Here is a 56,070-nt window from a genome sequence, read left to right on the forward strand (position 1 = left end):
GGCAAGCAGGCCACGCAGGTCGCGGCGACGCTGCCCGCGCTGACCGGCGCGGCGGCCGTGGGCGCGGACGTCGCCGGCGCGCCGGCCGGGTTCGCCGCGTATGCGGGCGCGCTCGACGAACTGCGCCTGTCGAAGATCGCGCGTTCGCCCGCCGCGATCGCGGTCGACGCGCTCGCGCAAGGCTCCGAATCGAAGCTCGTGGCGTACGGCGCCGACGAGAAGCAGTCGGGCTTCGGCTTCGGTTACTTCGGCGTGATCGTGCAGTCGGTGACCGTCGACGCGTGGGTCGTGATCGCGATCCTGCTCGGCATGGCGCTCGTGTCGTGGATCGTGATGTGGACGAAGGCGCGTTACGTCGGCACCGTCGACAAGGCCAACCAGTATTTCGTGCAGCGTTTCCGCGAAGTGGCCGGGCGTCACCTGGTCGGGCTCGCGCATGTCGACGAAGCGAGCACCGACGGCCGCCGGCTGTACCAGTCGTCGCTATACCGGCTGTACAAGGCCGGCGTGCATGAAATCCACAGCCGCATGGACGGCAACGGCCGCACGGTGATCACGTCCGAATCGATCGAGGCGATCCGCGCGTCGATGGATGCGACGCTCGTGCGCGAGAACCAGCGGCTGTCGAAATCGATGGTGCTGCTGACGATCGCGATCTCGGGCGGCCCGTTCCTCGGCCTGCTCGGCACGGTGGTCGGCGTGATGATCACGTTCGCGGCGATCGCCGCGGCCGGCGACGTGAACGTGAACGCGATCGCACCGGGTATCGCGGCCGCGCTGCTCGCCACCGTCACCGGCCTGTTCGTCGCGATTCCCGCGCTGTTCGGCTACAACTACCTGCTGATCCGCAACAAGAACGTGACCGCGAACATGCAGGTGTTCGTCGACGAATTCGTCACGCGCCTGGCCGAAGCTCACCGCACGCCGGATCACGCCGTGCTGGCCGACTGAATGCACGCAGGAGACCACCATGCAGGTTCAGGACGACGACAAGCCGTACGACGACATCAACATCACGCCGATGCTCGACCTCGCGTACGTGCTGCTGATCATCTTCATCATCATGACCACCGCGTCGGTGCAGGGCATCAAGGTCGATCTGCCGAAGGCGAGCTCGTCCGCGAGTCTCGCGAAGCCGAAGACGAAGGCGATCACGGTCGCCGATTCGGGGCAGGTGTTCCTCGACGCGTATCCGGTGACGATGGACGAGCTCGAAAGCCGGCTGCGCACCGAGAAGGCGACCAATCCGGAATTCCCGATCGTGCTGAAGGGTGACGCGGCCGTGCAGTACCAGAAGGTCATGGACGTGCTCGACTTGCTGCGCCGGCTCGACCTGTCGCAGGTCGGGCTCGTGACCGGCAAGGCGAAGCAGGGCGGCTAGCGCGATGGAAATGACCTACAACGGCGGCCCGCCGCAGAAAGGCCCCGGCCGCTTCGTGAAGCCGGTTGCGATCGCGCTCGTGCTCGCGGGGCTCGCCGCGCTGATCTGGCATTTCGCGGGGGACACCGCGGGCGTGAAGCGCGTGAGCGCGCCGCAGGTGACGACGGTGATTCCGTTGCCGCCGCCCCCGCCACCGCCGAAACAGAAGCCGCCGCCCGAGAAGGTGAAGGAAGAGGTCAAGACGCCGGTCGACAAGCCGACCGTCGCGCCGAAGCCTTCTGAGGCACCGAAGCCGTCGGACAACCAGCCGAAGCAGATGACGATGAACGCGCCCGCGCAGGCCGGCACCGACAGCTTCAACATCGGTGCGGGCGACGGCTCGGGAATGGTCGGCAGCGGCGGGGGTGGCAAGTTCGGCAACGCGAGCTATGCGCAGTACATGGTGTACGTGCTGCAGCGTGCGATCGAACAGGACAAGGGCGTGCAGGAGGCCGGCGGTGCGCGGTTCACCGGCAGCCTGAACCTGTGGATGGATGCGTCGGGGCGGATCACGAAGGTGACGGTCGCGCAGTCGACCGGCGACGCGAAGATCGACGCGGCCGTCGTGGCGGCGGTCGAGGCGCTCGGCAAGGTCGACGAAGTGCCGCCGCCGGCGACGTCGTACCCGGTGCTCGTCAAGCTCCAGGGCCGCAAGCCGGCATGACGATGCGCGCGAGAGACCACGAAAGAATCATGGGGCAGGTCCGTCGCACGGATGCTGCCGGAAAAGAAACGAAAATTGTTCGGAGTGCTTCGTTGACGTCATCCCCTGCCTAATGGCTGAGGATTCCCACACCTGGCGATGCACGTCCGCATCGGAGAATATTTAACGCAGCGTTGGTATCACGATCATGTACGACACCGCATTCACTGCATGTCCATTCTCTTATTCGCAACCCTGCGATACCTTTCGGCCGCGTCGTGCTGTCTTTCGACCCACACGACGAACAGGACTGGGTAGAACCGTGTTCGTCGACTTCCTCGAACGTGGCCCCGTGCGCCATCGCCTTGTAACGGAGCTTGTTTCGGAAGGACGACCAGGATGCGTCGTAGACGCTTTTCGCCATCCTGGTTCTGGCGAGTTTGACGGCCGACACGTTGCCGACCGCGAGGTAATCGAAGCGCCGCACAAGATCGAGCGCAAGCTTGTGTTGAAAATCGGCACGGGCATTCGCGACCTTGGCGTGCAACTTCGCGATATGCCGCTTGTGCTTTCGTGCTCGCTGCGCTTTCGCCAGCTTTTCCGCCGCTCGTCGGCCGAACTGGTCATTGGGCAGCTTCTCGCCGGTCGAAAGTGTGGCGAAGTCTTTCAGGCCGAGATCGATACCGACACCGGAACGGATCGGGCGGGCCTGAACATCGGGCATCTCGATCACGATGTTGAGAAACCAGTTGCCGCGTGCATCCTGCGCAAAGTTGGTTCCGTCCTTGATCTTGCCTTCGGGAAGCGGGCGGCTGTTGAACACGCGAAACGTGTTGCCGGCGAAACGAAACGCGTCACCCTCGCGCTTCAGGTCACGCCCCTTCAGCGGCACCCAGCCCAGCGATTTCCTGCCGCGATAGCGCAGGTAGGGCCGACGGTGCTGAGTACGCGACTTCGCGTATTGCTCGCACGTCGCGTTGACCGTGCCGGAGTGAATACCGAGTTCCTTGCTGCTGCCGGTGGTCAGCACGTTCAGGTCGAAACCGGTCGGCCACTTCTTGTTCCACTTGAGCGCGTGCTTCTGCGTGTCGTTGCAGAAGTTCCAGACGTAGTTCACCGCGCGGCTCTGCTTGTTGAGCAGTCCGTTGAGCGACTTCACCCGGTAGCGATAGACAAGGATCATGCCGGCCATCCTAGCCTGCGGACGAAGTCGCCTGTCAAGGGTGCTCTTTTCCTTTCTGCCACGAACGACGGTGTTTCTCGGAGTAATCGATGATTCGGAAGATGAACGGACGGGGCGGGGTGCCCTGCAACGGCGCGCCGCCCGCGCGCCTGTCGCGCGTCGGCGCGGCGGTGCTGATGCTGGGGCTGACGTGCGCATCCGTCGCGCAGGGGCAATCGCTCGAGGCGCAGGCGGCATCGGGGAAGGCCGCGCCGACGGAAAGCGTGGTGATCAACCTGATCAACCTGCTCGTCAAGCGCGGCGTGCTCACGCAGCAGAACGCGAACGAGCTGATCAGCGAGGCGCGCACGGAGGCCGTGCACGCGCGGGCCGCGCGCGGGTCGGGCGCACCGGTCGTCGCGGGCGGCGTGGTCAATCCGCCGACGCAGCCGGGCGACGTGGCGGTGCCGTACGTGCCGCAGCTCGTGCGCGACCAGATCCGCGACCAGGTGAAGCAGGAAGTGATCGCACAGGCGAAGGCCGAGAACTGGGCGCAGCCGAACACGTTCCCCGACTGGGTATCGCGGATCAAGCTCGACGGCGACCTGCGCGTGCGCGACGAGTATCACTTCTACGGCAGCCGCAACGCGAACAACGTCACGAACTTCGCGGCGATCAACCAGGGCAACGGGTTCGACATCAACCCGAACACCAACACGACGCAGTTGCCGACGCAGAACACCACGCAGAACCGCAACAACCTGTTGCGCTACCGTGCGCGGCTCGGCGTGACCGCGACGCTGTCCGACGAGATGATCGCCGGCATCCAGCTCGCGAGCGGCAACGACAACGGGCCCGTGTCGACCACGTCGACCGCCGGCGGCGGCTTCGCGAAGAAGAACATCTGGCTGAACAAGGCGTTCTTCGCCTACCGGCCGACGCCGTGGCTGAACCTGACGGCCGGCCGCTTCGACAATCCGTTCTTCAAGTCGGATCTCGTGTTCGCCGACGACCTGATGATGGACGGGCTCGCGGCGAACCTACGCCATGCGCTGCCGTGGAATCCGGACGTCACGCTGTTCGGCACGCTCGGCGTGTTCCCGATCCAGTACACGAGCGAGAACTTCCCGTCGAACAGCACCGACAAGGCCGGCAGCGACACGAAGTGGATGTTCGGCGCGCAGTTCGGCGCGGACTGGAAGATCGACGCGAAGAACCGGCTGCGCGGCGCGGTCGCGTACTACGACTTCCAGAACATGCGCGGCACGCTGTCGTCGCCGTGCGCGCTGTATCTCGGCGCGACGAGCTGCAACACCGACAACGAGGCGCCCGCGTTCATGCAGGGCGGCAACACGCTGATCGCGCTGCGCAACATCGTGCAGAACCCGAACCTCGCGCCGGGGATGACGCCGCAGCCGCAGCTCTTCGGGCTCGCGTACAACTACCGGCTGCTCGACCTGAAGGCGCAGTGGGACACGGTGGTGGCCGACCGCTTCAAGCTGCGCCTGGACGGCGAATTCGTGCGCAACCTCGCGTACAACGACAACAAGGCGTTCGCGGCGGCGTCGCTGCCGGTCAACAACTACGAAGCGACGTCGGTGAACGCGACGCGCGCCGACTATCGCAGCGGCCCGAACGGCTTCCTCGCGAAGGCGACGGTCGGCGAGCCGGAGCCGCGCGAGAAGGGCCAGTGGAATTTCTCGATCGCGTACAAGTACCTGCAGCCGGACGCGGTGCTCGACGCGTTCAACGATCCCGATTTCCATCTCGGCGGCACCAACGCACGCGGCTACGTGATCGGCGCGGCCTATGCGGTCGCGCGCGACACGTGGGTGTCGGCCCGCTACCTGAGCTCGAAGGAAGTGTACGGGCCGCCGGTATCGATCGACGTGCTGCAGATCGAACTCAATGCTCGCTTCTGACCGGAGCCGCGAATGAATACGATCACTCGCACGATGCTGGCGGCCGCCGTGGCCGGCGCGCTGCTGCTCGCGACCGTCGGCGCGCACGCGCAGAGCATCGAGGACAAGCTGCGCAGCCAGTTGCGCTCGACCGTGCAGGAGCTGCGCCAGTTGCAGGACGGCCAGGCGCAGTTGCAGAGCGACAAGGCGGCGGCCGAGAAGCAGCGCGACGATGCGCTCGCGCAACTGAAGGCGATGCAGGGGCAGCTTGCAGCGGCGCGCGGCGACTCGGGCGCCGAGGCGGCCGCGAAGCGCGCGCTCGCGCAGGAGCGGGCCGGCCGCGAGCAGGATGCGAGGTCGCTCGCGAAATACAAGGCGTCCTATGAGGACTTGCTCGCCGTGTCGCGCGCCCGCGATGCGCAGCACACGCAACTGCAGAAGGACGTTGCCGCGCGTGACACGCAACTGAAAACCTGCCAGGCACACAATGCCGAGCTGTATCGCGTCGGGCACGAGATTCTCGACGCGTACGAGCATGTCGGGATCGGCACGTTCTTCTCGTCGCGCCAGCCGTTCGCACAGTCGGCGCGCGTGAAGTACGACGATCTCGCGCAGCGCTACGGCGATGCGTTGTATGCGGGAAAGTACGATCCGGCCGCGCGTGCGGCCGCCGCGGCACCGGCATCGGCGGCGAGCGCACCGTGAGCGTGTCGCCCGATACCGCATTGGAATCCATCGATTCGTCGAACAGGGGGAACCTCGACATGCAAGACCAGCAACCGAACGCCGGCGCCGAACGCGCGGCACACGATGCGCCGATCGAGGCGATCAGCGCGGACCACCTGGCCGACGTGCTGCGCCGTGCGGGCTACCGCGTGACGGCCGCCGAGCAGAACGGCGCGGTGCAACTGATGAGCGCGAGCCAGGGCGTCGGCTTCGCGGTGCGCTTCGGCAACCCGGCGGCGCCGCTCGCGCCGCAGGGGGCCGACACGCCGCTCGCCGCGCTGCCGTATATCGATTACACGCTGTCGTGCGTGCTGCAAGTGCAGGGCGAATTGCCGGCCGAACTCGTCGCGGACTGGAACCGCACCAAGCGCTTCGCGCGTCTCGCGAGCCACGGGCAGTTTCTCGCGCTGGAGATGGACGTCGTGGTCGCGGGCGGCGTGTCCGAGCGCCATCTGCGTTCGACGGTCGAGCTGTGGGATCGGCTGATCCAGGAATTCCTGCTGCACCTGCGCAACCGCCCCGCGATGGCCGAGCAGGAAGCGGCGGCGCGGGCAGCGGCCGGTGAAGCGCACGCCACGGCCGCAACCGTCGAAGCGGCCGCGCAATCGTGATCGTCGCGCACCGGCTCGGTGCCGCGCTGCGCGCGTTGCTGCCGGGTCGCACGCGACCCGACGCGACGGCCGCGCGTGACGTGCCCGCCGCGTGGGGCAGGTACGCGCAACACGTCGCGCGGTGGCTGCAGACGGCGCTCGATGGCGACGATGCGGCCGCAGGCCGCCTGCGCGCGGACGTCGAACGCTGGGCCGACGCGCTGGCCGATGCCGGCGACGACGGGCCGGTACTGCCGGTGCGAGCGTGGGTCGACCGGCGCGGGCGGGTGACGCGGGTCGACAGCGCGATGGTCGGGCAGGCGGCGCTCGACGCTGCGCTGCACGCTGCGCTTGCCGGCAGGGAGATCGGCATCGCACCGCCACGCGGGATGGCGCAACCGCTCGTCCTGCGCGTGACGCTGACGGGCGCGCGCTGATACGGCGTCCGCATTCAAAAGAAGCAATCCAGAGGGCAGTCGAACGATGATGACGAAAATGAAGATGCTGGCGATGGTGGCAGGCGGTCTCGTCCTGGGCGCGCCGCTCGCGGCATGCGCCCAGGACGACGTGATCGCGAATGCCGCGCAGGCGTCGGTCACGCAGGCCGACATCGCCGGGCTGTTGAAGACGGTGAGCGCGGAAGGGCGCGAGCGTCTCGCGGCCGATCCCGCGGCGCTGGACCAGGTCGTGCGTTCGACGCTCGCGCAGAAGGCCGTGCTGGCCGAAGCGAAATCGAAGGGCTGGGACCGGCAGCCGCAGGTGCAGGCTGCCGTCGAGCAGGCGCAGCGCGAAATCGTCGTGCGCAGCTATCTCGCGTCGGTGAATACGCCGCCGGCCGACTACCCGTCGGACGCGGAGCTCCAGTCCGCCTATGACAAGAACCGCGCGGCGTTCACGGCGCCGCGCGCGCTGCACGTCGCGCAGATCTATATCGCGGTGCCGCCGAACGCGGATGCCGCGACGCTCGACAAGGCGCGCAAGCAGGCCGCCGATCTCGCGAGCCGCGCGCGCAACGGCGATTTCGCGGCGCTGGCGAAGGCGAACTCGCAGGACAAGGCGAGCGCCGCGAACGGCGGCGATCTCGGTTTCGTGCCCGATCAGTCGATGGTGCCGGCGGTCCGTCAGGCAGCCGACGCGTTGAAGCCGGGCCAGGTATCCGCGCCGATCCAGACGCCGGCCGGTTTCCACGTCGTGAAGCTGATCGAGATACGGGCGGCCGCGCCGCGTCCGCTGGCCGACGTGAAGGAGCAACTGCGCGCGATGCTGCGCGCCCAGCGCACGCAGCAGAATGCACAGGCGTATCTCGCGAAGCTGGGCGCGAACGCACCGATCAACGAAGACGCGCTGAAGAAAGCGCTCGCGTCGGCTCGGTAGGCGCGCTCATGGCCACGCTCCGTTCGACGCCGCGCGTCGAGGCGCCCGACGCGCGTACGCCGGGGCGTCGTCGCTCCGGCGCCGCCTCCGACCGTCCGCGCATGCCGAAGGCGAACCCGTGGCCGGGCCGGCCCGGCGAGTGGCCGACGCATTGTCCGCTTTGCTTCGGCGCGCTGGAGCCGCTGCCCGGTGCGGGCGGCTATGCGCGGCACCGGAGCGCGCGATGTTCGGCGCAGTGCGTGCTCACCACACGCCAGTATCAACCGGAGGAACCGACGATTCGCGGCTCGCGCGACGTGCAGGTCGCGGCTCGTCATCGGGACCGTTTCATTGCGCAATGGCCGCGCCATTACGCGCTGATGCGGCAGGCGTGGCCCGCGCTCACGATCGGGCGTTTCATCGCGGTGATCTCGTGCGCGGATGTCGCGGATCTCTGGTCGTACCGGACGTTGCGCGACGACGATCTCTCCGCCGTACTGCTCGTCCTGGCCGGTTTCCTGCGCGTGCCGGAGGCGTCGGGCGCCGCTGCGTCGGGTGCCCGTATGCCCAGTGCCGGTACGCCCGGTGCCGGTACGCCCGCTGCCGGTATGCCCGGCGCCGGTATGCCGGCCGACGATGCGCGTCCGCCCGCCGTTCGCTGGGTGCGCTTCTGGTTCGACGCGAGCGTGCGCGACGTCGGCGATCTGTGGACGGCCGGCAACGACGCGTCGCCGCTGTTTCGCGTCGACTACCGGGAGCCGCTCGTCACGCCGTATCCGACCGGCGCGCAGGTGCAAGCCTGGCAGCCGGTCGACGGCATGCGCGATGCGTGGGCGCGGCATGTCGATGCGGGCGACCCGGCCGTCGACGCAGCCGATCGCGCGGCGTTCGGACGCTTCCTGGCCCGCGCGCCGGGGCCTGGCGCGGGAGCATGACGGCATGTGCGCAACGGAGTCGTTACCGATGCAGGCATGGATGAAGATGCGACGAAACGGCATCGCGGCGATCGCCTGCCTGCTGCTGGCGGCCGGCGCGCATGCACAGGGCAGCCGCGCGGGAGCGAGCGTGCCCGCGCCGGCCGGCCTGGGTTCGGCGGCGAAGCCGGTGTGCGTCGACGCGGAAGTCGACGGCAAGCGCGCACTGTCGTACGACTGCCTGAGCGAACAACTGAAGCCGAAGGCCGAGCCGCAGGCGGGCGCGTCGCAAACGGATGCGGAGCGGCTGTCGAAACAGCCGTCGAACCGGCTCGGCACGTTCAACCTGTCGACCGAGCGGAATCGCTTCGGCTCGAACTGGGGCCGGTCGGTGACGCCGCAACGGCCCGATGCGCCGATCGCGGTGCCGCCGAGGTAAGTGATGGCGCGGCCGGTCGCGTGGCGCGGGGCAGCGACGAGCCGGCGGCGTGCCGGCGCGAACCGACGAGGAGCAGTCACATGAAAGCGGGCAGGCACATGGGTCGGACGGCGTCGTCGTGGGTGATCGCGGGGGCGCTCGCGTTTGCCTGCGCTTGTGCTTGCGCGACGACACAGTCCGCCGAGCGGCCCGCGCAGGCGGTTGCCGCGCCGTCGACCGTCGTGATGCCGAACTTCGCCGCACTGGTCCGGCGTGTCGGCCCGGCCGTCGTCAACATCAGCGTCACGCGCGAAGTCACGCAGATGGGGATCCAGTTGCCGCCCGGCATCGCGCCCGATCATCCGCTCGCGCCGTTTCTCGCGCGGCGCGTGATCGGCAACCGCGAGGAGGTGAGTCTCGGCTCCGGCTTCATCGTCGGCGCGGACGGCGTGATCCTGACCAACCGGCACGTGGTCGGCGACGCGGTCGCCATCGACGTGAAGCTGACCGACAAGCGCCAGTTCAAGGGGCGGGTGATCGGCAGCGATCCGGTATCCGACGTCGCGGTGATCCGCATCGACGCGCACGATCTGCCGGTCGTCGCGACCGGCGACCCGGCGCGCACCGAGGTCGGCGACTGGGTCATGGCGATCGGGTCGCCGTACGGGTTCGCGAATACCGTCACGCAGGGCATCGTCAGCGCGAAGTCGCGCGCGCTGCCCGGCGAGCAGGCGATACCGTTCATCCAGACCGACGTGCCGATCAATCCCGGCAATTCGGGCGGCCCGCTGTTCGACCTGAGCGGCCGCGTGATCGCGATCAACTCGATGATCTTCTCGAAGACGGGCGGCTACCAGGGGCTCGCGTTCGCGATTCCGATCGACATCGCGCTCGACGTGAAGGACCAGTTGCTGCGGACCGGCAAGGTCACGCGCGGCCGGCTCGGCGTGGCCCTGCAGGAAGTGAGCCAGGCGCTTGCGCGCTCGTTCGGCCTCGCGAGCCCGGACGGCGCGCTGATCACGATGGTCGAGCCGGACGGCCCGGCCGCGCACGCGGGCCTGCAGGCGGGCGACGTCGTGCTCGCGGTCGACGGCAAGCCGGTCGCGGAATCGGCGGACCTGCTCGGCACGATTGCGGGCATGCGGGCGGGGCGGCAAGCCGATCTGCTCGTGTGGCGCGCGGGCCGGGCGATGCACGTCATCGCGACGGTCGGTGCGTTCGACAGCGGCACGGCATCGGCCGGCGGCGAACAGGGGCCCGCGCGGTTCGGGCTCGTGCTGCGGGTCGCGACGGAGCGGGAGCGCCAGCAGCTCGGCGTCGGCCAGGCCCTCGTCGTCGAGCAGGCGAGCGGCCAGGCCGCGCGCGCGGGGTTGCAGCCCGGCGATGCCGTACTGTCGGTCAATGGCGCGCCGGTCGCGAGCATCGGCGCGCTGATGGCGGGGATCGACGCCGCGCACGGCAACGTCGCGCTGCTGGTGCAGCGCGGCGGTACGCGGCTGTATGTGCCGATCGAGATCGGGTGAGCGGGTACAGCCGTGCGACACGAAGGCAGTGCGAGCGCAGTGCGAAGGACTGCGTGAATGACGGCGCGAGGGCCGCGCGCGAAACCGCGCGGGGGCGATTTGTCGAAACGGGAGGCGGGATGAAGCGAACGCAGGAGTGGGGCGCATCCGGGTGGCTGCGGGCAATCGTCGTCGCATGTGCGCTGGCCGTATGTGCCACGTCGGCCGCGCCGCAGACGGCCGACGTGCCGCAAACGTGGCTCCGTTACGGCCAGCTCGCCGGGCGGCAGTTCCAGACGTGGCTCGAAGCGGACGGTGACGCCGCCGACCGGCTCCATCGCTATCTCGAAACGCGCGTGCTGAACGCGCACGCCGATGCGCCGCCGCCCGCGATCGTTGTGCGCGCGTGGATCGGCGCGAACGGCGCAGTCACGCGCGTCGAATTCGCGTCGCTCGGCGATCCGGATGCGGACGCGACGCTGCGGCAACTCCTGACGGCCGGTCCGCTTAGCGAGCCGCCGCCGCCCGACATGCTGCAGCCGCTGCGCGTGCGCCTGCGGCTCGCGCCGAATCCCGACGCGGCAGAGGCCGCACCGGCGTCGGCGGCGCGCATGCCGTGACGTTCCGGAGCGGGTAGACATCAACGGATATCATAATAAGATATGAAGATATCGAATCGGCGGGACAATAATGTCCCGCTTTCCTGAGAGGAGCTATCCGTGCAACTGACCCAGTTAGGCGGGCACGTCGCCCAATCCGGCATCGCCGAGCGGCAAAAACACGCGCAGGCGCTGATGTTCGGGATGGCGAACATTGACGAGTACGTGTCCGGCGGCGTTTGCTACGACGCCGCGGCGTATGTCCGGTATCTGCTGCGCGCCGACGCGATGATCGCGCCCGGTGCACTGCTCGACACGATCGGCCAGCTGTGGAAGACGCGCTTCAACTTCGAGACCGGCGATCAATGGGACGGACGCGCGAGCATTCCCGCGGGCACCGCGGTCGGCTTCGCCCGCGGCGCGAATGTCTTTCACGCCGCGATTGCCGTCGGCGGCACCCGGATCCGCGGGATCAACGGCGGCCTGCTGGGCGCCGGATGGCTGCATCCGGTCGATCTGGCGCGGGTGCTGCAGCCGGATCCGGCCGGCGGCTTTGCGTACGACCGCACGACCATTCGCGTCTATCTGTCGCGCCTGTAGGCTGTCCGGCGTCGAATCCCGCGCTGTTTCCACCGTTACCCGTTGACGGCCGCGCGCGAGCGCCGCGCGGCCGCCTTTCCGCCGTTCGGCGATATCCGCATGGCGTCGCGCCGTCCAACGCTGCTATTCTCTCGACCTTGAATGACGCGTCATGGCGGCGCCCGTACGCATGCCGCCTCCCGGCGCCGCGCGCCGGTGCGAGCCCACGCGCGCACTGAGGTAGCATGACTGAATATTCACGACGATCCATGACCCGTTTCGTGACCGACTTCCTTTCGTCCATGTCCACATGGCCAAGACAACGATGAGCGATGCACCTGATCCGGCGGCGCCCGGCGACGACGAGCCGTCGGGCGGCGCGTCGTCCTATCTGGTGCCGGGGCTCGAACGCGGGCTGCGGATCCTCGCCGAATTCTCCGCGCGCGAGCCCGTGCTCGGCGCGCCCGAGCTGTCGAAGCGCATCGGCATTCCGCGCACGACCACGTTCCGGCTGCTGCAGACGCTCGAGGCGCTCGGTTTTCTCGAACGCGTGAACGGCGACCGCTATTTCCGGCTCGGCGTCGGCGTGCTGCGGCTCGGCTTCGAATATCTGAATTCGCTCGAACTGACCGATCTCGGCGCGCCCGTGCTCGAACGGCTGCGCGATTCGACCGGCCTGTCGACGCATCTGCTGATCCGCGACCAGCGCGACGTGGTGTTCGTCGCGAAGGCGCAGAGCAATGCGTCGATGTTCGGTTCGGTGAAGGTGCACGTCGGCACGCGCCTGCCCGCGCATGCGACAGTGCACGGCCACGTGCTGATGGGCGACCTGACGCGCGATGCGTTGCGGCAGCTCTATCCGGAGAAGAAACTCGAACAGTTCACCGAGCGTACGCCCGGCACCGTCGACGAACTGTACGAACGCATGCGTCATTACGCACGGCTCGGCTACGCCGTCAGCGAGGCGGCATTCGAGAGCGGCATTTCGGCCGTGACCGCGCCCGTGCGCGATCACTCGGGCTCGATCGTCGCGGCGATCACCGCGACGGTGCCGCGCTCGGAGATCGGCGACGCCGGCGAGAAGGAGCGGCTCGTCGAAGCCGTGTGCGGCGCGGCGGTCGACCTGTCGCAACGGCTGAACTATCGACCGCTCGAAAGCGACCCGACGTTCGCGCATGCGCGCCACAAGGTCGCGATGTTCTGACGCGCGCGTCGAACCGGCCGCGGCGCGCGGCATCGCAAACGAAGAGAGCGGCCCGCGGGCCGCTCTTGTCGTTTTCGGGCGCCGAACGCCCGAGCTCGCTCAGAACGAGTGATGAATCCCGGTCAGCACGATCACCTGGTTCGCGGTGCTCGACGTGCCGGCCGTGAAGAACGCGGCCTTTGCGCCGCCCGAACCGTGTTCAACCAGCACGTTCGCATACAACTGCGTGCGCTTCGACAGCGCGTAGATGTCGCCGAGTTCGACCTGAGTCCAGCGGCGGCCGGCCAGCGTCGTGGTCGCCGCGCCGCCCGCGATCGTGTTGAACGCGCTGCTGCGGTAGTTCACGCCCGCGTCGTAGCTCTGGAACGTGTCGGAAAACCCGTTCGACTGCATCTTCACGCGCGTGTAGAGGCCGTGCACGAGGAAGTCGCCGATCTGGTACGACGCGCCCGCGCCGATGTTCTCGACCTTGTTCGCGAGATAGCCGTTCGCGGTGTTCTGCCCCTGGAACGACGCGATGCCCGTCTGGCTGATCAGGATCGCGCGGTCGTGCTCGTTCGAGTAGACGGCCGACGCCTTGAACGGCCCGTTCGCATAGTTCAGCGCGACGCCGACCGATTTGCCGGTCGAGAAGTTCGTCGTATTGCCGAGCGCGAGCGTCGCCGCGGCCGAGAAGCCCGCGAAGGTCGGTGAGCGGTACTTCACCGAATTGTTGTACGGCACGTTGCCGGTCGCGGCGAGCCCGTCGATGTTGCCCGGGTGGAACGCGTACCAGCTCATCGCGAGGTACGCCGTGCTGAGCGGATCGAGATAGTCGAACGTGAGCGGCGTCTGGCGGCCGAGCGTCAGCGTGCCGTAGCGCTCCGAGCTGAGGCCGACGAACGCCGCGCGATTCCAGATCGTGTTCGCGGTCGCGAACTGCCCATTGTTCGTATAGAAGCCGTTTTCCAGCTGGAAGATCGCCGACAGCCCGCTGCCGAGATCTTCCTTGCCCTTCAGGCCCCAGCGATCGGGCTGTGTATTGCCCTGGATCATCGCCCATTTCGCGTGGCCGCCGACGTTGTTCACGTACGCGACGCCCGCATCCAGGCTGCCGTACAGCACCACGCTGCTCTGCGCCCACGCGCCCGACGCGGCGCCCATTCCGATGACTGCCGCTGCTACCGCATGCTTGACCATTTTGTCTCCTGACTCTCCAACCTGATGAAAACGTGTTGTGGCGGCTTGCGCAGCGGCGGCCGGCCGTCGCGCATGTTCATCGCCACATGGGCATTTGTATGTTCCATATAAGGAACAGTGTGCCTCTGATGGAATGGAGTATAGAGGCGTCAAGCGCCGGAACAAAAATAAATTTTTCGGGACGGATGGGCGCCGTGCCGATGCCAGCCGACCCGGCGCGAGGTCTCGAAAAAGCCGATAAATCCCCGCTGCATAACAAAAAATTACATTCGATCAGGTAGGCGAAAGGGTTCGTCGACCTGACGGTCGGTGTTTTCCCTAGGACATGCAGCTTTTTGTTTTACTCGTGGAAAGTCGCTCCTATAATCACCATCCATAAACTGATGTTCCTAATATGGAACAAATCGGAACAAACCGAGAGTCGATCAGAAGGAAGGGTGCGAGATGTCTGAACAATGGATTTGCGCCGGTCATGCCGGCGCGCTGTCGGAAGACACGCCGATCGAGTTCAAGCGGACCGACGGCGTGGAAATCGGGATCTACCGGGTCGGCGACGACGTGTATGCGCTCGAGAACGTGTGTCCGCATGCGTACGCGCTGCTGACGCAGGGGTTCGTCGACGAAGGCACGGTCGAATGCCCGCTGCACGAGGCCGTGTTCGACATCAAGACGGGCGAATGCCTGAAGGGGCCGGGCGGACGGGCGCTGAAGCAGTACGCGGTGCGCCTCGCCGGCGAAGAAATCCAGATCAAGGTGGAATGACATGAAAGAAGCGACCGTCAACTTCAATCCCTTTCTGAAGCCGTGGGTGGCGCCGCAGCCGAACAACATCGCGGGCAAGGGGCAGATCGAAATCCCCGGCCAGGTCGAGAACCAGGTCTGGCAGAACCGCAAGGCCGAACCGACCCAGTACGAGAACGACCTCGGCGATGTGCTCGAACGCGTGTTCGAGAGCGGCGCGACCGAACTGGACGACGTCGTCGCGGGCCTGAACCGCATCGGCTTCCGCGCGCCGGACGGCACCGCGTGGACCGCGGAGCGCTTCCGCGCCGAAATGGCCTCGCTGGCGGAATGAGCGCGCGTGCCGCGTGACCGCCGACCCGACGACAACCGCATCCGGAGCACACTGATGACGTCCCCCGCACAACACGAAGTCCAACACGACCCGGTCCGCGACTACCTCGACCGCGGCATCAAGAACTACTGGTATCCCGTCGCGCCGAGCTGGCAGGTATCGAACGCACCGGTCGGCCTCACGCGCCTGTCCGAGCAGATCGTGCTGTGGCGCGATCACGAAGGAAAAGTCCACGCGCTGGAAGACCGCTGCCCGCATCGCGGCGCGCGCCTGTCGCTCGGCTGGAACCTCGGCGGCAACATCGCGTGCTGGTATCACGGCATCGAAGTCGACGGCGGCGGCACGGTCAACCGTGTGCCGGCCGTGTCGAACTGTCCGATGGAAGGCACGAAGTGCGTGAAGTCGTATCCGGTCGAAGAGAAAGCCGGCGCGATCTTCCTGTGGTTCGGCGACGAAGCGCACGGCGAGCCGGCGCCGCTGAATCTGCCGGAAGAACTGGTCGCCGACGAGTACGGCCACTTCCTGTGCGTGTCGAACTGGAAGTGCAATTACCAGTACGCGATCGACAACGTGATGGACCCGATGCACGGCGCGTATCTGCACGCGACGTCGCACTCGATGGCCGAAGGCGACAAGCAGGCCGACATGCGCGTGCGCAAGACGGAAACGGGCCTGATGTTCGAGAAGATCGGCCAGCGCGACGTGAACTTCGACTGGGTCGAACTCGGCGAAACGGGCTGCCTGTGGATGCGCCTCGCGATTCCGTACAAGCAGAAGTTCGGCCCCGGCGGCAACTTCGGGATCATCGGCTTCGCGACGCCGGTCGACGGCGACCACTGCCAGGTCTATTTCTGGCGTACCCGCAAGGTCAGCGGCTGGCAGCGCGACGTGTGGCGCTTCATGTACCGCAACCGTCTCGAAGGCCTGCACTGGGACGTGCTCGAACAGGATCGCTACGTCCTCGAAAGCCTCGCGCCGCATGCGCGCGATCACGAATACCTGTACCAGCACGACGTCGGCATCACGCGCGTGCGCCGGATGCTGCGCCAGCGTGCGCAGGAGCACCTGTCCGCGCTCGACGCGCATCGCGCGGCACACGCCGCTTCGGAGCCCGCGAATGGCTGAGTCCGCACCGGTCGTGGCACTGCCCGGTCGCCGCGTGCTCGTCACGGGCGGCGCGCGCGGTCTCGGCGCCGCATTCGTGAAGGCGCTGGTGGAAGCGGGCGCGCAGGTCGCGTTCGGCGACGTGCTGGCGGAAGAGGGCCGCGCGCTGGCCGCGCAGCTCGCGCAAGCCGGCCACACCGCGCATTTCTTCGCACTCGACCTCGCCGATCCGGCCAGCATCGACGCATTCGTCGCGCAGGGCGCGGCGGCGCTCGGCGGTATCGACGCGCTGATCAACAACGCGGCGATCACGAACTCGGGCGGCAAGCTGTCGACGGAGCTCGACGTGTCGACGTGGGACGCCGTGATGAACGTGAACGTGCGCGGCGTGTGGCTCGTCAGCAATGCGGCGTTGCCGCACCTTGCGCAGTCGGGTCGCGGCGCGATCGTGAACCTTGCGTCGGACACCGCGCTGTGGGGTGCGCCGAAGCTGCTCGCGTACGTCGCCAGCAAGGGCGCGGTGATCGCGATGACGCATGCGCAGGCACGCGAGTTCGGCGCGCACGGCGTGACGGTCAACGCGATCGCGCCGGGGCTGACCGAAGTCGAGGCGACGGCGTACGTGCCGGCGGAACGCCACGCGTTCTACCGTCAGGGCCGCGCGCTCGCACGCGCGCAGGTGCCCGACGACGTGACGGGCCCCGTGCTGTTCCTGCTGTCGGACGGCGCGCGCTTCGTGACGGGGCAACTGCTGCCGGTCAACGGCGGCTTCGTCATGAATTGAATCGAATTGAATCGAAGTTTTCACTCGGAATGAAGGAGAGGACGATGGCGGACGCCGATCTCGAACGCAAGTCGTGGGACCAGCCGGAAGGCGCAAGCTTCAACGACTGGATGGAAGGGCGTGTCGCGCGCTACGCGACGCGACGCTACGACTGGGACGCACTGAAGTTCCAGGCCGACTACGACCCGAAGTACCGCCGTGCGCAGATGCGCTACGTCGGCACGGGCGGCACGGGCGTCGCGAAGGACGTCAACACGGTGCCGGCCGGCAACTTCACGTTCTCGACGATGGTCATCCCGGCCGGCAACATCGGCCCGAGCCACATCCACGTCGACGTCGAGGAAATCTTCTTCGTGCTGCGCGGCAAGATGAAGGTGATCTGCGAACGCGACGGCGAGACGTGGGAAGCGATCCTCGGCGAGCGCGACCTGATCTCGGTGCCGCCGGGCGTGTATCGCACGGAAATCAACATCGGCGAGGAAGACGCGCTGATGTGCGTGATGCTCGGTTCGTCGAAGCCGATCACGCCGACGTATCCGCCCGATTCGCCGCTCGCGAAGATCAAGCGTTGAGACGGAGCGGGTAAAGCAATGAGTGTCATCGACAAACGTGAACGCGACCGCACCGCGGCATTCGCCGCGCTGCTCGGGCAGTTTCCCGAGCAGCGTTGCGCAGCCGGCGCGGCGGGCACGATCGGCTACCGCGAGGCCGGCGCGCAGCATGCGGGCCGTGCGCTGCCCGTCGTGCTGCTGCACGGGATCGGCTCGGGCGCCGCATCGTGGGTCCGCCAGCTCGACACGCTCGGCGCGTCGCGGCGCGTGCTCGCGTGGGATGCGCCCGGTTACGGCGTGTCGACGCCCGTGCACGGCGCGTCGCCCGCCGCCGCCGATTACGCGGTATCGCTGAACGCGTGGCTCGAGGCACTCGGCATCGAACGCTGCGTGCTGGTCGGTCATTCGCTCGGCGCGATCATCGCAGGCGGTCTCGCCCGCGTGATGCCCGCGCGGATCGCCGGCCTGCTGCTGGTGTCGCCCGCGGGCGGCTACGGCAGCGCACCGGCCGACACTCGCGAATCGCGCCGCGACGCGCGGCTCGCGATGCTCGCGGAACTCGGCTCGGCCGGGCTCGCCGAGCAGCGCAGCGGCAACATGCTGTCGGGTTTCGCGAACGCGGAGGCACGGGCGTGGGTGCGCTGGAACATGGCGCGCATCGTGCCGGCCGGCTACGCGCAGGCCACGCATCTGCTCGCGAACGCCGATCTCGCGGCCGATCTCGCCGGCTTCCGCGGCCGCACGGCCGTGGCCGTCGGCGCGAACGACGCGATCACGCCGCCTGCCGCGTGCGAACGGATCGCCGCGGCCGCGCACGTCGGGCTGCAGGTGATTCCGCAGGCGGGGCATGCGGGTTACGTGGAGGCGCCGGCCGTTTATTCCGCACTGATCGACGCGTTCTGTCGGCAATGCGACCAGCAGTGGGGGCTGGCATGAGCGAACCGCTGCAACAAAACGAATCCGAAAACGCGAAGGCCGAGGCCAGCTACGTGGTGCCGGGCCTCGAGCGCGGGCTGCGCATCCTCGCCGAATTCTCGCCGCGCGAGCCCGTGCTCGGTGCGCCCGAGTTGTCGAAGCGGCTCGGCATTCCGCGCACGACGGTGTTCCGTCTGCTGCAGACGCTCGAATCGCTCGGCTTTCTCGAACGCGCGGACAAGGATCGCAACTACAAGCTCGGCATCGCCGTGCTGCGGCTCGGCTTCGAATACCTGAGCTCGCTGGAACTGACCGATCTCGGCCTGCCGGTGATCGAGAGCCTGCGCGATGCGACCGGCTTCACGACGCACATCGTGATCCGCGACGGCCGCGACGTGGTGTTCGTCGCGAAGGCGCAGAGCCAGTCGCCGGTGTTCAGCTCGATCCGCGTGAACGTCGGCACACGGCTGCCCGCGTATGCGACGACGCACGGCCACGTGCTGATGGGCGACCTGTCGCTGAAGGAGCTGCATGCGCTGTATCCGGAAGGCGTGCTGAACCGGATGACGAGCGCGACGCCGGAAACGGTCGATGCGCTGTACGAAGTGATCCGCGAGGATGCGCTGCGCGGCTACGGCGTCAGCAATTCGTCGTTCGAGCGCGGGATCTCGGTCGTCACGGCGCCGGTGCGCAACGAGACGCAGCGGATCGTCGCGTGCATCACGGTGACGGTGCCGCGTCCGGAGATCGACGCGGCGCTGATCGCGGACGGGCTGATCGACAAGGTGCAGCGCGCGGCGGCGGAATTGTCGCGGCGGCTCAATTACCGCTCGGATGACGAGCACACGTTTCTCAAGGCTTTAGGACTCCGATGATCCAGATCGATCTGACCGGGCAGGTGGCGGTGGTGACGGGCGGCTCGTCCGGCATCGGCCTCGCGACGGCCGAACGGTTCCTGCAGGCAGGCGCATCGGTCGCGATTTGCGGCCGCGACGGCGACCGCCTCGCCTGCGCCGAAGCGATGCTTCGCGACAAGTATGCCGATGCGCAACTGCTGGCCGTGCGCTGCAACGTACTCGACGAAACCGACGTGACCGGATTCGCGCAAGCGGTGTCCGCGCGTTTCGGCCGCGCCGACATGCTCGTCAACAACGCCGGCCAGGGCCGCGTGTCGACCTTCGCCGACACGACCGACGATGCGTGGCGCGAAGAACTCGAACTGAAGTACTTCAGCATCATCCGCCCGACGCGCGCGTTCCTGCCGCTGCTGCGCGACGCGCAGGCGCCGACGATCACCTGCGTGAACTCGCTGCTCGCGTTGCAGCCGGAGCCGCACATGGTCGCGACGTCGTCGGCGCGCGCCGGCGTGCTGAGCCTCGTGAAGTCGCTCGCGACCGAACTGGCGCCGCAGCGGATCCGCGTGAACTCGATCCTGATCGGCATCGTCGAGTCGGGGCAGTGGCGCCGCCGCTACGACACGCAGGCGCAGCCCGGCGAAAGCTGGGAGGACTGGACGGGCGCGCTCGCCCGCAAGAAGCACATTCCGCTGAATCGCTTCGGCAAGCCTGACGAGGCCGCCTGGGCACTTTTTTATCTCGCAACGCATCTGTCGTCCTACACGACGGGCAGCCATATCGACGTTTCTGGAGGCTTTGCACGCCATGTCTGAAAAAACCACGGTTGGCGAGCTGATTGCCGCCTTTCTCGAGCAGTGCGGCGTGAAAACCGCATTCGGTGTCATCTCGATCCACAACATGCCGATCCTCGACGCGATCAATTCGCGCGGCAACATCCGGTATGTCGGTGCGCGCGGTGAAGCGGGTGCGCTGAACATGGCCGACGGGCTGGCCCGCGTGTCGGGCGGCCTCGGCGTCGCATTCACGAGCACCGGCACGGCGGCGGGCAATGCGGCCGGCGCGATGGTCGAGGCGCTGACGGCCGGCACCGCGCTGCTGCACGTGACGGGGCAGATCGAGACGCCGTACCTCGATCAGGATCTCGCGTACATCCACGAAGCGCCCGATCAGTTGTCGATGCTCGACTCGATCTCGAAGGCCGCGTTCCGGGTGCGCACGGTCGAAACCGTGCTGCCGACGATCCGCGAAGCCGTGCGCATCGCGCAGACCGCGCCGACGGGCCCCGTGTCCGTCGAGATTCCGATCGACATCCAGGCGGCCGAAATCGAATGGCCGGAAGACCTCGCACCCGCACACGTCGCGGTGCGCGAGCACGACGAAGCACGCGTCGCGAAGCTCGCCGACGCACTCGCGGCCAAGCGTCGCCCGCTGCTGTGGCTCGGCGGCGGCGCGCGGCACGCACGCGCGGAAGTCGAACGCCTCGTGAAGCTCGGCTTCGGCGTCGTGACGAGCGTGCAGGGCCGCGGCGTGCTGCCCGAGGATCATCCGGCGACGCTCGGCGCGTTCAACGTGCACGCGTCGGTCGAAGCGTTCTACAAGACCTGCGATGCGCTCGTCGTGGTCGGCTCGCGCCTGCGCGGCAACGAAACGCTGAAGTACAAGCTCGCGCTGCCGCAGCCGCTGTTCCGTGTCGATGCCGATGCGCTCGCCGACAACCGCGGCTATCGCAACGCGTTGTTCGTGCACGGCGATTCGAAGCGCGTGCTGGCCGAGCTGGCCGATCGCCTCGAAGGCCGCCTGTCGGTCGATCCGCAATTCGCGGCCGATCTCGCGGCGGCCCGCCAGGAGGCAGTGGCCGACGTGGCGAAGGGTCTCGGGCCGTACAAGAAGCTCGTCGACACGCTGCAGGGCGCGGTGGGCCGCGACTACAACTGGGTGCGCGACGTGACGATCTCGAACAGCACGTGGGGCAACCGCCTGCTGAAGATCTTCGAGCCGCGCTCGGGCGTGCATGCGCTCGGCGGCGGCATCGGCCAGGGCATCCAGATGGGCATCGGCGCGGCGCTCGCGGGCGCCGCGGCGAAGACGGTCTGCCTCGTCGGCGACGGCGGCCTGATGGTCAACGTCGGCGAGCTCGTGACGGCCGTGCAGGAAAACGCGAACGTGATGATCGTGCTGATGAACGACCAGTGCTACGGCGTGATCCGCAACATCCAGGACGCGCACTACGGCGGCCGCCGCTGCTTCGTGCAGCTGCACCAGCCCGATTTCGCACAGTTCTGCGCGAGCTTCGGCCTCACGCACTACCGGATCACGTCGCTCGACCAGGCCGAGGCGATCGTGCGCGAAGGGATCGCGAAGGAAGGGCCGGTGATGGTCGAGGTCGACATGCTGTCGGTCGGCTCGTTCGCGTCGGCATTCGCGGGCCCGCCGGTGAAGAAGGAAGCGCCGACGGAGCGCCAGTATGCGTAACGGGCAAAAGCGGGCCGATGCCCCCGTCGACATCGCGATGATCGGCTTCGGCGCGATCGGCGCGGCCGTGTACCACGCGGTCGAGCACGATGCGTCGCTGCGCGTCGCGCACGTGATCGTGCCGGAACACCAGCGCGCGGCGGTACAGCGCGAGCTCGGCGGTGCGGTGGAGGTCGTGTCGTCGGTCGACGCGCTGGCCCGCCGCCCCGAGTTCGCGCTCGAATGCGCAGGTCACAGCGCGCTCGTCGATCACGTCGTGCCGCTGCTGAAGGCCGGCACCGACTGCGCGGTCGCATCGATCGGCGCGCTGTCCGATCTCGCGCTGCTCGACGTGCTGTCGCAAGCGGCCGACGAAGGCGGCACGACGGTGACGCTGCTGTCCGGCGCGATCGGCGGCATCGACGCGCTGGCGTCCGCGAAGCAGGGCGGCCTCGACGAAGTGCTGTACGTCGGGCGCAAGCCGCCGCTCGGCTGGCTCGGCACGCCAGCCGAGGAATTGTGCGACCTGCGCGCGATGACCGAGGAAATGGTGATTTTCGAAGGCACTGCGCGCGATGCCGCGCGGCTGTACCCGAAGAACGCGAACGTCGCGGCGACGGTTGCGCTCGCGGGCCTCGGCCTCGACGCGACGCACGTGCGCCTGATCGCCGATCCGGCGATCGCGCGCAACGTGCACCGCATCACCGCGCGGGGCGCCTTCGGCGAGATGTCGCTGGAAATGAGCGGCAAGCCGCTGCCCGACAACCCGAAGACGTCCGCGCTGACGGCGTACAGCGCGATTCGCGCGCTGCGCAACCGCGCGGCCCGCTGCGTGATCTGACCGGACCATCGAGCGTCCGCCCGCGCCACGGCGAGGGCGGATGTGCAGAGACAGATTTGTGGACTTGTGACATGACTTCTTTCGATACGAGCCTCGTACCCAACGGCGACATCCTGATCGGCGGCGAGTGGCGGCGCGGCCGTGGCGCGCCTTACGCGAGCATCTATCCGGCCGACCAGTCGCTGAACATGGAAGTATCCACGGCGAACGCGGAAGACGCGGCCGACGCCGTCGTGGCGGCCGACGCCGCATGGCGCCGCGCCGACTGGGCCGGGCTGAAGCCGCACCAGCGCGCGCAGGTGCTGTACCGCATCGCGGATCTCATCATGCAGCGCCACGAGGCGCTCGCGAACCTGCAGCGCCGCGACAACGGCAAGCCGATCGGCGAGACGCGCGTGCTGGTGGCCAGCGCCGCGAACACGTTCCGCTATTTCGCGGCCTGCCTCGAAACGCTCGACGAAGAACTGACGCCGTCGCGCGGCGACTACCTGACGATGAGCGTGTACGAGCCGATCGGCGTGATCGCGGCGATCACGCCGTGGAATTCGCCGATTGCATCCGACGCGCAGAAGCTCGCGCCGGCGCTGGCCGGCGGCAACGCGGTGGTGCTCAAGCCGGCCGAGGTCACGCCGCTCGTGTCGCTCGCGCTGGCGCGCATCTGCGAGGAAGCCGGCGTGCCGAAGGGCGTGCTGAGCGTGCTGCCGGGCAAGGGTTCGGTGATCGGCGACGTGCTCGTGCGTCATCCGCTCGTGAAGAAGGTGTCGTTCACCGGCGGCACCGAAGTGGGCCGCGGCATCGCGCGCATCGCGGCCGAGAAGCTGATGCCGGTGTCGCTCGAACTCGGCGGCAAGTCGCCGACGATCGTGTGCGACGACGCCGATCTCGATCACGCGGTCAACGGCGTGCTGTACGGCATCTTCAGCTCGTCGGGCGAAGCGTGCATCGCCGGTTCGCGGCTGTTCGTGCAGCGTTCGGTGTACGAAGAATTCATGAAGCGTCTGGTGGCGGGTGCACGCAAGCTGCGTGTGGGCGACCCGACGCGGCCCGACACGCAGATGGGCCCGCTGATCACCGCGAAGCATCGCGAATCGGTCGAACGCTACGTCGCGCTCGGGCTGGAAGAAGGCGGCCGCCTGCTGTGCGGCGGCGAGCGGCCGGCGGGCGATGGGCGCGAGAACGGCTTCTTCTATCAGCCGACGATTCTCGAAGGCTTGCCGAACAGCGCACGCATCTGCCAGGAAGAAATTTTCGGGCCGGTGCTGGTGGCGATGCCGTTCGACGACGAAGCGTCGTTGATCGCGCAGGCGAACGACAGCGTGTTCGGGCTGGCGGCCGGCATCTGGACGCGCGACTACAAGCGCGCGTGGCGCATCGCGCGGGCGCTGGAGACGGGCACCGTCTGGATCAACACGTACAAGCTGTTCTCCATCTCCACGCCGTTCTCGGGGTGGAAGGAGAGCGGGATGGGGCGCGAGAAGGGGCGTCTCGGTATCCGCGAGTACATGCAGCAGAAGAGCCTCTACTGGGGCTTGAACGACGCGCCGCTGCCGTGGGCGAACTGAGCGAAAAGGAATGACGCAATGAGCATCTTGGGTATCGAGCAGATCACGTACGGTGTCGACGACCTCGCGACGTGCCGGCGCTTTTTCGCCGACTGGGGGCTGAAGGAAGTCGCGCACGACGACACGCGTACGCGCTTCGAGACGCTGAACGGTTGCACCGTGCTGGTCGTGAAAGCCGACGATCCGTCGCTGCCGCCCGCGTTCGAAGCGGGCCCGACGCTGCGGGAAGTCACGTGGGGCGTCGAGACGCAACAGGAACTCGACGTGCTGCGCGACAAGTTCGCCGGCCAGCCGGGCTACTACGCACATGCCGATGCGGTGGGCTGCATCGATCCGAACGGGATGGCGATCCGCGTCGAAGTCACGCGCAAGCGCGCACTCGACATCGCGGGCTCGCCGTCGAACGTCTGGGGCCAGACGCTGCGCGTGGACCAGCCGAGCCCGATCTATGCACGTGCGGAGCCGGTGGAGGTCGGGCACGTCGTGTTCTTCACGAACTGCCTCGACGCGCAGGAAAGGTTCTATCACGAGCTGCTCGGCTTCGAGACGTCGGACCGTTATCCGGGCCGCGGCGCGTTCATGCGTTGCGCGCCGCACGGCGGCCATCACGACCTGTTCCTGCTCGCGCTGCCGAACGGCAAACGCGGCCTGAATCACGTCGCGTTCACCGTGCGCGACATTCACGAAGTGTTCGGCGGCGGCATGCACATCGACCGCTGCGGCTGGGAAACGCAACTCGGCCCGGGACGTCACCCGGTGTCGTCCGCGTACTTCTGGTACTTCCAGAATCCGGCCGGCGCGTTGATCGAGTACTACGCGGACGAGGACGTGCTGACGCCGGAATGGCAACCGCGCGAATTCGAACCGGGCCCGACCGTGTTCGCCGAATGGGCCGTCGACGGCGGCCTCGACGGCAACACGCGCCGACAGAAGAACGCGAAGGCGCCGGAAGGCAAGTTCATGACGGAGCGCAAATCATGACCGAAGCGAATACGCCCGCGCAGCCCGCGCCGGGCACGGTCGTCGTGATCGGCGGCGGCCAGGCCGCCGGCTGGGTGTTGAAGACGTTGCGCGCGCAAGGGTATGCGGGCCGTCTCGTGATGATCGCCGACGAGCCGCACCTGCCGTACGAGCGCCCGCCGCTGTCGAAGGCCGTGCTGGCCGGCGACGCCGATATCGACACCGTGCGCGTCGTGCGGCCGGACGAATTCGACGCGCTGAACGTCGAGGCATGGCAACCGGAACGCGCGGCGTCGATCGACCGCACGCGCCGCGTGGTGAAGACCGAAAGCGGCCGCGAGGTCGAATACGACCGGCTCGTGATCGCGACCGGCGGCACGTCGCGCCGCTTGCCCGATGCGCTCGTCAACACGCCGAACCTGCACTATCTGCGCACGCTCGACGAAGCGGCCGCGCTCGGCGAGAAGCTGCGGGCGAGCCGGCGCGTGCTCGTGATCGGCGGCGGCTGGATCGGCCTCGAAGTCGCGGCGACCGCGCGCAAGCTCGGCGTCGACGCGGTCGTGGTCGAAGGCGCGCCGCGGCTGTGCGGCCGTTCGGTGCCGCAAATCGTGTCCGACTTCCTGCTCGACCTGCATCGTTCGAACGGTGTCGACGTGCGCATGGGCGCGGCGCTCGCGTCGCTCGGCCCGCAGCCGGACGACGCGTCGAAGGTGCGCGCGACGCTCGCCGACGGCACGACGATCGACGCCGATTTCGCGGTGGCCGGCATCGGTCTCGCGCTGAACGCGTCGCTGGCGAGCGACGCGGGGCTCGCGGTCGACGACGGCATCGTCGTCGACGAATACGGCGCGACCAGCGACCCCGCGATCTTCGCGTGCGGCGACGTCGCGAACCATCACAACGGCTGGCTGAAGCGGCGCGTGCGGCTCGAATCGTGGGCGAACGCGCAGAACCAGGCGATCGCGGCCGCGAAAGCCGTGCTCGGCGTGCGCGCGCCGTACGCGGAGATTCCGTGGTTCTGGTCCGATCAGTACGACGTGAACCTGCAGATCCTCGGGGATCTGCCGGCCGATGCGCAGCTCGTCGTGCGCGGCGATCTCGCCGCGCGTCGTGCGACGCTGTTTTTCGTTGGCGACGGGCATGTGAGAGGTGTCATCGCCGTGAACAACGCACGTGAGCTGAAGCTCGCGCGCAAGTGGATGAACCAGGGCCGGGCAGTGGATACGGAAGCGCTGGCAGACACGACCCAAGCGCTTGCCTGACCGGCCCGACCGGAAAGAGATCCAGGAGACACCCCGCATGAGCACTTTCGACAACGTCGTGGCCGGCAGGGCCACGATGGAAGCTGCCGCTTCCACGCCCGGCGCGATCATCGCGCGGCTCGAGCGGCTTCCGGCCAACGCGATGCAGATCCGCGCACGCGTGCTGATCGGCGCCGCGACGTTCTTCGACGGCTTCGACGTGATCACGATCGCGGCGACGCTGCCGTTGCTGATTCACAAATGGGGGCTGTCGCCGACGCAGATCGGCATGCTGATCGCGTCCGGCGCGATCGGCCAGCTGATCGGCGCATTCCTGTTTCCCGCGCTCGCGGAAAAGCATGGCCGCGTGAAGGCCATCGCGTGGAGTTCGGCCGTGATAGGCATCACGAGCATCGCGTGCGGCTTCGCGCCGACGTTCGAGGTGTTCGTGCTGCTGCGGATCCTGCAGGGGCTCGGGCTCGGCGGCGAGTTGCCGGTCGCGGCCACGTACATCAACGAAATCACGCGCGCGCATGGCCGCGGCCGCTTCGTGCTGCTGTACGAGATCGTGTTCCCGATCGGCCTGCTGGTATCGATGGCGCTCGGCGCATGGCTCGTGCCGCGCTTCGGCTGGGAAATCATGTACTTCGTCGGCGGGCTGCCGCTGATCCTGTCGCTCGTGCTCACGCGCCTCGTGCCGGAATCGCCGCGCTGGCTCGCGTCGCGCGGGCGTCTCGCGGAAGCCGGGCACGCGGTCGGCGTGTTCGAAGGATCGGTGCGCGGCGAGCTGCCGCCGGTCACGCAGGTGGCCGCGTTCGACGAGATGGTGCGTCAGCATCCGAAGCGCAGGATGAGCGACCTGTTCAGCGCCGCCTATCGCAAGCGCACGCTCGCGGTGGCGACGCTGTGGGCGACTTGCGGGTTCATCCAGTACGGGCTGTCCACGTGGCTGCCGACGATCTACAAGAACTTCTATCACGCGCCGCTGCAGCTCGCGTTGAACCTCGCGGTGATCGGCTCGGTGATGGGCGTGCTCGGGTCGCTGGCCTCCGCGCTGCTGGTCGACAAGCTCGGCCGCAAGCCGGTGATCGTGTGGTCGTTCGTGCTGTGCGCGCTGTCGCTGGCGCTCGCCGGCATCTATCACGCGTCGTCGGTGTATGTGGTCGCGATCTTCTGCTCGCTGTCGCTCGGGCTGATGGCGTCGGGGTTCATTACCGCATACGTCTATACGCCGGAACAGTATCCGACGAGCATCCGTGCCTCGGGCTGCGGACTCGGCAGCGCGTGGCTGAAGATCGCGTCGTTCGTCGCGCCGATGGTCGTGCCGCACGCGATCATCGGCGGGAACCTCGCGCCGGCGTTCTACCTGATCGGCGTCGTGCCGCTGATCGCGGCGCTGACCGTGCACTTCGTCGGGATCGAGACGAAGGGGAAGGTGCTGGAGGCGCTGGAGGCGTAAGCGCACTCCGCCGCGGCGGATGAAGTAAACGGAAAGACCCGGCCGATGTGGGCCGGGTCTTTTTGCTTTGGGCGGCCGGCCTGTGAGGTTGTATTCACAACGTCGCGAGCCAGTCCTCGACCGTCTCTTTCCCGCGCAGCGTCGCGATCCATCGATCGGGCAACGCCTGTTCGCCGTACAGCACGCCGGCGAGGCTGCCGGCGATTGCCGCCGTCGTATCCGTATCGTTGCCGAGCGCGATCGCGCGCTTCACGCAGTCCTCGTAGCTGCCCGTCGACAGCAGGCAATGGATTGCCGACCAGAAGCTGTCGACCACGTAGCCCGATCCTCGCGGCGCATCGAAACGGCCGTCGAGCACGATCTTCAGTTCGATTTCGTCGGCCGTGCCTTCGTGGCGCGCGAGCAGTTCGTCCTCGGCCGCGCGTACCGCATCGGGGGCCGGCTGGCCGTCGACGATGCCGAGCGCCGTCAGGCAATAGAGCGCGCAGCAAAGCTGCGAACGCACGTGCCCGTGCGTGACGACGCTCTGCTTGCGCGCGAGCCGGATCGCGTCGTCGCGCGACGCGGCGACCATCACGACGGGGAAGCAGCGCATCAGCGAGCCGTTGCCGTTGTCGCGCTCGTCGCCGGGCCCGGCCATTGCGGGCGCGGCGCCGGCCGCCAGCGCGTGCAACGCGCGCTGCGTCTGCAGGCCGACGTCGAACACGCGACCGTCCGGCGTGAAGGCGCCGCGACGAAACCAGTTCAGCAGATTGCCGGCGAACGTGTCGAGATTCAGGTCGTGCTCGCGCAACAGCGCGTCGAGTAGCGCGAGCGCCTGCGCACCGTCGTCGCTCCAGGTGCCGGGCGGCACGCCGTCGTGCGCGCGCGCGAAGCCCGGCGGCGGCGTCATGTCGATCGCGGCGGGCGGCGGAATCGAAGCGGCGTCGTGGAATTCGTACGGCACGCCGAGCGCGTCGCCGATCAGCACGCCAAGCAGGCCGCCGCGCAGGCGGGATCGTCGGTTCGGAATGGTTGTCATCACACGGAATTCGGGTGGAGGCGGCTTGCGTCGCGCGATACCGTGCAGACTAGACCAATCGCGCCCACATGCCTAGCCGACGGGCGATAGCCGGTGCGAAACCATGCCGCAGGGGGCTCGTTGCGCCGGTGAACTAGAGTCGAACGGTTACGCACGACACGACACCGGGAGGACGACTCGTCATGGCCAAGAAGTTTCCGCTGCATCCCGTCCATCCGGAGCGGATCTGCTGGGGATGCGACAACTACTGTCCGACCCACGCGATGCGTTGCGGCAACGGCTCCAGCCGCACGCAGCACCCGAGCGAACTGCTCGGCGACGACTGGTACCGGTACGGCGACTGGGGCATCGAATGCGCGGATGCCGGCGAGGAGAGCGGCAACGTCAACGACAGCGGCAACGGCAACGAGCCTGTAACCGAGGCCGGCGAGCGGCCGTAGCGACAAGTTGCCTCACCCGCGTGCGGGCCGTTTGTTGATCTGCATCACGGCAGCGAAAGGCGCGCCGAAACATCATGAAAAAGATGCATGAAACACGCATCTTGAAGCGGGCGAGATGCCCGGCGGCAAGGAACCTGCGTTCCGCCGCCGTCGCGCCGATCCGCGCCCCCATGATCGAGAAAGGAGAGCACCGTGTTTTGCTACCAATGCGAACAGACCGACCGGACCGGCGCACGGCCCGGTTGCGCGTCGACGAAAGGCAACTGCGGCAAGGATGCAACGACGGCCGATCTGCAGGACCTGCTGATCCATGCGGTGAAGGGCGTCGCGCAATACGGCGCGATCGCGCGGGCGGCGGGCAAGCCCCATCGCGACGCGGACCGGTTCGTGCTGTACGCGATGTTCACGACGCTGACCAACGTGAATTTCCACGCGGCGCGTTTCGTCGCGCTGCTGCGTGAAGCGGCGCAGACGCGCGACCGCGTGAAGGCGCTATGCGAAGCGCACGCGCGCGCGGCCGGAACGATCGTGCCGGCACCGCAGGGGCCGGCGACGTGGCAACCGGCGGCCGATTTGACCGGCCTGCTCGCGCAGGCGGCCACCGTCGGGGTGGACAAGGGGCTCGACGACGTAGGCGCGGACATCGTCGGCCTGCGCGCGCTGGTGCTGTACGGGCTGAAGGGCGTGTGTGCGTATGCGCATCATGCGCGGGTGCTCGGCTACGAGCGCGACGACATCTACGAAGGCGTCGAAGCGGCGCTCGCGTTTCTCGCCAGCGAACCCGACGACGTCGACGCGCTACTCGCCCAGGCGCTCGAACTCGGCCGGCTGAACCTGACGGTGATGGAACTGCTCGACGGCGCGAACACCGGCCGTTTCGGGGCGCAGCAACCGACGGCCGTGCGCGTGTCGCCGGTCGCGGGCAAGGCGATCCTCGTGTCGGGCCACGATCTCGGCGATTTGCACGCGCTGCTCGAACAGACGGCCGGCACCGGTATCCATGTGTACACGCACGGCGAAATGCTGCCGGCCCACGCGTATCCGGCGCTCAAGGCTTTTCCGCATCTCGTCGGCAACTACGGCGGCGCGTGGCAGGACCAGCAGAGCGACTTCGCGCATTTCCCCGGGCCGATCCTGATGACGTCCAACTGCATCATCGAGCCGATGGCGCAATACCGGCAGCGGATCTTCACGACGGGGCCGGTCGGCTGGCCGGGCGTGCGCCATCTCGAGCATCACGATTTCTCGATGCTGATCCGCGCCGCGCAGGCGCTGCCCGGGTTCCCGGCCACCGCGCCGGAGGAGACGATCACCGTCGGCTTCGGCCGCCATGCGGTGCTCGGCGTCGCGGACCAGGTCATCGATGCGGTGAAGGACGGCCGGATCCGCCATTTCTTCCTGATCGGCGGCTGCGACGGCGCGGCGCCGGGCCGCAACTACTACACCGAGTTCGCGGAGCAGGCGCCCGACGACACGGTGGTGATGACGCTCGGCTGCAACAAGTACCGGTTCAACCGGCATGCGTTCGGCGAGATCGGCGGCATTCCGCGCCTGCTCGACGTCGGGCAGTGCAACGACAGCTATTCGGCGATCCGGATCGCCACTGCGCTCGCCGACGCGTTCGAATGCGGCGTGAACGACCTGCCGCTGTCGCTCGTGATCTCCTGGTTCGAGCAGAAGGCGGCGGCCGTGCTGCTGACGCTGCTCGCGCTCGGCCTGCGCAACATCCGCCTCGGGCCGACGTTGCCGGCCTTCATCACGCCGGGCGTGCTCGCGGTGCTGGTCGAACAGTTCGGCATCCAGCCGATCGGCGACGCCGGCGCCGACCTCGCCGCGTCGCTGGCGCGCACGGCCGCCTGACTGGGGCCGTTCGATGACTTACCGAATCGAGATCACGACACGCGACGGCGAGCGGTTCGGCTTCGGTTGCGAGGCCGAACAGGATCTGCTGTCGGCGGCGGCCGACGCCGACATCGCGCTGCCGTCGCAATGCCGGCGCGGAAGCTGCGGCGCATGCCAGGCGACCGTCGTAGATGGCGCGTACGAGATGCAGCCCGACAGCGCGGGCGTGCTGCCCGCCGGCCAGCGCGGTGCGGTCCTGCTGTGCCGGACCACGCCGCGCGGCGATCTGCGCATCGCCGCGCCGTATGACCGGACCAAGGTGCTGCTGCATCCGGTGCCCGTGCGCACCGCGCGGATCGCGGCGATCGAGACGGTCGCGGCCGACACGATGCGCATCGAGCTGCAGGTCGAGCCCGACGACGCTTCCGGTTCGGCCGTGGAGTTCGAGCCCGGCCAGTTCGCGGAGCTGGAGGTGCCGGGCAGCGGCCTGCGCCGCCCGTATTCGCTGGCGAACACGAGCAACTGGGACGGTCGCCTCGAATTCCTGATCCGGCTGCGGGCGGGCGGATGGTTTTCGACCTACCTGCGCGAGCGGGCGCGGCCGGGCGATCCGCTGACCGTCCGTGTGCCGATGGGCGGCTTCGGGGTGTTCGCGGATAGCTTGCGGCCACGCTGGCTCGTCGCCGGCGGCACGGGGCTCGCGCCGATCCTGTCGATGTTGCGACGCATGGCCGATTATCAGGAGACGGCGGATGCGCGACTGTTCTTCGGCGTCAATCAGGAAAGCGAACTGTTCATGCTCGACGAGCTGGCGCGCTTGCAAGCGGAGCTGCCGCAGTTGCGCGTCGAGTTGTGCGTATGGCGGCCTGGCGGGGAGTGGGGCGGCTATCGCGGCACGCCGGTAGACGCGTTGCGCGCGGCGCTCGAAGAAGCGGGGGCGTCGCCGGATATCTACGTGTGCGGGCCGCCGCCGCTCGTGCAGGCGGCGCGTGATGCGGCGATTGCCGCGGGCGTGCCGGATGCGCAGTTCGCGAGCGAGCGGTTTGCGGTGTGAGGCTTGCGTTCGTTCAGCTCGCCACGCATCGGCACTGTCCGTCGATCTGCTTTCGCTAGACCCAGCAGCGCGAGCCCGGCGTCGGCCCATTCGCGAGGCACGTCGTCGCCGGGCCGAGCGCATGCACGTTCAATGCGCCCGCCCTCGACGGCGGATGTCCGTGTCAGCCGGCCGTGCGGACCGCTGCCGTTCCCCGTTGCGGGGCGGACACTTCGCTCAGCAGCTTGCCTTTGGTTTCAGGTGCCAGCCAGTACGACACGATCCCGCCGAACAGACAGATGCCGGCGGCAATGAGCAGCGCGACGTTGACCCCGTACGCGCTGATGACCTGCGGCAACAGGAACGTGCCGAGCGCGGCGCCGATGCGCGAGAACGCGGTCGCGAAGCCCACGCCGATCCCGCGGATTTCCGTGGGGAACACTTCGCCCGGATAGACGCCGCACAGCGTCGTGGAAATCGCGTTGACCAGCGAGAACGTGAAGAAGCAGACGAGAATGACGACGGGCGACACATGCGCGAACAGCGCAACGCCCACCAGCGCGGCCGCCGAGATGAAGAACGGCGGGATGCCGAGCATGCGACGGCCGACACGCTCGACGAACATCACCGTGACGATCGTGCCCAGCACCGCGACGCCGTTCAGCACCAGGCCGCCCGTCAGTCCCTCCTTGAGCCCGAGCTTCTCCAGCACGATCGGCGCAAACGAGCCGATCGCGAAGTACGGCGTGACGTTGCACACCCAGAAGATCGACACGAACATCGTGGTCTTGAGGTAGTCGGCCGAGAACAGGCGGCCGAAGCCTTGCTTGCCGGTCGCGCGCTGGGACTGGAGGTCGTGCAGCTCTTCCGGCTCCATGTGCTCTTCCGCGAGCGCCCGTGCTTCGTCCGTGCGGCCCTGGCTCATCAACCAGCGCGGCGATTCGGGCGTGCCGAGGCGCAGCAGGAACACGATGACGGTCGGCACCGTGCTGAGGCCGAGGATCACGTGCCAGCCGGCCGTCGACGATACGGTGAGACCGTAGCCCACCGCATAGGAAATCAGGTATCCGACGTACCACGCGAGCTCGACGATCGACAGCAGCTTGCCGCGCAGGCGGGCCGGCGAGAATTCGGCGAGCAGCGGCCAGCCGATCGAATAGTCGGCGCCGATCGCGATGCCCATCAGCACGCGCACGATGAACAGTTGCCATGCATCGGTCACGAAGAACTGCGCGACCGACCCGACGAGGAAGATCGCGAGATCGATCGTGAACATCGGTCGGCGCCCGACCTTGTCGGCGAGCCATCCGCCGAGCGGGCCGCCGATGAAGATGCCGATCAGCGCGGATGCGCCGATCAGGCCTTCCCAGGCCGGCGACAGTTGCAGGTCGCGGCTGATCGCCGGCATCACGATGCCGATGCAGCCGAGGATGAAACCGTCGATGAACATCCCGCCGGAAATCACGGTCGTGAGTTTCGCGAGGAAGCGCCGGTGCTTGACGGATTGCGCGCCGGCGCGCTGCGTGCGCGCGCTCGGCGTGGAAGATAGGGCTTTTGACACGATGATGTCTCCTTGTGTTTGTGCAGGACGGCAGGTCCAGCCGATGAAGGTTCTGACGACCTGATCTGGATCAACTGGCAAGGAGAGTGTGTGGAAATCGGCCGGGCCGGACAAACGATATTTCGTGCGTCGATTCATCATTTTTTGTAATAGACGCAGCGTGCGGCATCGTTGTCCGGCGCGCTTGCGGTGCGCGCACGCGAACGCATTCCGTCCGACGAAAACGCCGTGAAGGAATAACGAAAAACGCGACGTGTCGAATCTAGCGGAGCGACAGCAGCCAGTCGCGGAAACTGCCGACGCTCTTGCGCCGTTCATGCGGGCCGGACGGCTCGAGAATCAGGAACTGGCCGTCCGTTTCGAGCGTTTCCGGTACCGCGCGCACCAGCGTGCCGTCCCGCAGGTACGGGTCGATCAGGTTGCGCCAGCCGAGCGCGACACCTTGCCCGCTCAACGCGGCCTGGATCACCATCGCATAGTTGTTGAGGTTGATCTTGTTGCGCGGAGCGACGGCCGGCAGCCCGAGGCGACGGAACCAGTCGGGCCACGTGACCCAGTCGCGCTCCGATTCGTCGAGCCACAGCCAGGTGCATGACGCGAGATCTTCCGCACGGCGCACCTCCGGACGGCGCGCGAGATAAGCGGGGCTGCAGATCGGAAAGATTTCCTCGCTGCAGATCGGCGTGCTCTTGATCGATTCGGGCGGGCTCTTGCAGTAGTAGACCGCGAGGTCGCACTCCAGCTTGCGGTAATCCTTTACGTGGTCGTACGCGACGATGCGCAGGTCGATGCCGCTGTGCGTCTCGTTGAATTCCGGAATGCGCGGCAGCAGCCACAGCGACGCGAGCGCGGTGCTGGTCGCGACCGTCACCTGCTGATCGCCGTGCCAGCGCTTGACCAGTTGCGTGGCCTCGGCGAGCGATAGCAAGGACTCCCGACAGGACTGGAAGTACTGCTCGCCGGTCGGCGTCAGGCGCACCGAACGGGTGGTGCGATCGAGCAGATGGGCGCCGAGCATGTCTTCGAGCAGGCCGATCTGCCGGCTGATCGCGCCCTGGGTGACGTTGAGTTCGTCCGCCGCGCGCGTGAAGCTGCCGAGGCGCGCGGTCGCCTCGAAAGCGATCAATGCCTTGAACGGCGGCAATGGCTGGATCTTCATGGGGGAACGGGTGTCTCCGTACAGCTTTTTGTCAGTCGAGTCCCGTTTCGGCGGCGTGACGGGAAACGCGCCCGGCGCGCGTTTCCCGCCGGGCGTCCTGCTGGTCGGGCTGGTTCTCGACCGAATTCTGCCCGAGCCGCGGGCGCCGTCAAGTCGAGAACGACACTACCCGAACCCGCCGCTCAGCGAGGCGGCGCGTGGCGCTCGGGCTCGTCCCGATCCGCGTCGTCGCACGTCTGTTTCCAGTTTCCCGGATAGACCACGTAGCCGAACAGCGCGAAGCCGGAGTAGACGAGCGTCGTGTACTTCGGCAGCCACAGTACCTGGCCCGGACTGACGCGATGCGTGACGCCGCCGGTATCGACTTCGAGGCAGCCTTCGATCGTGAAGATCACCTCTTCGTACAGCGTGGTCCAGCTCACTTTCGCCCCTTCCCAGCGGGCGAAACCGATGCCTAGGTTCGGCGACACGTCGTCCGGCAGCGCACGCGCAACATACGCGGCGCCCGGCGGGCCGCCGCGCACCACGAAGCCGAGATCGGCGTGGTCGACTAGCCGGGCCGAGGCGGTCGCGTCGGCGCGGGCGTTCACAGCTCGCTCCGGCTTTTCCACGCGGCGAGCCGGATGCGGGTCCGCACGCCGAGCCCGAGCAACGGCTCCGGCGGGTTCAGCGACGGCATGCCGGTGACCGCATGGATGTCGTCGAGCAGCGGCGACGACGCGCCGACCGCACGGTCGGCCAGCAGCGTGCCGGAGATCGTGCCCCATGCCGCGCCGACGCCGTTGTCGCATGCGGATGCGAGCACGCCGTCTTCCAGTTCGCCGAAGAAGTTGGTGAAGTTGCGCGAGATCGCATAAACGCCGCCCCAGGTGTGCGTGAACGGCACGTCCGACAGTTCCGGGAAGCGCGCGAGGAACGCGTTGCGGTGATCGGCGCGAATTGCGTGGCGCGCGGCTTCGTCGACGCTGCGGCCGTACTTCGGCACGTGCCGGTACGTGTTGCGGATGATGATGCGTCGGTCCCGCGTCATGCGAACGGTCGTACCCGCATGGTCGGCCGGCGTCAGCCCCCAGTCGAACCGGCCACGGTAGCGTCGGCTCTGTGCGTCGTCCAGCGGCGCGGTCCAGCTCGCGAACGTCATCACGGGCAGCAGGCGGTTCTGCAGGTAGCCGAATTCGCGCGTGAAGATGCTCGTCCCGAGCAGCAGGCGCCGCGCATGGATCTGCCCGTTCGCGCCGTGCAGCACGTAGCCGCCGACGTCGCGCTCGACGCGCAGGATCGGCGATTGCTCGAGCAGCTCGACGTTTTCCGGCAGCGAGCGGGCGAGCCCGCGCACGAGCGCGGCCGGCTGCATCAGATAGCAGCCCGGCGTGTACACCGCGCGGCTGTAGTGCGACGTGCCGAGCACCGCGTTCAGCGCCGCGCCTTCGACGGAGCGAAACGGTTCGCCGAGACCGCTCATCAGCTTCTCGAAATGTTCGAGATAGGCGAGGCCGCGTTCGCCGACCGCGCCCTGATATTTGCCGGCATGCGACCACTGGCACGCGATGTCGTGTTCGCCGATCAGCGCCTGAAGCTGCGCGATTGCCGCGCGGTTAAGGCGCAACAGGCGCTGCTTGAATTCCGGGTCCGGATTTTCGAGCGCGAACTTGTGCGGCAGGTCGATCACGAAGCCGGAGTTGCGGCCCGATGCGCCTTCGCCGACGCGTTGCGCATCCACCAGCAGGATGCGGGCGTCGGGCTCGTGAAGCGCGAGCCGGCGGGCGGCCGCGAGGCCGGCGAAGCCGGCGCCGATCACGGCGTAGTCGGCCACCTGGCGACCGGCAAGCCGGTTCGCGGGCGCGGGAGGGGGCAGTGCGGCATACCAGCCGCAACTGCTGTCGTCGTGGGGCAGGTTCATGATGTTCTTGGAATGTCAGGACACGGTTTGGCCGGCGGCGGACTTGCACGCGTTCACCCAGCCGGCCCGCAGCGTCTGCGCTTGCTGGCCGATCAGTGCGAAGCCGCACAGGCGGCCCGCGCCGTCGACGTGCGCGCAGCTGAAGCCGTCGGCGGTTGCGTCGACGCGCCATTCACCGGCGGCGGCCGCGGGCGGCGGCAGGAAGCTCAGCGGTGCAACGGGCGTCTTCACATGGACAGGCATCGGCGGGTAGCACACGTCGGTCGGCTGGCCGGTCAGCGTGCGTGCCAGGGCGCTCACGCCGTGATTGATCGGCGCGAGGTACGGTGCCGGCCGGCCGTCGATCTCGACGCAATCGCCGAGCGCGTACACGTCTGGCAGGTTGGTCCGCAGTTGCGCATCGGTGCGGATGCCGCGGCCGACGTCGATTCCGCATGCGGCCGCGAGCGCGACGTTCGGCGCGAGGCCGACCGCGGAAATCACGACGTCCGCGTCGAGCCGGCTGCCGTTCGCGAGCGTGAGCGTCCAGCTTCCGGGCTCGCCATCGATGGCCGCGACCGAGTTGCGCGGATGCCAGCCGACGCCGAGGCCGGCGAGCGCGCGTTGCAGGTGCTGGCCGGCCTGCTTCGGCAGCAGGCGTTCGAGCGGCCACTGACCGAGACCGATCACGTTCACGTCGAAGCCGCTGGCGGCCAGGTCGTTCGCGAATTCGCAGCCGATCAGCCCGTCGCCTATGATCGCGACGCGCGATGCGCCGTGCAGCCGGCCACGCAGTTCGCGATAGTCGTCGAGGTTGTTGACGCTGAGCAGCGCGTCGGCGCGCCCCGCGACGTCGATGCGGATCGGGCTCGCGCCGAGCGCGAGGACGAGCTTCGCATACGGCATCGGGCCGAACGCGGTGCGCACGACGTGCGACGCCGCATCGATCGCCAGCACGTCGCAGTGCGGGTACACGCGCAGCTTCAGGCGCCGCTCGATGTCGAACGGCGATTCGACGATCAGCGCGTCCGCGCTGCGGCCCTGCGAGGTCGCGATCGACAGCGCCGGCTTCGAATAGAGATGACCCGATTCGCGTGTCAGGATCACGATGTCGGCGTCGGGATCGCGCTGGCGCACGGCCTGCGCGAGGCTGTAGCCGGCGTGACCCGAACCGACGATGACGATCGGCGCGCGCGTCGGCCCGGCGGCGACGGCCGGCGGCGACGGCATCGGCACGGCTGGCACGACTGGCACGGCCGGTGCGGCCGGTGCGGCTGGTGCGGCCGACGCCGCGTCGTTGCCGATTTCGATCATTTCGAAATCGGACTTGCCGACGCCGCACTCGGGACATTTCCAGTCGTCCGGCACGTCTTCCCAGCGCGTGCCGGCGGCGATGCCGTCCTTGGGCCAGCCCTCGGCCTCGTCGTAGATCAGCCCGCAAATGACACAGAGCCACTTCTTCATCGTCGTGTCTCTCTCAGTCGCGGGCGACGCGGAACGCCATGTTCTTCGTCCGCACGTAACTGTAGATCGCTTCCTGGCCTTTTTCGCGGCCGAACCCGGACAGGCCGATGCCGCCGAACGGCGTTTCGATGCCGCCGGCATACCATTCGTTGACGAACACCTGTCCGGCGCGCAGGCGCCGCGTGAAGCGCAGCGCGCGATTGACGTCGCGCGTGAACACGCCGGCCACGAGGCCGAACGGCGTGCCGTTCGCGATCTCGACGGCTTCGTCTTCGGTGTCGAACGGGATCACGGCCAGCACGGGTCCGAACACTTCCTCGCGTGCGATCTTCATCCGCGGATGCACGTCGGCGAACACGGTCGGCTGCATGTAGTGCCCGCCGCGGCCGCCGAGCCGATCGCCGCCGGCGACGGCCCGCGCGCCCGCTTCGATCGCCTCGCGGCACATCGACGCGACACGGTCGAGCTGGTCCGCGCTGATCAGCGGCGTGTGGTCGGGGTCGTGTTCGCCACGGCCGGCGACGAGGTCGCGCGCCAGACTCGCGACGGCGGCAACCACTTCGTCGTAAATGCTTCGATGCACGACGAGGCGCGACATAGCCGAGCACACCTGGCCCGCGTTGAAGAAGATGCCGCTCTTCACGCTGGTGAGCAGTTGTTCGCGGTCGCAATCCGGACACGCGATGGCCGCCGATTTGCCGCCGAGTTCCATCACGCTGGGCGTCGCCCATTGCGCGGCGGCCGCGAGAATCGCGCGGCCGGTCGGCACCGAGCCGGTGAAGACGATTTGCCGGGTCTTCGGACTCGCGGCGAGATGGGCACCGACTTCGCTACCGAGGCCGCACAGCAGTTGTACCGCACCGCGCGGCAGGCCTGCGCGTTCGATTGCCTCGAACAGCGTGCACATGCCCAGCGGCGAGAGTTCCGGCGACTTCACGATCACCGCGTTGCCGGCTGCCAGTGCTGGCGCCAGCGAGCGCGCGCAGATCGACACCGGGAAATTCCACGGCACGATCTGCACCGACACGCCCATCGGTTCGTAGTGCGTGAAGTCGACGTAGTCGTCGCCGAGCGGCACCGAGATGCCTTCGAGCTTGTCGGCGAGGCCTGCGTAGTATTCGAAGTAGCGCGCGGCCTCGACGAACTCGTCACGTGCGTCGCTCAGGCGCTTGCCGTTTTCACGACACAGAATGCGCGCGCCTTCCTCCGTTATCGCACGGATTTCGTCAGCGATGCGCAGCAGCCACTTGACGCGTTCTGCAGGGCGCGGGCGGGTCAGCGCGCCGCTGTCCGCGCAGCGCGTCGCGGCGTCGAGTGCGCGCTCGGCGTCGTCGGTCGATGCCAATGCAACGGTCGCGAACGGTTCCGCGTCGGCCGGGTTCGCGACGTCGAGGCGGCGCGGGCTGTCGACCCATTCGCCGTCGATATAGTTCAGCCAGTGTCGGTTGAGTGCGTTTTCCATTGCGGGCTCCTAGTGCGCCTGTCCGTTCTCGAGCACCTGGCTGGCCATCCAGCGATGGAAATAATGGGTGGGCGCGTCCATTTCGGGCGAGAACACGCCACCCTTGAAGCCCGGCGACTGGCGACCGGCCTGCATGCCTTCGACGGCGCCGATGTCTTCCGAGAACACCACGCGCCACGCGGCCAGCACCGCGTGCCGGCTTGCCGCATAGCCCGGATCGTGCGCGGCGTCGTCGCCGACGAAGAACAGCCGCAGATGCTCGACCGTGCGGTTTGCCGCCACCGGCTGCAGGACCATCGCGAACGCGTGGTCGGCCTGGATGCCGAGCAGCACGTTCGGGAACAGCGCGACGTATTCGGCCGTGCGCAGCCGATCGCGAGGCCACGTCGGGAAGGTCGGCAGCGACGTACCTTCGACGTCGGCGAGGTTGTACGCGCGGCTGCCCTGGCCGGCGAAGCGGTCGGCGAACGCGATGTTGTAGTGGTCTTCCAGGCGCGAATACGAGTTCAGCGACGGATGAACCCACGGGAGGTGATAGGCCTCGCAGTAATTCTCCACGGCCAGCTTCCAGTTGCAGTTGACCTCCAGCGACCACGACCCGCTGTCGTGCGGCGCGCGGATCAGCGACAGGCCATCGGTGCCGAGGAACGGCTGCCAGCGATCGGTCAGCGGCTTGATCGCTTCGTCGAAATCGGGCGCGGTGCCCGACAGGTTCACGAACACCATGCCCATCCACACGTGACTGCGCAGCGCCTTCAGGCCGTGCTTTTCACAGGCGAAACGCGGGTCCTTGTGCTGGTTGATTCCGCCGACGTGCGGCGTGCCCTTGAGCGCGCCGTTGAGATCGTAGGTCCACGAGTGATACTGGCAACGGATCACGCCCTGAATCTCGCCGGCTTCGTGCACCAGCTTCATGCCGCGATGGCTGCAGACGTTGTGGAACACCTGGAGCACGCCTTCGCGGTTGCGCATCATCAGCAGCGGCAGGCCCATGAAATCGATCGGCCGGACCGACGAGTTCTGCTTGATATCATCGGCGAAGCCGATGCAGACCCAGTCGCGGCTCAGCACCGCATCGCGCTCGTGCTTGAAATACTGCTCGTCGGTGTAGAACTCGTTGCCGAGGCCGGTGGCCTGGTCGATCGGCTTCAGTACGGTTTCGAGCTGGACCAGCGGAAATTGTTTGACTTCGGCGGGGGCGTTCATTGTCTCGTCTCCTGGGCATCTGTTGAATGTGTTGCCCTGACCTGAGCGGGGCAGGATGCGGGCCTCGGGACAAATTATCGAAGTCGGATTCCACCGCAACAAACGATTCTTTGGCGGTGGATTCATCAGCAATTCTCATGAGTGCGGTGCCGGCATGGCGCGCAGACGCAGGCGGGAGAAGCGGGCTGGGACGGGCGGAGCGGGGTGACTTGCGGGATTGTCGGCGTGAACTTACCCTTGGTCGACAATCCGCTGACGAACAGGTTATCGACCATGCAAGCCCATCCACTGCGCCTTTCCCCCGGCGACGATCTGCGCGGCGCCATCGAAGCGGCGTTGCGCCGCCACGACTCGCACGCGGCCTTCGTGATCCAGGGCATCGGCAGCCTGAGCGTCGCGCAGTTGCGCTTCGCCGGCGCCGACCAGCCGACCGAGCTGCGCGGCGACCTCGAAATCCTGACGCTGGCCGGCTCGGTGTCGCCGGACGGCGCGCATCTGCATATGTCGGTCTCGGATACAGACGGCCGCGTGACGGGCGGCCATGTCGCGCACGGCTGCGTGGTACGCACGACGGCCGAGATCCTGCTCGCGCTGCTGCCCGCGCATCGTTTCTCGCGCGAGCCCGATGCGGGCACCGGCTTCAACGAACTGGTGATCCGTCGCGAGCCGGGCGGCGGCGCCGCATGAGTGTCGCGAAGCGGCGCTGGAATCGCCGGTCATCGAAGCCCTTCCCGTTACCGCTCATTCCGCAAGGCGCAATCCATAAAAAAAGCGCCGCGGCCATTCGGCCCGCGGCGCCTTTCGGTGCGCTGCGACGTCGACCACCCGCCGCAACCCGACTGCGTGCTTAGATCTGCACGGTGTCGGCCACTTCCTTGAAGTCTTCGATCTGGTCGAAGTTCATGTACTGATAGATCTTGTCGCCGTTGGCGGTGAGCACGCCCATGTCGGCCATGTACTCTTCCTTGGTCGGGATCTTGCCCAGACGCGAGCAGATCGCCGCCAGTTCCGCCGAGCCGAGGTACACGTTCGTGTTCTTGCCGAGGCGGTTCGGGAAGTTGCGGGTCGACGTCGACATGACCGTCGCGCCTTCGCGCACCTGTGCCTGGTTGCCCATGCACAGCGAGCAGCCCGGCATTTCGGTGCGCGCGCCGGCCGTGCCGAACACGCCGTAGTGGCCTTCTTCCGTCAGCTGCTTCTGGTCCATCTTGGTCGGCGGCGCGACCCACAGCTTGACCGGAATGTCGCGCTTGCCTTCCAGCAGCTTCGACGCGGCACGGAAGTGGCCGATGTTGGTCATGCACGAGCCGATGAACACTTCGTCGATCTTCGCACCGGCGACGTCGGACAGCGTCTTCACGTCGTCCGGATCGTTCGGGCACGCGACGATCGGCTCGTGGATGTCGGCGAGGTCGATCTCGATGACGGCCGCGTATTCGGCGTCGGCATCCGGCGACAGCAGCTGCGGGTCGGCCAGCCACTGTTCCATCGCCGCGATGCGGCGCTGCAGGCTGCGCGGATCCTGGTAGCCCTGCGCGATCATCCACTTGAGCAGCGTGACGTTGCTGTTCAGGTATTCGATGATCGGCTCCTTGTTCAGGTGCACCGTGCAACCGGCAGCCGAACGCTCGGCCGACGCATCCGACAGCTCGAACGCTTGCTCGACCTTCAGGTCGGGCAGGCCTTCGATTTCGAGAATGCGGCCCGAGAAGATGTTCTTCTTGCCTTGCTTGGCGACCGTCAGCATGCCTTGCTTGATCGCATACAGCGGAATCGCGTTGACGAGGTCGCGCAGCGTGACGCCCGGCTGCATCTTGCCCTTGAAGCGGACCAGCACCGATTCCGGCATGTCCAGCGGCATCGTGCCGGTGGCGGCCGCGAACGCGACGAGACCCGAGCCTGCCGGGAAGCTGATGCCGATCGGGAAGCGCGTGTGCGAATCGCCGCCGGTGCCGACGGTGTCGGGCAGCAGCATGCGGTTCAGCCACGAGTGGATCACACCGTCGCCCGGGCGCAGCGCGATGCCGCCGCGCGTGCTGATGAAGTTCGGCAGCGTCTGGTGCGTCTTCACGTCGACCGGCTTCGGATACGCGGCGGTGTGGCAGAACGACTGCATCACGAGGTCGGCCGAGAAGCCGAGGCACGCGAGATCCTTCAGTTCGTCGCGGGTCATCGGGCCCGTGGTGTCCTGCGAGCCGACCGAGGTCATCTTCGGTTCGCAGTACGTGCCCGGGCGCACGCCCTGGCCTTCCGGCAGACCGCACGCGCGGCCGACCATCTTCTGCGCGAGCGAGAAACCCTTGCCGCTGTCGGCCGGCTGGTGCGGCAGGCGGAACAGCGTCGACGGCGCGAGGCCGAGCGCTTCACGTGCCTTCGCGGTCAGGCCGCGGCCGATGATCAGCGGAATGCGGCCGCCGGCGCGCACTTCGTCGAACAGCACGTCGGACTTCACCTGGAATTCGGCGATGACCTTGCCGTCCTTCAGCGCCTTGCCTTCGTACGGGCGCAGTTCGACCACGTCGCCCATTTCCATTTGCGACACGTCGAGCTCGATCGGCAGCGCGCCGGCGTCTTCCATCGTGTTGTAGAAGATCGGGGCGATCTTGCCGCCGAGGCACACGCCGCCGAAGCGCTTGTTCGGGACGAACGGGATATCTTCGCCGGTGAACCACAGCACCGAGTTGGTGGCCGACTTGCGCGAGGAGCCGGTGCCGACCACGTCGCCGACGTAGGCGACCAGGTGCCCCTTTTCCTTCAGCGATTCGATGAACTTGACCGGCCCGCGCTTGCCGTCTTCTTCCGGCGTGATGCCCGGGCGCGCGTTCTTCAGCATCGCCAGCGCGTGCATCGGGATGTCCGGGCGGGTGGTGGCGTCCGGCGCCGGCGACAGGTCGTCGGTGTTGGTTTCGCCCGTGACCTTGAACACGGTGATGGTCAGGCTTTCCGGCACTTCCGGGCGGCTCGTGAACCATTCGGCATCGGCCCAGCTTTGCAGCACGGCCTTCGCGTGCGCGTTGCCCTTGTCGGCGAGTTCCTTCACGTCATGGAACTGATCGAACATCAGCAGGGTTTTCTTCAGCGCGTCGGCGGCCACCGCGGCGACGGCTTCGTCGGACAGCAGCTCGATCAGCGGCTGGATGTTGTAGCCGCCGAGCATCGTGCCGAGCAGCTCGGTGGCGCGCGCACGCGAGATCAGCGCGCAGGCGGTCTCGCCCTTGGCCACGGCGGCCAGGAAGCCGGCCTTCACGCGGGCGGCTTCGTCGACGCCGGCGGGCACGCGATGGGTGATCAGGTCGACCAGCGTCTGCTCTTCACCGGCGGGCGGGTTCGTCAGCAATTCGACCAGTTCGGCGGTCTGTTGAGCCGTCAGCGGCAGGGGAGGAATACCGAGCGCGGCGCGGGCGGCCACGTGAGCACGAAAGTTTTCAAGCATGGGGAGACCTGCTGATATTGCGTTTGAGGGGAAGGCCTTGCCGGCACTCCGGGGCTATTCCAGACACTGCTTTGAGCGGAATTCTAATCTCAATGATGTGGAACGTCAAATGTCTTATGTCTTATATAAGAGTTAAGACGCGAGAGAAGGGGATGCGCGGTTGCAGGGGAGGAGCCTGTCCTGCCGGTCGTATGTATGGCGGGGGGAAAAGCGCGGGATCTACTTATCGGGACGGTGCGATGCTGCCGGCCGCGACGGCCGGACATCGCGCCCACCACGTACGGCTACGGCAAAGGGCGCGTAGGGCTTGCCGGCCGGCATCCGGAGGCCGATGAAAGCCGGTATCGCCGGAACGGCCTCAAGTCTGGACGGCGCGTTGCCGAATATGGCCTGCGACCCGACCGACGCGACGATGAAGCCGTAGCGGCGCGACCGCGCCGCCTGGCTTATTTGCGTTTGGCGCGATATGCGTCGAGATTTTTCCGTGCCTGCGCGCGGATCGCACGCTGCATGAAAGGCGTCCAGCCCAGCAGCGCGCCTTTCATGCCGAGTGCCTGACGCGCCCAGCGCCACAGGTCGAAATGGTCGCGATGCTCGACGATGCATCCGTCGCGAAACCGGAATCGCGCATCGATCCGGTTGGCCACCATCCGTCCGGTCGCGGCGAACCGGTAGTGCGCGCTCCACTTCGCACGCCCGGCCTGCTCGTCCGCGGCGACTTCGCCGAACGTCAGCGAGAACTCCTGGGCCCGCGCGACCAGCATCCGCCACATGTCGCGCGCGAGTTCGCCGCGCAGTTCGCCGAATGCGGGATCGCTGAATACGACGTCGTCGGCATAGCACGCGAGCATCGCGTCGATGTCGCGCTGCTGGAAGGCCGTGTAGAAGCGCTGGATCAACGCGATGTTCGAATCGGTCATGTCGGGGGTAGCGGGGAAGGGAGGGCGGACGGCGACGTCCGCCGAAACGTCGATCGGGACGTGGCGACAGGCAGCGCGAACCGACGCCCGTGCCTGCGACTTCGGGCGTAGCTGGCCTGCCGCCGGATGATACGCGTCAGCGGGCGGCCATCGCGACGTCCTGGTCGCTCCGCCCCGTCACCAGGCAGCCCGACATGAATGCCTCGCTCTGGCTGCCGGCGGCGGCTTCGCCGAAGCCGCGACCGAGCGCGTCGCTCTTCACCTGCGCGGCGCCTTGCTCGCACGCGAGCGGGCTGGCGTCGCGGCCCTGCGCGTGCAGGATCGCGCGATCGCCGATGAGATAGGCCAGCAATGCAAAAACAGCGATATGTACGGCTCGTCTCATGGTTCGTCTCCTCGTTGCTCAAGCGTAACGCGGACACGTTCGACGAAGCACTTGGGGCTTCCCCCGGTAAACGTCTGCTGAAAGCGGTGGCGAGGCAGGGCGATCCTGTCCTGTTTTCGCGTCGCCGCTCGATGGGCGGGCAATGCGCGCGAGTTTGACGAATGTCAGGGTGCGGGCAGGCGGCGACGGTCGCGCGGCCGTTCAAAGCGATAGCATGAATGCATGATTTGACGGAACGCGATGCGAGGTCGACGCATCGGGTCCGGCAAGCAGGCAGGTGTTGAATATCGCTGTCGAAATATTGAGGAATCCAAATGTTGAACGTCTCTTCCGTCCTGATCAGTCTTGCCCCGATGTGGGCCATCCTGCTGCTGGCGTCTTCGGCGGCCGCCTATTTGGTGTTCTGGCGCAAGGTCATCGACTGACTGCGCCACAGCGCGCACGGTGCGTACGCGCGCCGTGCAGTGCCGGTCATTGCACCGCCGTCACCGGCACGTTCGAAATCCGCATCAGCCGGGCCATCACGCTGCGCCGAAACACCGACATCAACGCGTGCAGCGGATCGCGTCCCGGCACGGCCACGACGATCTCGTCGCACCCGGTTTCGGCTGCCGTGGCCGCGATCGTATCGGCCACGGGCCCGACCTTCATCACGACGCTGAACTTCACGTCAGCATCGCGCAGGATCCGCTCGGCCATCGCGAGATCGTCGGTCGCGAATTGTGCCTCGATCGCGCGCAACCGCGACAGCGGGTGATAGGCCTCGAGCCGCGTCGATTCGAGCGGCGCCTGCACGTTGACCAGCACGACCTCCGATGCGCAGCGCTCGCGATACAGAAACGTCGCGTGCCGGACGGCCTGAAGCGAGCGCGGTGAATGGCCGACCGGAACCAGCAGCTTGAGCATGGACGATAAACCCGGAAACGAGGAGCTTCCAGCGTAGCGGGCGACCGGACGAAACGATCTAAAGAGATCGGCCGGTCGCATAAAAATGTCGTTAACGCGCGGTCCCGTGGCACGCCGATTAAAAATATAAGAAATTTAAGTTTATGCGCATAAACGGCTGCGCGCGGTGCCGGCGGCCATGGCCCGGCCAGTCGTCTCGGACTATCCGCGCGAGCGCGATTCAGTCGGATCCGCAATGAATCGCGCCGCAAAATATCGGAGGTCGTCCGGGTGGCGTCGCGTAGAGTAGAGCGTCGGCCGCCGCCCGGCGGCGCGCCATCCGATACCGCTTCCCAGGAGACCCGCATGCCGCACGGCGCCCCGCAGTTTCTCGCTCCCGCTTCCATTTCCGTCGATCCGATCGTGCGCCTGTCGGCCGGCGAGCTCGCGTCGGCGATCCGCGGCAAGGCGGTGTCGTGCGTCGAGACGATGCGTGCGTATCTCGATCATGTCGAGCGCGTGAACGGCGCGGTCAACGCGATCGTCGCGCTGCGCGAGCGCGATGCGCTGCTGGCCGAAGCCGCGGAAAAGGATGCAGAGCTGGCGCGCGGCGAGTACCGTGGCTGGCTGCACGGGATGCCGCAGGCGCCGAAGGATCTGGCGACGACGAAGGGGCTGCGGACGACCTACGGCTCGCCGATCTTCCGCGAGAACGTGCCGCAGGCCGATTCCGTCGGCGTCGCGCGGATGCGCGCGGCCGGCGCGATCTTCATCGGCAAGACCAATACGCCCGAGTTCGGGCTCGGTTCGCACACGTTCAACGAGGTCTACGGCGCGACGCGCAACCCGTACGACCTGACGAAGAGCGCGGGCGGCAGCAGCGGCGGCACGGCGGCGGCGCTCGCGTCGCGGATGCTGCCGGTGGCGGACGGCAGCGATTTCGGCGGGTCGCTGCGGAATCCGGCCGCGTTCTGCAACATCTACGGCTTCCGTCCGTCGCAGGGCCGCGTGCCGCGCTGGCCGGGCGTCGACGTATTCATGCAGCAGCTCGGCATCGAAGGGCCGATGGGCCGTACCGTCGGCGACGTCGCGCAACTGCTCGCGATCCAGGCCGGCTACGACCGCAACGATCCGCTGTCGCTCGCGGAAGATCCGGCGGTGTTCGCGCAGCCGCTCGACGCGGACCTGCGCGGCAAGCGCGTCGCGTGGGTCGGCGACTGGAACGGCTATCTCGCGACCGCGGCCGGCGTGCTCGCGCAGTGCGAGCGCGGGCTGGCGACGCTGCGCGAGATCGGCTGCGACGTCGATGCGGCGCTGCCGGCATTCGCGCCCGACCGGATCTGGCGCCTGTGGCTCACGCACCGGCACCTGCTGTCGGGCGGCGGGCTGCTCGCGCACTATCGCGACCCGGCGCGCCGCGCGCTGCTGAAGCCCGAGGCGATCTACGAGGTCGAAGGGCTGCTCGCGATGCAGGGCGCGGCGGTGTTCGACGCGAGCGTCGAACGGACCGCATGGCATCAGGCGGTGCTGCGCTTCTTCGACCGTTACGACTTCATCGCGGCGCCGACCGCGCAGGTGTTCCCGTTCGACGTCGACCAGCGCTGGCCGAAGGAGATCGCGGGCCGCGCGATGGACACGTACCACCGCTGGATGGAAACGGTCGTGCCGTGGACGCTGGCCGGCTGCCCGGTGATCAACGTGCCGGTCGGGTTCAACGACGCGGGCTTGCCGATGGGGATGCAACTGATCGGCCGTCCGCGCGCCGATCTCGCCGTGCTGCAGCTCGCGCGCGGCTACGAGCAGGCGGCCGACTGGGTGGCCCGGCGGGTGCCTGCGTGGATGGCGGCGTAATACCGCGGCCGGCAGGCAGCCGGCAAAGCCGGGTGACGAAACGGGCGGCGGCGAGCTGCCCGTTTCGTTTTGCATCGCTCGACGCGAAGCGCGCCGGCGGATGCGTTTCGTCGCGTCGCCGGCACGGGCCGGTATCCATTGATGCGACCGGAGAACGAATCGCGGTACGTGCGCGGCATCGCGCGGCAAACGCACGCGAATCCGCTCGACGGCGGCCGTCGGCCGCCGAATTGCAAGCGGCGACGCGGCCCGATTTCGTTTCGATGTGTTTCAGTCGTTGCGGCAGCGCGCGACGCGCTTCGACAATATCGCCTCGACAATTCGGGCACGAGGGAAACACATGAAGCACATTCGCGCGACGGGCCGGCATCTGGCCTCGGCAGGCATCGCGTTCGGCATCCTGGTGAGCGGCGCCGCACACGCGCAGCTCGACCTGCAGTCGATCGGCGCGTCGCTGCTCGGCGGCGGCCAGCAGCAGGCGGCGCCTGCGCAGGGCGGTGCCGCGCAGTTGCTGCAGGCCTATGTCGGTGCGAACCAGCAGGTGCTGAACGGCCAGTCGTCGCTCGCGTCGGCGATGGGGCTGACGGGGGCGGCCGGGCAGGCGCAGCAGGCCGCGAGCCAGTTATCCGGCGGCGATGCGCCGTCGCCGGCCACGCTGTCGCAGATGGGCGGTGCGCAGCAATCGGTGTCGCAGGCGCTCGGCCAGGCGTTCGCGAGCGGCGGCGCCACGCACGGCCCGATCGACAAGCAGGCGTTCAGCAACGGCCTCGCGTCGCTGGGCCAGGGGCTCACGCAGTATTCGCAACTGCAGTCGGGGCTCGGCAATCTGGGCTCGACGAGCGCGGCGTCGCTGCTGCAATCGGGCCTGAATCCGCAGAACATGCAGGCCGCGTCGTATATCGCGCAAAGCGCGCCGGGCCAGTTGCAATCGCTTGCCGCGACGCTCGGCCAGGCCGTGCAGTTCGCCACGAGCCAGGGCATTTCGGTGCCGTCGGTTGCGTCGTCCGCGCTGAAGCTGCTGCCGTAACGTGGGGCGGGTGCGTGCGCGATGCGTAGCCGGCATCGCGCACGCCGGCGACGAACGGTGGTCCCGCACAACATGGGGATTTCGCGCGATGCTATCGTGGCGTGTTCCTTTATCGGTGCCGGCTCATGACTGACTCGTTCGACCTCTCGCGCTATTTCTCCCGCATCGGCTACGACGGGCCGGCCGAGCCGACGCTGGACGTGCTGCGCCGGCTGCATCTGCTGCATCCGCAGGCGATTCCGTTCGAAAACCTCAATCCGCTGACCGGCGCGCGGGTGGCGCTCGACCTGCCCGCGATCGTCGACAAGGTGATCGAACGCCGCCGCGGCGGCTACTGCTTCGAACTCAACAAGCTGTTCCATACCGCGCTCACGACGATCGGTTTTCGCGTGACGCCGCTGATCGCGCGCGTGCGCTGGATGCGGCCGCCCGAGATCGTCACCGCGCAGACGCACATGCTGCTGCGCATCGACCTCGACGGCGCGGCATGGCTCGCGGACATCGGCTTCGGCAGCGCGACGCTGACCACGCCGCTGCGCTTCGTGCCGGGCGAGCGGCAACTGACGCCGCACGGCGCGTTTCGCGTGATCGATGCGCCGGTCGACGGCGAATTCGACATGCAGTTCGAGATCCCCGACGGCTGGCAGACGACCTACCGCTTCTCGCTGAAGCCGGCCGAATGGATCGATTACGAGGCCGCGAACTGGTTCACGTCGACGTATCCCGAATCGATCTTCGTGAACGACCTGATCGCGTGCCGTGTGCTGCCGGACGGCCGCGCGGCGCTGCTCAACACCGTGCTGACGCTGCGCGACGCGGCGGGAGCCGGCCGCACGGTCACGTTCGACGATGCAGCCGACTGGGCGGCGTGCCTGCGCGACACGATCGGCATCAATACGGCGGGATTCGACCTGGACGCGCTGTTCGCGCGGCTCGCGGCACGCAGCGTAAGGTAACGCGGACACGCGACATCCGACGGCGGCCTGCACGCGGGCCGCGACCGCCCCCGCCATCACCCCCGGTTGACTTTTGCTAGATTGCTAGCATACTAGCCTCCATGACCGACGAAGAAGTGAAGCAATTCAACGTGTACCTGCCGCTCGGCCTGATCCGGCAGGTCAAGCATCGCGCCATCGAAACGGAGCAATCGCTGTCCGCGCTCGTGGCCGACGCGTTGCGCGCGTACCTGGCCGCGCCGCCGACCGGCGCGGGACCGTCCAACAAGGAGGAGTGACATGTCATCCGAGCGAATCGAAGCCGTGTATCTGACCACGCACAACTGGGGCAAGTCGGCGAAGTTCTTTCAGGCGCTGGGCTTCAGGCTGGAATTCGAAACCGATCACAACTCGGGCCAGTTGCGCAGCGGCGACGGTCCGTTCCTGTTCATCGCCGAAGTGCCGCCGAGCGAAAAGCCCGACATGCAGGTCGTGATCAAGGTCGCCGACGAGCAGGCGGTGCAGCCGCAACCGATCGTCGATGTCGTCACGCCGTTCGAGGACACGCACTGGGGCACGCGCGACATGACCGTGCGCGATCCGGACGGCCGCGTGTGGCGCCTGCAGGCGCCGGGCAGGCAGGGCGCGTGAGGTCGACATGACCGATATCCGCGAAGACGACGCGCCCGACGGCACGGCCGCGCGCGTCGCGTTGTGGCGCGCGCTGCACGTCGAGCTCGACGCGCCGCCGCATGTGCTCGCCGACGAAATCGGGCTGCAATTGCTCGCGCCGGAACCCGGCTGGCAGCAGCGCGGCGACATGGATCCCCAGTTCACGCGGCCGTTTCGCGCCTCGATCGTCGCGCGGGCGCGCTTCATCGAGGATCTCGTGGCCGGGCAGGCCGCGCGCGGCGTGAGTCAGTACGTGATTCTCGGCGCGGGGCTCGACAGCTTCGTGCAGCGCCGGCCGGACATGGCGTCGCGCGTGACGGTGTTCGAAGTCGACCAGCCGGCGCCGCAGCGCTGGAAGCAGCGTCGCCTGGTCGAATTCGGCTTCGGCGTGCCCGACTGGCTGCGCTTCGTGCCGGTCGATTTCGAGGCGAAGCAGTCGTGGCGCGACGCGCTCGTCGGCGCGGGCTTCGATGCCGGCAAACCGGCGGTCGTGGTGTCCACCGGCGTCAGCATGTATCTGACGCGCGAAGCGAATGCGGCTGCGCTACGCGAAGCCGCGTCGCTCGCGCCGGGTTCGACGTTCGCGATGACGTTCCTGTTGCCGCTGGAGAATGCGGATCCGGACGTGCGCCCGGGATTGGAAATGGCCGCGAAGGGCGCGCGTGCGAGCGGCACGCCGTTCATCAGCTTCTTCATGCCGGCGCAGATCCAGGCGCTCGCGCGGGAGGCCGGCTTTGCGAAGGCCGAACACGTTTCGGCCGCCGAGCTGACGCGCCGTTATTTCGCCGATCGCACGGACGGCCTGCGGCCGCCGAACCGCGCGGAAGAATTGCTCGTCGCGACGGTCTGACCTGTCGCGCCCGTCACGCGCGTTCGAGCACGGCCATCTCCCGCACGACCACGAGCAGCACCGCGAGGCTCGCGCCGCCGGATGCGCGCAGATCCGCGAGCAGGTGCTCGTAGCGCGCGAGCGCGGCCTCGCGGCGCGCGCGCCACGCGCCGACGATCGTGTCCGGCGTGGTCGAATCCGGCGATTCCGCGAGCGCGCTCGTCGCGAGCGTGCGCTTGAGCCGCGCGACTTCCGCGAGTGCGGCGGCGCGCGCGAGCATGTCCCAATGCGTCGGCGTCGGCAGTGTCGCCGCGCGTTCGCCGATCCACCCGTAATTGAGCAGCGTGCCGAGCGAGAAATAGACGCCGGCGACGAGTTCGAGGCTGCGGTTGCAGGTCGCCGCCACTTCGGCGATGTCGAGCAGCGCGGCCGAGATGTCGCCGCTCGCGACGCGTATCGCGAGCGCGCTGTCGACGCCGGCGTCGACCAGCACGCGCTGCCGCTCGGACAGCGCATCGAGATCGTCGGCCGGCAGCAGCGACGGCAGTTGCGGCGCGATGCGCTGCACCGCGTCGCGGCAGCGCGCGATCAATCCGGCGACGCCGCCGTCGGCCACCGCACCCGACTGCAGATGCCGCAGGAACCACAGCGCCGCGCGCTCCAGCAGCCGAGTGACGTCGACGAACATGCGCGCCTGCACGTCGTCGGCGACACGGTTGTCGAGCGCATCGATGTCGCGCCATACCGCATCGAGGTCGAACACGTCGCGCGCCATGATGCACGCGCGTACGATGTCGCCGGGCTTCGCGTCGGTCTCCTCCATCAGCCGGTGCACGAATGCGCAGCCGACGCGGTTCACGAGCGCGTTGGTCAGGTGCGTCGCGAGAATCTCGCGGCGCAGCGGATGGCGACGCATCGGCTCGCTGAAGCGCTGTTGCAGCGGCTTCGGGAAGTAGTCGACGAGCATCGCGGCCACCAGCGGATCCTCGGGCACGTCGGATTCGAGCAGCGCGTCGTAGAGCCACATCTTGCTGTACGCGAGCAGCACCGCGCGCTCCGGCGACGTGAGGCCGAGCTTCGCGGCCTGCCGCTCGGCGACTTCGTCGTCGGTCGGCAGGAATTCGATCACGCGGTTCAGGCGGCCCGCGCGTTCGAGCCAGCGCATCAGGCGCGCCTCGGCGTCGAGCATCTCGACCGCATAGCGGCCCGCGATCGACAGCGCCTGCGTCTGGTAGTAGTTGTCGCGCAGCACGAGCAGCCCGACTTCGTCGGTCATCTCGGCGAGCAGGGCGTTGCGCTGCTTCTCGGTCATCTCGCCGTCGGAGACGACGAGCCCGAGCAGGATCTTGATGTTGACTTCGTGATCCGAACAATCGACGCCGGCCGAGTTGTCGATCGCATCGGTATTGATGCGGCCGCCGTGCTGCGCGAACTCGATGCGGCCGAACTGCGTGCAGCCGAGATTGCCGCCTTCGCCGACGACCTTGCAGCGCAAGTCCGCGCCGTTCACGCGCACCGCGTCGTTCGCGCGGTCGCCGACCTGCGCGTGGGTTTCGCGCGCCGCCTTCACGTAGGTGCCGATGCCGCCGTTGTACAGCAGGTCGACCGGCGCCTGCAGGATCGCGCGGATCAGCTCGGTCGGCGGCAGCGCGTGCGCGTCGATGCCGAGCGCGGCCTGCACGGCCGGCGACAGCGGGATCGTCTTCGCGGTGCGCGGATACACGCCGCCGCCCGGCGAAATCGCGGCCGTGTCGTAGTCGGCCCAGCTCGAGCGTTCGAGCGCGAACATGCGCTGGCGCTCCGCGAAGCTCGTCGCCGGGTCGGGGTTCGGGTCGAGGAACACGTGCCGGTGATCGAACGCGGCGACGAGCCGGATATGCGGCGACAGCAGCATTCCGTTGCCGAACACGTCGCCCGACATGTCGCCGACGCCGACCACGGTGAAGTCGGTGGTCTGCGTGTCGACGCCCATCTCGCGGAAGTGCCGCTTCACCGATTCCCACGCGCCGCGCGCGGTGATCGCCATCTTCTTGTGGTCGTAGCCGACCGAGCCGCCGGACGCGAACGCATCGTCTAGCCAGAAGCCGTATTCGTGCGAGATCGCGTTCGCATAGTCGGAGAAGGTGGCCGTGCCCTTGTCGGCGGCGACGACCAGGTACGGATCGTCGGGGTCGTGGCGCACCACGTCGGGCGGCGGCACGATCGCGTTGCCGGCGAGGTTGTCGGTCAGGTCGAGCAGCCCGCGCAGGAACGTCTGGTAGCACGCGATGCCTTCTCGCATCCATGCTTCGCGATCGCTGGGCGAAGGCGGGTTCTTCACGACGAAGCCGCCTTTCGAGCCGACCGGCACGATCACGACGTTCTTCACCATCTGCGCCTTCATCAGCCCGAGCACCTCGGTGCGGAAATCCTCGCGGCGATCCGACCAGCGCAGGCCGCCGCGCGCGACGCGCCCGCCGCGCAGGTGCACGCCTTCGACACGCGGCGAATACACCCAGATCTCGAACATCGGCTTCGGTTCGGGCAGGCCGGGCACCTTCGCCGGATTGAACTTGAACGACAGGTACGGCTTCGATTCGCCGTTCGCGTCGGCGAGGAAGTAGTTCGTGCGCTCGGTCGCATTGATCACGCCGAGGAACTGGCGCAGGATGCGGTCCTCGTCGAGGTTCGGCACCTGATCGAGCGCGCCTTCGATCGCCTTCAGCAGCCGTTCGGCCAGCACGTCGCGCGTGTTGCCGATGTGCGGGTCGAAGCGCAGCAGGAACAGCTCGACGAGTTGCCGTGCGATCGCCGGATTGCCGGTCAGCGCGCGTTCGATATATGCGTCGCTGAAGGTCGAGCCGACCTGCCGCAGGTATTTCGCATACGCGCGCAGGATCGTCACTTCGCGTGCGCTCAGGTGCGCGCGCAGCACGAGGCGGTTGAAGTCGTCGTTCTCGATCCGGCCGCTCCAGATCCGGTCGAACGCATCCTCGAACAGGCCTTTCACGCGCTCGATGTCGAATTCGGTATCGTCGGTGAGCTCCAGGCCGAAATCGTGTACCCACGCATGCGCGGCATCCTGCGTCTGGATCCGGTACGGCCGCTCCTCGTCGACGCGCACGCCGAGGTGTTCGAGCATCGGCAGGCTGCGCGACAGCGCGATCGGGTCGCCCGCGCGATACACCTTGAAGCGGAACGCGCGCGGCTCGGCCTCGATCGGCCGGTACAGGTTCATCGCGAGCTGGCCCGAATCCTTCACGCGCTCGATCAGCTCGATGTCGCGCACGGCCGTGCGTGCCGGATAGTCGTCGCGATAGCCGGCCGGGAACGAATCGGCATAGCGTTGCAGCAACCGGTTGCCTTGCTCTTCGCCGAATGCATCGAGCAGCGCGTCGGCGAGATCGTCCTGCCAGCGGCGCGTGACCTGCACGAGCCGCGTTTCGAGTTCGCGCGTGTCGACGTCGGGCATCGTGCCCGGTTCGGCATGCACGACGAAATGAATCCGTGCGATCGCCGATTCCGACAGCAGCGGCGTGAATTCGACGTTCACGCCGTTGTAGGCATCGACGAGCAGCTTCGCGATGCGGCGGCGCAGGTCGGTGTTGTACTTGTCGCGCGGCACGAACACGAGACACGACACGAAGCGGTCGAACCGGTCGCGGCGCACGAACAGGCGCGTGCGCTGGTGTTCCTGCAGGCGCAGGACGCCGAGCGCGATGTCGTAGAGCTCGTCTTCGTCGGCCTGAAACAGTTCGTCGCGCGGATAGGTTTCGAGCACCGTCACGAGCGACTTGCCGAGATGCCCCTTCGGCAAGAAGCCCGCGCGCCGCACGATGTTCGCGCACTTGCGGCGCACGATCGGGATCTCGGCGCTCGACACCATGTACGCGGTCGACGTATAGAGCCCGATGAAGCGGCGCTCGCCGGTGACCTTGCCGTCGGCGCCGACGAGTTTCACGCCGACGTAGTCGAGATAGCCTGGGCGGTGCACGGTCGCGCGCGAATTCGCCTTGGTCAGGAAGATCGGCCACGCGCCGGTGATGATGTCGGCGGCGGCTTGCGGCAGCGGCGTCACGTCGGGCGCGTCGGACGTG

The 56,070-nt window shown here is 67.7% G+C and carries 53 protein-coding genes (2 of these 53 running past the window's edge); 38 read left to right on the plus strand and 15 right to left on the minus strand.

From position 1 onward, the window contains the following. The 3 genes in view from C4B30_RS02325 to C4B30_RS02335 are tightly spaced (at most 19 nt apart) and all read left to right on the plus strand, a layout consistent with a single transcriptional unit that may run on beyond the window. Positions 1 to 951: the 3' portion of a DUF2341 domain-containing protein gene (locus C4B30_RS02325; RefSeq protein ID WP_105131774.1), read on the plus strand. 855 nt of this gene lie to the left of the window's left edge; 951 of the gene's 1,806 nt are visible here — the last part of the coding sequence; the start codon falls outside the window, past its left edge; its stop codon occupies positions 949 to 951. Between the two features lie 19 nt (positions 952 to 970). Continuing rightward, the gene (locus tag C4B30_RS02330) at positions 971 to 1,381 is read left to right on the plus strand and encodes an ExbD/TolR family protein (RefSeq protein WP_027780971.1); all 411 of its coding nucleotides are present in this window, start codon (positions 971 to 973) and stop codon (positions 1,379 to 1,381) included. A gap of 4 nt (positions 1,382 to 1,385) precedes the next feature. Next, on the plus strand, positions 1,386 to 2,084 hold the full coding sequence (locus tag C4B30_RS02335) for a TonB family protein (protein WP_105131598.1): 699 nt from the start codon (positions 1,386 to 1,388) through the stop codon (positions 2,082 to 2,084). A 109-nt stretch (positions 2,085 to 2,193) separates the two neighbouring features. On the opposite strand, the gene C4B30_RS02340 is transcribed toward C4B30_RS02335, so the two are convergent. Further along, on the minus strand, positions 2,194 to 3,246 hold the full coding sequence (locus C4B30_RS02340; protein WP_027780969.1) for an RNA-guided endonuclease InsQ/TnpB family protein: 1,053 nt from the start codon (positions 3,244 to 3,246) through the stop codon (positions 2,194 to 2,196). An 89-nt stretch (positions 3,247 to 3,335) separates the two neighbouring features. Between C4B30_RS02340 and C4B30_RS02345 the strand changes: the two genes are divergently transcribed. The 11 genes from C4B30_RS02345 to C4B30_RS02395 all read left to right on the plus strand — a co-directional run bounded on the left by C4B30_RS02345 (position 3,336) and on the right by C4B30_RS02395 (position 13,011). Continuing rightward, complete coding sequence (locus C4B30_RS02345) at positions 3,336 to 5,147, plus strand: putative porin (RefSeq protein ID WP_105131599.1); 1,812 nt, start codon at positions 3,336 to 3,338, stop codon at positions 5,145 to 5,147. Positions 5,148 to 5,159: 12 nt separating this feature from the next. Then, positions 5,160 to 5,831, plus strand: a complete 672-nt coding sequence (locus C4B30_RS02350) for a hypothetical protein (protein WP_105131600.1) — start codon at positions 5,160 to 5,162, stop codon at positions 5,829 to 5,831. Positions 5,832 to 5,890: 59 nt separating this feature from the next. Continuing rightward, positions 5,891 to 6,463, plus strand: coding sequence for a YbjN domain-containing protein (locus C4B30_RS02355; RefSeq protein WP_105131775.1), 573 nt, complete (start codon positions 5,891 to 5,893; stop codon positions 6,461 to 6,463). Next, positions 6,460 to 6,879, plus strand: coding sequence for a hypothetical protein (locus tag C4B30_RS02360; RefSeq protein WP_234015373.1), 420 nt, complete (start codon positions 6,460 to 6,462; stop codon positions 6,877 to 6,879). Before C4B30_RS02355 ends, C4B30_RS02360 begins: the two co-directional genes overlap by 4 nt. A gap of 46 nt (positions 6,880 to 6,925) precedes the next feature. Next, a complete protein-coding gene (locus C4B30_RS02365; RefSeq protein WP_089501969.1) occupies positions 6,926 to 7,816 on the plus strand; it encodes a peptidylprolyl isomerase in 891 nt (296 codons plus the stop codon). Between the two features lie 8 nt (positions 7,817 to 7,824). Then, positions 7,825 to 8,730: a hypothetical protein gene (locus C4B30_RS02370; RefSeq protein WP_105131601.1), complete on the plus strand. Its 906-nt coding sequence runs from the start codon at positions 7,825 to 7,827 to the stop codon at positions 8,728 to 8,730. A 40-nt stretch (positions 8,731 to 8,770) separates the two neighbouring features. Further along, positions 8,771 to 9,148 carry a hypothetical protein gene (locus tag C4B30_RS02375; RefSeq protein WP_105131777.1) on the plus strand — a complete coding sequence of 126 codons (378 nt, stop codon included), beginning with the start codon at positions 8,771 to 8,773 and terminating at the stop codon, positions 9,146 to 9,148. An 80-nt stretch (positions 9,149 to 9,228) separates the two neighbouring features. Then, positions 9,229 to 10,650 (plus strand): Do family serine endopeptidase, encoded by a 1,422-nt coding sequence (locus C4B30_RS02380; protein WP_105131602.1) that lies wholly within the window; start codon positions 9,229 to 9,231, stop codon positions 10,648 to 10,650. A gap of 119 nt (positions 10,651 to 10,769) precedes the next feature. Next, positions 10,770 to 11,249 (plus strand): hypothetical protein, encoded by a 480-nt coding sequence (locus C4B30_RS02385; protein WP_105131603.1) that lies wholly within the window; start codon positions 10,770 to 10,772, stop codon positions 11,247 to 11,249. 99 nt (positions 11,250 to 11,348) lie between these two features. Further along, on the plus strand, positions 11,349 to 11,828 hold the full coding sequence (tecA, locus tag C4B30_RS02390; protein WP_027780960.1) for a type 6 secretion system effector deamidase TecA: 480 nt from the start codon (positions 11,349 to 11,351) through the stop codon (positions 11,826 to 11,828). A gap of 289 nt (positions 11,829 to 12,117) precedes the next feature. Beyond that, a complete protein-coding gene (locus C4B30_RS02395) occupies positions 12,118 to 13,011 on the plus strand; it encodes an IclR family transcriptional regulator (protein WP_105131604.1) in 894 nt (297 codons plus the stop codon). A gap of 99 nt (positions 13,012 to 13,110) precedes the next feature. Here C4B30_RS02395 and C4B30_RS02400 read toward each other — a convergent pair whose 3' ends face one another. Beyond that, a complete protein-coding gene (locus tag C4B30_RS02400; RefSeq protein WP_027780958.1) occupies positions 13,111 to 14,190 on the minus strand; it encodes a porin in 1,080 nt (359 codons plus the stop codon). A 444-nt stretch (positions 14,191 to 14,634) separates the two neighbouring features. Between C4B30_RS02400 and C4B30_RS02405 the strand changes: the two genes are divergently transcribed. The 14 genes from C4B30_RS02405 (at position 14,635) to C4B30_RS02470 (ending at position 27,990) form a co-directional block, all read left to right on the plus strand. Continuing rightward, a complete protein-coding gene (locus tag C4B30_RS02405; protein ID WP_006489883.1) occupies positions 14,635 to 14,952 on the plus strand; it encodes a non-heme iron oxygenase ferredoxin subunit in 318 nt (105 codons plus the stop codon). Between the two features lies 1 nt (position 14,953). Further along, a complete protein-coding gene (locus C4B30_RS02410) occupies positions 14,954 to 15,265 on the plus strand; it encodes a recombinase-like helix-turn-helix domain-containing protein (RefSeq protein WP_105131605.1) in 312 nt (103 codons plus the stop codon). 54 nt (positions 15,266 to 15,319) lie between these two features. Then, complete coding sequence (locus C4B30_RS02415; RefSeq protein ID WP_105131606.1) at positions 15,320 to 16,390, plus strand: aromatic ring-hydroxylating dioxygenase subunit alpha; 1,071 nt, start codon at positions 15,320 to 15,322, stop codon at positions 16,388 to 16,390. Next, on the plus strand, positions 16,383 to 17,153 hold the full coding sequence (locus C4B30_RS02420; protein ID WP_105131607.1) for an SDR family oxidoreductase: 771 nt from the start codon (positions 16,383 to 16,385) through the stop codon (positions 17,151 to 17,153). The genes C4B30_RS02415 and C4B30_RS02420 overlap by 8 nt, the downstream gene beginning before the upstream one ends. A gap of 44 nt (positions 17,154 to 17,197) precedes the next feature. Beyond that, entirely contained in the window at positions 17,198 to 17,725 is a 528-nt protein-coding gene (locus C4B30_RS02425; protein ID WP_027780954.1) for a cupin domain-containing protein, read from the plus strand. A gap of 18 nt (positions 17,726 to 17,743) precedes the next feature. Continuing rightward, positions 17,744 to 18,640 (plus strand): alpha/beta fold hydrolase, encoded by an 897-nt coding sequence (locus C4B30_RS02430; RefSeq protein WP_105131608.1) that lies wholly within the window; start codon positions 17,744 to 17,746, stop codon positions 18,638 to 18,640. Beyond that, positions 18,637 to 19,494 (plus strand): IclR family transcriptional regulator, encoded by an 858-nt coding sequence (locus C4B30_RS02435; RefSeq protein WP_027780952.1) that lies wholly within the window; start codon positions 18,637 to 18,639, stop codon positions 19,492 to 19,494. The genes C4B30_RS02430 and C4B30_RS02435 overlap by 4 nt, the downstream gene beginning before the upstream one ends. Continuing rightward, entirely contained in the window at positions 19,491 to 20,288 is a 798-nt protein-coding gene (locus C4B30_RS02440; protein WP_105131609.1) for an SDR family oxidoreductase, read from the plus strand. The genes C4B30_RS02435 and C4B30_RS02440 overlap by 4 nt, the downstream gene beginning before the upstream one ends. Then, a complete protein-coding gene (locus C4B30_RS02445) occupies positions 20,281 to 21,948 on the plus strand; it encodes a thiamine pyrophosphate-binding protein (protein WP_105131610.1) in 1,668 nt (555 codons plus the stop codon). Before C4B30_RS02440 ends, C4B30_RS02445 begins: the two co-directional genes overlap by 8 nt. Beyond that, complete coding sequence (locus tag C4B30_RS02450; RefSeq protein WP_105131611.1) at positions 21,941 to 22,768, plus strand: aspartate dehydrogenase; 828 nt, start codon at positions 21,941 to 21,943, stop codon at positions 22,766 to 22,768. Before C4B30_RS02445 ends, C4B30_RS02450 begins: the two co-directional genes overlap by 8 nt. 71 nt (positions 22,769 to 22,839) lie before the next feature. Continuing rightward, the gene (locus C4B30_RS02455; RefSeq protein ID WP_105131612.1) at positions 22,840 to 24,330 is read left to right on the plus strand and encodes an aldehyde dehydrogenase; all 1,491 of its coding nucleotides are present in this window, start codon (positions 22,840 to 22,842) and stop codon (positions 24,328 to 24,330) included. 18 nt (positions 24,331 to 24,348) lie between these two features. Next, entirely contained in the window at positions 24,349 to 25,311 is a 963-nt protein-coding gene (locus tag C4B30_RS02460; RefSeq protein ID WP_105131613.1) for a VOC family protein, read from the plus strand. Then, complete coding sequence (locus C4B30_RS02465) at positions 25,308 to 26,552, plus strand: NAD(P)/FAD-dependent oxidoreductase (protein WP_105131614.1); 1,245 nt, start codon at positions 25,308 to 25,310, stop codon at positions 26,550 to 26,552. Before C4B30_RS02460 ends, C4B30_RS02465 begins: the two co-directional genes overlap by 4 nt. Before the next feature lie 37 nt (positions 26,553 to 26,589). Next, on the plus strand, positions 26,590 to 27,990 hold the full coding sequence (locus tag C4B30_RS02470; protein WP_027780945.1) for an MFS transporter: 1,401 nt from the start codon (positions 26,590 to 26,592) through the stop codon (positions 27,988 to 27,990). Between the two features lie 94 nt (positions 27,991 to 28,084). Here the strand turns inward: C4B30_RS02470 and C4B30_RS02475 are convergent, their stop codons facing one another. Then, on the minus strand, positions 28,085 to 29,011 hold the full coding sequence (locus tag C4B30_RS02475) for an ADP-ribosylglycohydrolase family protein (RefSeq protein WP_105131615.1): 927 nt from the start codon (positions 29,009 to 29,011) through the stop codon (positions 28,085 to 28,087). 182 nt (positions 29,012 to 29,193) lie between these two features. Here C4B30_RS02475 and C4B30_RS02480 point away from each other — a divergent pair, with 182 nt between their 5' ends. The 3 genes from C4B30_RS02480 to C4B30_RS02490 all read left to right on the plus strand — a co-directional run bounded on the left by C4B30_RS02480 (position 29,194) and on the right by C4B30_RS02490 (position 32,347). Continuing rightward, complete coding sequence (locus C4B30_RS02480; RefSeq protein ID WP_105131616.1) at positions 29,194 to 29,451, plus strand: DUF3079 domain-containing protein; 258 nt, start codon at positions 29,194 to 29,196, stop codon at positions 29,449 to 29,451. A gap of 192 nt (positions 29,452 to 29,643) precedes the next feature. Further along, complete coding sequence (hcp, locus tag C4B30_RS02485) at positions 29,644 to 31,311, plus strand: hydroxylamine reductase (protein WP_105131617.1); 1,668 nt, start codon at positions 29,644 to 29,646, stop codon at positions 31,309 to 31,311. 13 nt (positions 31,312 to 31,324) lie between these two features. Continuing rightward, entirely contained in the window at positions 31,325 to 32,347 is a 1,023-nt protein-coding gene (locus tag C4B30_RS02490) for an FAD-binding oxidoreductase (protein ID WP_105131618.1), read from the plus strand. Positions 32,348 to 32,510: 163 nt separating this feature from the next. Here C4B30_RS02490 and C4B30_RS02495 read toward each other — a convergent pair whose 3' ends face one another. The 7 genes from C4B30_RS02495 to C4B30_RS02525 all read right to left on the minus strand — a co-directional run bounded on the left by C4B30_RS02495 (position 32,511) and on the right by C4B30_RS02525 (position 41,057). Next, positions 32,511 to 33,887, minus strand: a complete 1,377-nt coding sequence (locus C4B30_RS02495; protein ID WP_234015374.1) for an MFS transporter — start codon at positions 33,885 to 33,887, stop codon at positions 32,511 to 32,513. Between the two features lie 262 nt (positions 33,888 to 34,149). Beyond that, on the minus strand, positions 34,150 to 35,046 hold the full coding sequence (locus tag C4B30_RS02500; protein WP_027780940.1) for a LysR substrate-binding domain-containing protein: 897 nt from the start codon (positions 35,044 to 35,046) through the stop codon (positions 34,150 to 34,152). 182 nt (positions 35,047 to 35,228) lie between these two features. Continuing rightward, positions 35,229 to 35,636: an ethanolamine utilization protein EutQ gene (locus C4B30_RS02505; protein WP_105131619.1), complete on the minus strand. Its 408-nt coding sequence runs from the start codon at positions 35,634 to 35,636 to the stop codon at positions 35,229 to 35,231. Next, a complete protein-coding gene (locus C4B30_RS02510; RefSeq protein ID WP_199779031.1) occupies positions 35,633 to 36,946 on the minus strand; it encodes an NAD(P)/FAD-dependent oxidoreductase in 1,314 nt (437 codons plus the stop codon). The genes C4B30_RS02505 and C4B30_RS02510 overlap by 4 nt, the downstream gene beginning before the upstream one ends. A 15-nt stretch (positions 36,947 to 36,961) precedes the next feature. Further along, positions 36,962 to 38,389, minus strand: a complete 1,428-nt coding sequence (locus tag C4B30_RS02515) for an FAD-dependent oxidoreductase (protein ID WP_105131621.1) — start codon at positions 38,387 to 38,389, stop codon at positions 36,962 to 36,964. 13 nt (positions 38,390 to 38,402) lie between these two features. After that, on the minus strand, positions 38,403 to 39,851 hold the full coding sequence (locus C4B30_RS02520; RefSeq protein WP_105131622.1) for an aldehyde dehydrogenase family protein: 1,449 nt from the start codon (positions 39,849 to 39,851) through the stop codon (positions 38,403 to 38,405). Positions 39,852 to 39,860: 9 nt separating this feature from the next. Next, positions 39,861 to 41,057, minus strand: a complete 1,197-nt coding sequence (locus C4B30_RS02525; RefSeq protein ID WP_089501945.1) for an aromatic ring-hydroxylating oxygenase subunit alpha — start codon at positions 41,055 to 41,057, stop codon at positions 39,861 to 39,863. A 273-nt stretch (positions 41,058 to 41,330) separates the two neighbouring features. Between C4B30_RS02525 and C4B30_RS02530 the strand changes: the two genes are divergently transcribed. Beyond that, positions 41,331 to 41,744: a PPC domain-containing DNA-binding protein gene (locus C4B30_RS02530; RefSeq protein WP_105131623.1), complete on the plus strand. Its 414-nt coding sequence runs from the start codon at positions 41,331 to 41,333 to the stop codon at positions 41,742 to 41,744. 160 nt (positions 41,745 to 41,904) lie between these two features. Here the strand turns inward: C4B30_RS02530 and acnB are convergent, their stop codons facing one another. The 4 genes from acnB to C4B30_RS02555 form a co-directional block, all read right to left on the minus strand. Next, positions 41,905 to 44,490 carry a bifunctional aconitate hydratase 2/2-methylisocitrate dehydratase gene (gene acnB, locus C4B30_RS02535; RefSeq protein WP_105131624.1) on the minus strand — a complete coding sequence of 862 codons (2,586 nt, stop codon included), beginning with the start codon at positions 44,488 to 44,490 and terminating at the stop codon, positions 41,905 to 41,907. A 446-nt stretch (positions 44,491 to 44,936) separates the two neighbouring features. Continuing rightward, a complete protein-coding gene (locus C4B30_RS02545) occupies positions 44,937 to 45,410 on the minus strand; it encodes a nuclear transport factor 2 family protein (RefSeq protein ID WP_105131625.1) in 474 nt (157 codons plus the stop codon). A 136-nt stretch (positions 45,411 to 45,546) separates the two neighbouring features. Beyond that, a complete protein-coding gene (locus C4B30_RS02550; protein ID WP_027780931.1) occupies positions 45,547 to 45,795 on the minus strand; it encodes a hypothetical protein in 249 nt (82 codons plus the stop codon). A 471-nt stretch (positions 45,796 to 46,266) separates the two neighbouring features. Beyond that, a complete protein-coding gene (locus C4B30_RS02555) occupies positions 46,267 to 46,701 on the minus strand; it encodes a universal stress protein (RefSeq protein ID WP_105131626.1) in 435 nt (144 codons plus the stop codon). A gap of 345 nt (positions 46,702 to 47,046) precedes the next feature. Between C4B30_RS02555 and C4B30_RS02560 the strand changes: the two genes are divergently transcribed. The 6 genes from C4B30_RS02560 (at position 47,047) to C4B30_RS02585 (ending at position 52,015) form a co-directional block, all read left to right on the plus strand. Next, positions 47,047 to 48,531: an amidase gene (locus C4B30_RS02560; RefSeq protein WP_105131627.1), complete on the plus strand. Its 1,485-nt coding sequence runs from the start codon at positions 47,047 to 47,049 to the stop codon at positions 48,529 to 48,531. A 340-nt stretch (positions 48,532 to 48,871) separates the two neighbouring features. Continuing rightward, positions 48,872 to 49,558, plus strand: coding sequence for a hypothetical protein (locus tag C4B30_RS02565; protein ID WP_105131628.1), 687 nt, complete (start codon positions 48,872 to 48,874; stop codon positions 49,556 to 49,558). A gap of 125 nt (positions 49,559 to 49,683) precedes the next feature. Next, positions 49,684 to 50,514 (plus strand): arylamine N-acetyltransferase family protein, encoded by an 831-nt coding sequence (locus tag C4B30_RS02570; protein WP_105131629.1) that lies wholly within the window; start codon positions 49,684 to 49,686, stop codon positions 50,512 to 50,514. Positions 50,515 to 50,615: 101 nt separating this feature from the next. Next, positions 50,616 to 50,792, plus strand: coding sequence for a ribbon-helix-helix domain-containing protein (locus C4B30_RS02575; protein ID WP_089501935.1), 177 nt, complete (start codon positions 50,616 to 50,618; stop codon positions 50,790 to 50,792). 1 nt (position 50,793) lies between these two features. Continuing rightward, positions 50,794 to 51,144 carry a VOC family protein gene (locus C4B30_RS02580; protein ID WP_089501934.1) on the plus strand — a complete coding sequence of 117 codons (351 nt, stop codon included), beginning with the start codon at positions 50,794 to 50,796 and terminating at the stop codon, positions 51,142 to 51,144. A gap of 7 nt (positions 51,145 to 51,151) precedes the next feature. After that, positions 51,152 to 52,015: a class I SAM-dependent methyltransferase gene (locus C4B30_RS02585; protein WP_105131630.1), complete on the plus strand. Its 864-nt coding sequence runs from the start codon at positions 51,152 to 51,154 to the stop codon at positions 52,013 to 52,015. A 13-nt stretch (positions 52,016 to 52,028) separates the two neighbouring features. Here the strand turns inward: C4B30_RS02585 and C4B30_RS02590 are convergent, their stop codons facing one another. After that, positions 52,029 to 56,070: the 3' portion of an NAD-glutamate dehydrogenase gene (locus tag C4B30_RS02590; protein WP_105131631.1), read on the minus strand. 800 nt of this gene lie beyond the right edge of the window; only the last 4,042 of its 4,842 coding nucleotides appear in the window; its start codon lies off the right edge, out of view; its stop codon occupies positions 52,029 to 52,031.

Source organism: Burkholderia sp. BE12 (assembly GCF_002959955.1).
Taxonomy (GTDB): domain Bacteria; phylum Pseudomonadota; class Gammaproteobacteria; order Burkholderiales; family Burkholderiaceae; genus Burkholderia.

What these genes read in the sequence shown, in the direction of transcription:
- C4B30_RS02330 (WP_027780971.1), top strand. Translation starts at nt 971, where the DNA reads ATGCAGGTTCAGGACGACGACAAGCCGTACGACGACATCAACATCACG.
- C4B30_RS02335 (WP_105131598.1), top strand. Translation starts at nt 1,386, where the DNA reads ATGGAAATGACCTACAACGGCGGCCCGCCGCAGAAAGGCCCCGGCCGC.
- C4B30_RS02340 (WP_027780969.1), bottom strand. Translation starts at nt 3,246, where the DNA reads ATGATCCTTGTCTATCGCTACCGGGTGAAGTCGCTCAACGGACTGCTC.
- C4B30_RS02345 (WP_105131599.1), top strand. Translation starts at nt 3,336, where the DNA reads ATGATTCGGAAGATGAACGGACGGGGCGGGGTGCCCTGCAACGGCGCG.
- C4B30_RS02350 (WP_105131600.1), top strand. Translation starts at nt 5,160, where the DNA reads ATGAATACGATCACTCGCACGATGCTGGCGGCCGCCGTGGCCGGCGCG.
- C4B30_RS02355 (WP_105131775.1), top strand. Translation starts at nt 5,891, where the DNA reads ATGCAAGACCAGCAACCGAACGCCGGCGCCGAACGCGCGGCACACGAT.
- C4B30_RS02365 (WP_089501969.1), top strand. Translation starts at nt 6,926, where the DNA reads ATGATGACGAAAATGAAGATGCTGGCGATGGTGGCAGGCGGTCTCGTC.
- C4B30_RS02370 (WP_105131601.1), top strand. Translation starts at nt 7,825, where the DNA reads ATGGCCACGCTCCGTTCGACGCCGCGCGTCGAGGCGCCCGACGCGCGT.
- C4B30_RS02375 (WP_105131777.1), top strand. Translation starts at nt 8,771, where the DNA reads ATGAAGATGCGACGAAACGGCATCGCGGCGATCGCCTGCCTGCTGCTG.
- C4B30_RS02380 (WP_105131602.1), top strand. Translation starts at nt 9,229, where the DNA reads ATGAAAGCGGGCAGGCACATGGGTCGGACGGCGTCGTCGTGGGTGATC.
- C4B30_RS02385 (WP_105131603.1), top strand. Translation starts at nt 10,770, where the DNA reads ATGAAGCGAACGCAGGAGTGGGGCGCATCCGGGTGGCTGCGGGCAATC.
- C4B30_RS02395 (WP_105131604.1), top strand. Translation starts at nt 12,118, where the DNA reads ATGGCCAAGACAACGATGAGCGATGCACCTGATCCGGCGGCGCCCGGC.
- C4B30_RS02400 (WP_027780958.1), bottom strand. Translation starts at nt 14,190, where the DNA reads ATGGTCAAGCATGCGGTAGCAGCGGCAGTCATCGGAATGGGCGCCGCG.
- C4B30_RS02405 (WP_006489883.1), top strand. Translation starts at nt 14,635, where the DNA reads ATGTCTGAACAATGGATTTGCGCCGGTCATGCCGGCGCGCTGTCGGAA.
- C4B30_RS02410 (WP_105131605.1), top strand. Translation starts at nt 14,954, where the DNA reads ATGAAAGAAGCGACCGTCAACTTCAATCCCTTTCTGAAGCCGTGGGTG.
- C4B30_RS02415 (WP_105131606.1), top strand. Translation starts at nt 15,320, where the DNA reads ATGACGTCCCCCGCACAACACGAAGTCCAACACGACCCGGTCCGCGAC.
- C4B30_RS02420 (WP_105131607.1), top strand. Translation starts at nt 16,383, where the DNA reads ATGGCTGAGTCCGCACCGGTCGTGGCACTGCCCGGTCGCCGCGTGCTC.
- C4B30_RS02425 (WP_027780954.1), top strand. Translation starts at nt 17,198, where the DNA reads ATGGCGGACGCCGATCTCGAACGCAAGTCGTGGGACCAGCCGGAAGGC.
- C4B30_RS02430 (WP_105131608.1), top strand. Translation starts at nt 17,744, where the DNA reads ATGAGTGTCATCGACAAACGTGAACGCGACCGCACCGCGGCATTCGCC.
- C4B30_RS02435 (WP_027780952.1), top strand. Translation starts at nt 18,637, where the DNA reads ATGAGCGAACCGCTGCAACAAAACGAATCCGAAAACGCGAAGGCCGAG.
- C4B30_RS02440 (WP_105131609.1), top strand. Translation starts at nt 19,491, where the DNA reads ATGATCCAGATCGATCTGACCGGGCAGGTGGCGGTGGTGACGGGCGGC.
- C4B30_RS02445 (WP_105131610.1), top strand. Translation starts at nt 20,281, where the DNA reads ATGTCTGAAAAAACCACGGTTGGCGAGCTGATTGCCGCCTTTCTCGAG.
- C4B30_RS02450 (WP_105131611.1), top strand. Translation starts at nt 21,941, where the DNA reads ATGCGTAACGGGCAAAAGCGGGCCGATGCCCCCGTCGACATCGCGATG.
- C4B30_RS02455 (WP_105131612.1), top strand. Translation starts at nt 22,840, where the DNA reads ATGACTTCTTTCGATACGAGCCTCGTACCCAACGGCGACATCCTGATC.
- C4B30_RS02460 (WP_105131613.1), top strand. Translation starts at nt 24,349, where the DNA reads ATGAGCATCTTGGGTATCGAGCAGATCACGTACGGTGTCGACGACCTC.
- C4B30_RS02465 (WP_105131614.1), top strand. Translation starts at nt 25,308, where the DNA reads ATGACCGAAGCGAATACGCCCGCGCAGCCCGCGCCGGGCACGGTCGTC.
- C4B30_RS02470 (WP_027780945.1), top strand. Translation starts at nt 26,590, where the DNA reads ATGAGCACTTTCGACAACGTCGTGGCCGGCAGGGCCACGATGGAAGCT.
- C4B30_RS02475 (WP_105131615.1), bottom strand. Translation starts at nt 29,011, where the DNA reads ATGACAACCATTCCGAACCGACGATCCCGCCTGCGCGGCGGCCTGCTT.
- C4B30_RS02480 (WP_105131616.1), top strand. Translation starts at nt 29,194, where the DNA reads ATGGCCAAGAAGTTTCCGCTGCATCCCGTCCATCCGGAGCGGATCTGC.
- C4B30_RS02490 (WP_105131618.1), top strand. Translation starts at nt 31,325, where the DNA reads ATGACTTACCGAATCGAGATCACGACACGCGACGGCGAGCGGTTCGGC.
- C4B30_RS02500 (WP_027780940.1), bottom strand. Translation starts at nt 35,046, where the DNA reads ATGAAGATCCAGCCATTGCCGCCGTTCAAGGCATTGATCGCTTTCGAG.
- C4B30_RS02510 (WP_199779031.1), bottom strand. Translation starts at nt 36,946, where the DNA reads ATGAACCTGCCCCACGACGACAGCAGTTGCGGCTGGTATGCCGCACTG.
- C4B30_RS02515 (WP_105131621.1), bottom strand. Translation starts at nt 38,389, where the DNA reads ATGAAGAAGTGGCTCTGTGTCATTTGCGGGCTGATCTACGACGAGGCC.
- C4B30_RS02520 (WP_105131622.1), bottom strand. Translation starts at nt 39,851, where the DNA reads ATGGAAAACGCACTCAACCGACACTGGCTGAACTATATCGACGGCGAA.
- C4B30_RS02525 (WP_089501945.1), bottom strand. Translation starts at nt 41,057, where the DNA reads ATGAACGCCCCCGCCGAAGTCAAACAATTTCCGCTGGTCCAGCTCGAA.
- C4B30_RS02530 (WP_105131623.1), top strand. Translation starts at nt 41,331, where the DNA reads ATGCAAGCCCATCCACTGCGCCTTTCCCCCGGCGACGATCTGCGCGGC.
- acnB (WP_105131624.1), bottom strand. Translation starts at nt 44,490, where the DNA reads ATGCTTGAAAACTTTCGTGCTCACGTGGCCGCCCGCGCCGCGCTCGGT.
- C4B30_RS02545 (WP_105131625.1), bottom strand. Translation starts at nt 45,410, where the DNA reads ATGACCGATTCGAACATCGCGTTGATCCAGCGCTTCTACACGGCCTTC.
- C4B30_RS02550 (WP_027780931.1), bottom strand. Translation starts at nt 45,795, where the DNA reads ATGAGACGAGCCGTACATATCGCTGTTTTTGCATTGCTGGCCTATCTC.
- C4B30_RS02555 (WP_105131626.1), bottom strand. Translation starts at nt 46,701, where the DNA reads ATGCTCAAGCTGCTGGTTCCGGTCGGCCATTCACCGCGCTCGCTTCAG.
- C4B30_RS02560 (WP_105131627.1), top strand. Translation starts at nt 47,047, where the DNA reads ATGCCGCACGGCGCCCCGCAGTTTCTCGCTCCCGCTTCCATTTCCGTC.
- C4B30_RS02565 (WP_105131628.1), top strand. Translation starts at nt 48,872, where the DNA reads ATGAAGCACATTCGCGCGACGGGCCGGCATCTGGCCTCGGCAGGCATC.
- C4B30_RS02570 (WP_105131629.1), top strand. Translation starts at nt 49,684, where the DNA reads ATGACTGACTCGTTCGACCTCTCGCGCTATTTCTCCCGCATCGGCTAC.
- C4B30_RS02575 (WP_089501935.1), top strand. Translation starts at nt 50,616, where the DNA reads ATGACCGACGAAGAAGTGAAGCAATTCAACGTGTACCTGCCGCTCGGC.
- C4B30_RS02580 (WP_089501934.1), top strand. Translation starts at nt 50,794, where the DNA reads ATGTCATCCGAGCGAATCGAAGCCGTGTATCTGACCACGCACAACTGG.
- C4B30_RS02585 (WP_105131630.1), top strand. Translation starts at nt 51,152, where the DNA reads ATGACCGATATCCGCGAAGACGACGCGCCCGACGGCACGGCCGCGCGC.